Here is a 57,671-nt window from a genome sequence, read left to right as displayed (position 1 = left end):
CACGCGATCTGCGCCGTGGCGATAAAGTCAAAGTGGTTTCCCGTCGTGGTGAAGTTATCTCGATTGTTGAAACGCGCGGGCGTAACCGTCCGCCGCAGGGGCTGGTATACATGCCGTTCTTCGATGCCGCACAGCTGGTGAATAATCTGACGCTGGATGCGACGGATCCGCTCTCCAAAGAGACGGATTTCAAGAAGTGCGCCGTGAAACTGGCGAAGGTGTAACGCGTTATGTCCCGGTCAGCAAAACCCCAAAATGGCCGCCGCCGTTTTCTGCGCGATATGGTTCGCGCGGCGGGCGGGCTGGCCGTCGTTGGCGTGGCGCTGGGGTTGCAACAACAAACCGCACGTGCAACTGGCGTGCGGTTACGCCCGCCAGGCGCACTGAGCGAGGAGGCATTCGCCAGCGCCTGTGTGCGCTGCGGTCAGTGCGTTCAGGCATGCCCATATGACACGCTGAAGCTGGCGACGCTGGCCTCCGGGCTGGCAGCAGGTACGCCCTATTTTGTCGCCCGCGATATTCCTTGCGAAATGTGTGAGGACATTCCGTGTGCCAAAGTCTGCCCCAGCGGCGCGTTGGACAGGGAAATTGAATCCATTGACGATTCGCGTATGGGGCTGGCGGTACTGCTGGATCACGAAAACTGCCTCAACTACCAAGGGTTACGCTGCGATGTTTGTTACCGCGAGTGCCCGAAAATCGATGAGGCTATCACCCTTGAGCTGGACCGTAATATGCGTACCGGCAAGCATGCGCGGTTTATTCCGACCGTGCACAGCGATGCCTGTACCGGCTGTGGGAAATGCGAAAAAGTCTGCGTACTGGAACAGCCAGCAATAAAAGTGCTGCCGCTGTCGCTGGCGAAAGGGGAGTTAGGACACCATTACCGCTTCGGTTGGCTGGAGGGGAACAATGGCAAATCGTAAACGTGATGCCGGGCGTGAAGCGCAGGCAAAAAAAGGATGGTGGAAGAGTCATCGCTGGCTGCTGCTGCGTCGTTTGAGTCAGTTTTTGATACTGGCGATGTTCCTCAGCGGCCCGTGGCTTGGCGTGTGGATCCTGCATGGCAACTACAGTGGCAGTCTGCTGTTGGATACCGTCCCATTCACCGATCCGCTGATTACGCTGCAAAGCCTGGCCAGCGGACACCTGCCGGCAACGGTTGCGTTAACGGGGGCGGTCGTCATCACGGTGCTGTATGCCCTTGCGGGTAAGCGTCTGTTTTGCAGCTGGGTTTGTCCGATGAACCCGGTCACCGATTTAGCCAGTTGGTTACGCAGAAGGTTTGACCTGAATCAGTCCGCGACCCTGCCGCGCTATATACGGTACGTCCTGCTGGTGGTTATCCTGGTCGGTTCCGCCTTGACCGGTACGCTGCTGTGGGAATGGATAAATCCCGTCTCTCTGCTCGGACGGAGTCTGGTAATGGGATTTGGCAGTGGAGCGCTGCTGATTCTGGCGCTGTTTTTATTTGATCTACTGGTCGTTGAGCATGGCTGGTGCGGGCATCTCTGTCCACTGGGCGCACTGTATAGCGTAGTGGGAAGTAAAGGCGCATTAACCGTTTCGGCAAAAGAACGTAACAGATGTAACCGCTGTATGGATTGTTTTCATGTTTGCCCGGAACCGCATGTGCTACGTGCGCCGGTGCTGGATGAGCAAAGCCCGGTGCAGGTAACCAGTCGCGATTGCATGGCCTGCGGTCGCTGCGTGGATGTCTGTTCTGAGGATGTTTTTACAATAACAACACGATGGAGTTCGGGAGCGAAATCATGAAAAGCCATGACCTGATTAAAAAGCTGAGTCAATGGACGGCCCTGCTTGCCCTGGTCGTCAGTGGGGCCGTTTGGGCTGCAAACGGAGTGGACCTAAGCCAGTCACCGGAAGTCTCAGGGACACAGGAAGGGGCGATTCGCATGCCGAAAGAGCAGGAGCGTATGCCGCTGAACTATGTGAATCAACCGCCAATGGTTCCGCACAGCGTTGAAGGGTATCAGGTGACGACCAATACTAACCGCTGTCTGCAATGCCACGGTGTGGAAAGCTATCGCACTACCGGCGCGCCGCGCATCAGTCCGACGCACTTTATGGACAGCGATGGCAAGGTATTGGCTGAAGTCGCGCCGCGTCGTTATTTCTGTCTGCAATGTCACGTCCCGCAGGCTGACGCTGCGCCGATTGTTGAAAATACCTTCACCCCCTCGAAAGGTTACGGGAAATAAGAGGTCATTATGGAAAATTCTAACCGTAAACCAGGCTGGATTAAGCGCGTCTGGCAATGGTGGCGTCGCCCCAGCCGTCTGGCGCTCGGCACGCTGTTGTTAATCGGCTTTGTGGGCGGCATTATTTTCTGGGGCGGCTTTAATACCGGTATGGAAAAGGCCAATACGGAAGAGTTCTGCATTAGCTGTCACGAAATGCGCAATACGGTGTACCAGGAATACATGGAAACCGTACACTACAACAACCGCAGTGGTGTGCGTGCGACTTGCCCTGATTGCCACGTCCCGCATGAGTGGGGCCCGAAAATGATCCGTAAGATCAAGGCCAGTAAAGAGCTGTACGCGAAAGCATTGGGGTTAATAGATACACCGCAAAAATTTGAAGACCATCGTCTGACGATGGCGCAAAATGAGTGGCGGCGTATGAAAGACAATAACTCGCAAGAGTGTCGCAATTGTCACAACTTCGAGTTTATGGATTTAACCGCCCAGAAAGGCGTTGCGGCCAAAATGCACGACCAGGCCGTGAAAGACGGGCAAACCTGTATTGACTGTCATAAAGGGATAGCGCACAAACTGCCTGATATGCGCGAAGTCAAACCGGGCTTTTAACAGGATGTAGATAACCAGGTATGCTTGAAGCCAGAGAATTACTTTGCGAGCGGGATGACAGAATACTGTTCAGCGATCTGTCATTTCGCGTCAACGCAGGGGAATGGGTACAAATTACCGGCAGCAACGGCGCGGGGAAAACCACTCTGCTGCGGTTGCTTACCGGGCTGGCGCGTCCCGACGCAGGGGAGGTTTGCTGGCAAGAACAACCCCTGCATCACGTGCGGGACAGCTACCATCAGCAATTGCTGTGGATCGGACATCAGCCGGGGATAAAAACCCGGCTTTCGGCGTTGGAGAACCTGCGTTTTTTCCATCACGACGGTGATATCGCACAGTGTCTGGACGCGCTGGCGCAGGCGGGACTTGCCGGATACGAAGATATTCCGGTGAATCAGCTCTCCGCCGGACAACAGCGGCGCGTGGCGCTGGCCCGTTTGTGGCTGACCCGCGCCCGGCTGTGGATCCTCGATGAACCCTTTACCGCCATTGATGTGAACGGCGTTGAGCGACTGACTCAGCGTATGGCACAGCACACGGAGCAGGGCGGTATTGTTATTCTTACCACCCACCAGCCGCTTAATGTTGAGACCAGTAAAGTGCGACGTATTGCGCTGACCAGCGAGAGGGCAGTGCAATGATGTGGCGAATCTTCCGTTTAGAACTGCGAGTTGCGTTTCGTCATAGTGCGGAAATCGCCAATCCTTTATGGTTCTTCCTGATTGTTATCACGCTGTTCCCTCTGAGCATTGGGCCGGAGCCACAGCTGCTGGCGCGTATTGCGCCGGGCATCATCTGGGTTGCGGCGCTGCTGGCGTCATTGCTGGCGCTGGAGCGCTTGTTTCGTGATGACTTACAGGACGGCAGCCTTGAGCAACTGATGCTGCTGCCGCTGCCGCTTCCGGCGGTCGTGCTGGCGAAAGTGATGGCGCACTGGGTCGTAACTGGTTTGCCGCTGTTAATCCTCTCGCCGCTGGTGGCATTACTGCTGGGCATGGATATGTACGGCTGGAAAATTATGGCGCTGACCTTGCTGCTCGGTACGCCGACGCTGGGTTTTCTCGGCGCGCCGGGTGTGGGTTTGACGGTGGGCTTAAAGCGCGGCGGCGTGCTGTTAAGCGTGTTGGTACTCCCGCTTACCATACCACTACTGATTTTTGCGACCGCCGCGATGGATGCGGCTTCCATGCACTTGCCTGTTGAAGGATACATGGCGATTCTGGGGGCGTTGCTGGTAGGCAGCGCCACGTTAAGCCCGTTTGCCACGGCTGCGGCGTTACGGATCAGCGTGCAGTAATGCGGACAGGATTTGCAGGCCGGGCAAGGTACTCCGGCAAAACGGATATTAATTAATGGAGTCTGGTGACTGAACTATGTGGAAAACACTTCATCAATTGGCGATGCCCCCTCGGCTCTATCAGATCTGCGGCTGGTTTATTCCGTGGCTGGCGATTGCCAGCGCGGTGGTACTCATAACGGGATGGGTCTGGGGCTTTGGCTTCGCGCCAGCTGATTATCAGCAGGGACAGAGCTATCGCATCATTTATCTGCACGTTCCGGCGGCAATCTGGTCGATGGGGATTTATGCCTCGATGGCTGTTGCGGCGTTTATCGGCCTGGTCTGGCAGATGAAAATGGCCAATCTGGCGCTGGCTGCGATGGCGCCCATTGGCGCTGTGTTTACCTTTATTGCGTTGGTGACGGGGTCCGCATGGGGCAAACCGATGTGGGGAACCTGGTGGGTCTGGGATGCTCGACTCACCTCAGAACTGGTGCTGCTGTTTCTCTACGTTGGCGCCATTGCGCTATGGCATGCGTTTGATGATCGCCGCCTGGCAGGGCGTGCCGCCGGTATTCTGGTGCTGATTGGCGTGGTCAACTTACCGATTATTCACTACTCGGTCGAGTGGTGGAATACGCTGCATCAGGGGTCAACCCGTATGCAGCAGAGCATCGATCCGGCAATGCGCGCTCCGCTGCGTCTGGCGATTGTCGGCTACCTGTTGCTGTTCGTCACGCTGGCGCTAATGCGCATGCGTAACCTGATTTTGATGATGGAAAAACGCCGCCCGTGGGTGAGCGAACTGATCTTAAAAAGAGGCCGCCAATGACCCCTGCATTTGCATCATGGAGTGATTTTTTCGCGATGGGCGGTTACGCCTTGTATGTCTGGCTGGCTGTCGCCATGAGCGTTATTCCGCTGCTGGTGCTGGTGCTGCATTCTGCGTTACAGCATCGCGCAATTTTACGCGGTGTGGCTCAGCAGCGGGCGAGGGAAGCGCGCATGCGCGCAGCGCAAGTACAACGGGAGGCGGCGTGAATATTCGACGTAAAAATCGGCTATGGATAGCCTGCGCGGTACTGGCAGGTCTGGCGTTGACCATTTCGCTGGTGCTCTACGCGCTGCGTTCCAATATCGATCTGTTCTACACCCCGGGAGAGATACTCTACGGTAAGCGTGAAACGCAGCAGATGCCTGAAGTCGGTCAACGTCTGCGCGTGGGTGGGATGGTGATGCCGGGCAGCGTGAAGCGCGATCCGCAATCGCTAAAAGTAAATTTCAGCATCTATGACGCCGAAGGTGTGGTGGATGTGACCTATGAAGGTATTTTGCCGGACCTGTTCCGTGAGGGGCAGGGCGTCGTCGTTCAGGGCGAGCTGGACAAGGGAAATCATGTGCAGGCTAAAGAGGTTCTTGCCAAACATGATGAAAATTACACCCCGCCGGAAGTCGAAAAAGCGATGCAGGAAAACCACCGTCGCCCGGAAAGTGTTTATAAGGATAAAACGTCATGATGCCTGAAATTGGCAATGCGCTGTTGTGCCTTGCGCTTGGCGTTGCATTACTGCTGTCGGTCTATCCGCTGTGGGGCGTGGCGCGCGGCGACGTGCGGATGATGGCCTCAGCACGGCCCTTTGCCTGGGTCTTGTTTATCTGCGTGATGGGGGCGTTCCTGATTCTGGTTAATGCCTTTGTGGTTAACGACTTTACCGTGACCTACGTCGCCAGTAACTCCAATACCCAACTTCCGGTCTGGTATCGGGTCGCGGCGACCTGGGGCGCGCATGAAGGCTCGCTGCTGCTGTGGGTGCTGCTGATGAGCGGCTGGACGTTCGCCGTCGCAGCGTTCAGCCAGCGCATGCCGCTGGATATCGTCGCCCGCGTGTTGGCGGTGATGGGGATGGTCAGCGTCGGCTTCCTGCTGTTTATCCTGTTTACCTCTAATCCGTTTGCCCGCACGTTGCCCAACTTCCCTATCGAAGGGCGCGACCTCAACCCGCTGTTGCAGGATCCGGGACTGATTTTCCATCCGCCGTTGCTGTACATGGGGTATGTCGGTTTCTCAGTGGCTTTCGCGTTTGCGATCGCCGCGCTGATGAGCGGACGACTGGACAGTACCTTCGCCCGTTTTTCGCGTCCGTGGACGCTGGCGGCGTGGGTGTTCCTGACACTGGGGATTGTGCTCGGTTCGGCATGGGCTTATTACGAGCTGGGTTGGGGCGGCTGGTGGTTCTGGGATCCGGTTGAGAACGCCTCCTTTATGCCATGGCTGGTGGGCACAGCCCTGATGCACTCGCTGTCGGTAACCGAACAGCGCGCCAGCTTCAAAGCCTGGACCCTGCTGCTGTCAATCAGCGCCTTCTCGCTGTGCCTGTTGGGTACTTTCCTGGTACGTTCCGGCGTATTGGTTTCGGTGCATGCTTTCGCCTCAGACCCGTCGCGAGGGATGTTTATACTGGCCTTCATGGTGCTGGTGATTGGCGGTTCCCTGCTGCTGTTTGCAGTGCGTGGGCATAAGGTTCGCTCGCGGGTAAACAACGCGCTGTGGTCGCGTGAATCGCTGCTGTTGGGAAACAACGTCCTGCTGATCGCCGCTATGCTGGTGGTGTTATTGGGCACGCTGCTGCCGCTGGTGCACAAACAGCTTGGGCTGGGCAGCATTTCGATTGGCGAGCCGTTCTTCAATACCATGTTCACCTGGCTGATGGCGCCGTTTGCGCTGCTGCTGGGCATTGGGCCATTAGTGCGCTGGGGCCGTGACCGACCACGTAAACTGAAAACGTTACTGATCATCGCGTTTGTCACCACGCTTATTCTGTCGCTGCTGCTGCCGTGGCTGTTTGAGGATCGCATTGCCGCCATGACAGTGGTGGGGCTGGCGATGGCGTGCTGGATATTTGTGCTGGCCATGTCCGAAGCGTACCTGCGCATTTCTCGTGGAACGAAGCTGACGCCAAGCTACTGGGGGATGGTATCGGGTCACGTTGGGCTGGCGATTACCATTGTTGGTATTGCCTTTAGCCAGAATTACAGCGTGGAGCGCGATGTACGTATGAAAGCGGGTGATAGCGTCAGCATCCATGACTATCAGTTTACTTTCCGTGAAGTGAAAGATATTACCGGGCCAAACTACTGGGGCGGGGTCGCCATTATTGGCGTCACGCGTGATGGTAAACCGGAAGCCACGCTGCATGCGGAGAAACGCTTCTATAACAGTACCAGTTCCATGATGACCGAGGCGGCGATTGACGGCGGGTTCACGCGCGATCTGTATGCTGCGCTGGGTGAAGAGCTGGATAACGGCGCGTGGGCTGTACGTTTGTATTACAAACCGTTTATTCGCTGGATTTGGGCCGGAGGATTGCTGATGGCGCTGGGCGGGTTGTTCTGCCTGTTTGATCCACGCTATCGCCAGCGCACGCGCCCTCGCGCCGCGGTGCAAAAAAATGCGTCGGAGGCTGTATGAAGCGCAACGCACTGTTAATTCCGTTTATTATTTTTCTCATCATTGCGGCGGCCCTGCTGTGGCAGTTAGCGCGTAACGCGCAGGGAGACGACCCTACTAATCTGGAGTCGGCGTTGATCGGCAAACCAGTTCCGACGTTCCGCCTGGAATCGCTGGAAAACCCGGGTCAGCATTATCAGGCCGATGTGCTGACGCAGGGCAAGCCGGTGTTGCTGAACGTCTGGGCGACCTGGTGTCCGACCTGTCGCGCCGAGCATCAGTATCTGAATCAGCTGTCTGCGCAAGGCGTGCGGGTAGTGGGCCTGAACTATAAAGACGATCGTCAGAAAGCCATTGTCTGGCTGAAAGAGCTGGGCAATCCTTACTCATTAAGTCTGTTTGACGGCGACGGTATGCTCGGCCTCGATCTTGGCGTGTACGGCGCACCGGAGACGTTCCTGATCGACGGGAAAGGTATTATTCGCTATCGCCATGCCGGCGATCTGAATGCCCGGGTGTGGGAAAGCGAGATCAAACCGTTGTGGGATAAGTACAGTAAGGAGGCTGCGCAATGAGATTTTTATTGGGCCTGCTGATGCTGGTTATCTCGGGATCCGCGCTTGCGACTATCGACGTAATGCAGTTTAAGGATGAAGCGCAGGAGCAGCAGTTCCGCCAGCTTACCGAGCAACTGCGTTGTCCTAAATGTCAGAACAACAGTATTGCCGACTCTAACTCAATGATCGCCACCGACCTGCGTCAGAAAGTGTACGAACTGATGCAGGAAGGCAAAAGCCAGAAAGAGATTGTTGACTACATGGTGGCGCGCTACGGCAACTTCGTCACTTACGATCCGCCGTTAACTCCGCTGACCGTGCTGCTGTGGGTGATGCCTGTGGTAGCGATTGGTCTCGGGGGCTGGATTATTTTCGCCCGTACTCGCCGACGCGTGCGGGTGAAACAAGAAGAGTTTCCTGACGACATTATCCCGGATGGCAAGCGCGGTGGATTCGGACTATTTGTGCCCGGCATCGTGGTGGCGCTGGTGGTTGGCGTGGTGAGCTATTATCAAACCGGGAACTATAAACAGGTGCAGGTCTGGCAGCAGGCCACCGCTCAGGCTCCAGCGCTGCTGGAGCGGGCATTGGATCCGAAAGCCGACCCGTTGAATGAAGAAGACATGACGCGTCTGGCGCTGGGGCTGCGCACTCGCTTACAGTCCGATGCCGGAAACGTCGAAGGCTGGATCATGCTCGGACGTATTGGCATGGTACTCGGTAACGCCAGTACGGCTACTGAAGCCTATGCCAATGCCTATCGACTGGATCCTAACAACAGCGATGCGGCGCTGGGTTATGCGGAAGCATTGACCCGTTCTTCCGATCCTGATGATAACCGTCGGGGAGGGGAGTTGTTGCGCCAGTTGATCAGAGGCGAGCATGCTAACGTGCGCGTATTGAGCATGTATGCTTTTAACGCTTTCGAACAGCAGCGCTTCGGCGAAGCGGTTGCGGCGTGGGAGATGATGCTGAAATTATTGCCCGCTAACGATACCCGTCGGGCGGTAATAGAACGCAGTATTAAACAGGCGATGGAGCAGCTAACGCCGCAGGAGAAGTAAGAGTGGAAGGGGCCGGATGGCGACGCAAAGCGTCTTATCCGGCCTGGCGATCCTCGTGATTTGTAGGCCCGATAAGCGTAGCGCCATCGGGCAATATCTGGTTATTGCATTCCGCGCGTTTGCAAAAACAGAATAGTGGCAGCAACGCGAGAGCGCACGTTGAGTTTGCGCAGCAGGTTGCGAATATGCACCTTCACCGTCTGTTCGGAAATATTTAATACCGAAGCAATCTGTTTATTCGACAGCCCCTGAGCCAGCTCGTGTAACACATCCAGCTCGCGTTCGGTGAGAATGCTGAACGGATCTTCTTGTGCACCGAACAGGTCGCGTTCGCGCAGATATTCATTGACGCGTGTACTAAACGCTTTACCGCCTTTGGCGCCGCTGCGAATGGCCTCCAGCAGGACTTCAGGATCGCTGTCTTTGAGCAAATAACCATCCGCACCCGCGTCAATTAAGGCGTATACATCGCTGGCGGCATCCGAAACGGTCAGAATGATAATTTGTGCGGTAACACCGTCCCGACGCAGCGCATTCAGGGTATCCAGCCCACTCATACCTTTCATATTGAGATCCAACAGGATCACGTCAAGGTCCAGACGGTTTGCCAGATCGATCGCACTTGCGCCGTCACCTGCTTCAGCTACCACGTTAAATGCGGGATCCAGTTGCAATAATTGACTAATTCCCCGCCGCATCAGTGGGTGGTCGTCGACAATCAGCACCCGAAAAGGCGTTGCTTCAGGCATACTATTCTCCTGAGTTTTATTAGTATCATTATTGTTTTCAGCGCATCAATCGTCCAGGTTCATCGCGCTGATGAGAGGGTAAATTTTACCCCAATTTGTGCATGGGTAAGTAGTAAAACCTGTGCTGAAAGCCGTGGTGGCGCGGAACATTGAATCGCAGGCATAAAAAAACCAACCACAAGGGTTGGTTTTTTTGAGGATTTTTGGTCGGCACGAGAGGATTTGAACCTCCGACCCCCGACACCCCATGACGGTGCGCTACCAGGCTGCGCTACGTGCCGACGCTATGGCTGATAATACTACTGCTTTCCACCGCGAATGCAAGAGGATGGCTTGCTAACTGATTTATAATTAATCAGTTAGCAATGAATCGTTTCTCATCCGTCAGAACTTGCAGCAGTAGGCTCAGCTGCGGTTTCTGATCTTTTATCTTCTCACCGTGTAAATCATAGGTCTGATAATTACCGTTGTTGTTAAGTACCAGCGTCATCTCTGGCGTGGTAATTGCCAGCGTGCTACCGTCGGCGGCGGTAACCCAGTAATGGCGGCGGGTTGCATTAAACAAATCCTGACCCTGCGAGTACTCGTTCGCTGGCGTGCTGACGTGGAGCAGACGTTGCATGAGCGTCGTCATCAGGTCCGTATGATCGGTCAGGCTATTGATGCGCTGAGCAGGTGTTCCCGGCCAGTGAATAATCAGAGGAACCTGCAGATGGCCGCGTGACCAGGCAAAATTGTTCTCTTCCTGAGTCAGCGGCACGCCCCGGCCCGCGGTAATAATCACCACCGTGTTGTTCAGTTTACCCGAGTCGCGCAGGGCGCTAAGGATCCGGTTAATGTTGGCATCCACATCCTGAGCGGCATTGGCGTAGCGTTTGGCAAAGTTCTTCTGGTTGCTGTCATCCAGGTTCGTTCCGTTAAAGGAGACCCAGGAGAACCAGCGGTTATCTTCCTGTGCGTAGCGACCCAACCAATTAATCCACTGACTTGCGGTTTGCTCGTCAGACTGCGTTTGCACGCTCGGCATAGAGAAATCTGACAGTAGCGCCTGGCGATAAAGCGGGCTGGTAAAGCCATCCGAGGAGAATAGCCCCAACTGATACCCCTGCTGGTTCAGTGCAGAGATCAGCGCCGCAGGCGTTCGGGTCGACAAAATGCCGTCCATGTAGCTTGGGGACACGCCATAGAACAGGCCAAAAATCCCGTTATCTGTGGTGTTGCCTGTGCTCATGTGACGCGTAAAGGAGATATTCTGCCCAGCGAATTCAGCCAGCGCTGGCATCTGTTTTTCAAAACGCGAGTAGTTCAGGCCGTCTACGGTGATCAGCAGAACGTTCTGTCCGGTTCCCATATCGCGGTAGCGCAGTTCACTGAGCGGGTACTGCACGGAAACTGCTTCCGGATTTCCCTGCTCGATCAGGCGGCGTTGATATTCTTGCGCATCCAACAGACCATGTTTTTCCAGAAACTTACGCGCTGTCATCGGATAGGAGAGCGGCAGGTTCGCGCGTTGCATGGTAATAGGGCGATAGAAATTGGCATCTGCCCAGATGTACACCACATGCGAGGCGATAAAGGAAACGAAGAAGAATGCTGCTAAGGGTTTAGCAAAATGGCGACGACGCGTCAGACTGCGCAGTTTTTGCCAGCTCCAGGTCGCAAACAGCATTTCTATTAACAGAATAATCGGCACGCTGATAAACATCAGCTGCCAGTCACGCGCCGCTTCATTCTGGTCAGGGTTAATGACCAGTTCCCAGACGATCGGGTTGAGGTGCAGGTGGAAGCGGGTAAAAACTTCGCTGTCGATTAACAACAGCGTCATACCAGCCGTCGCCAGGATAGCTGATAAGAATCGCATCAGCCTCTGGGACATGACGATAAACGTCAGGGGAAACAGGATCAGCAGATAGGTGGCAAACACCAGGAAGCTAAAATGCCCGACAACGCTCAGGTAGGAATATACGCGCCCTGTAAGCGTAGTCGGCCAGTCGGCGACAAACAGGTAACGGCTACCGAGTACCATGGCCAACAGAATGTTGAACAAAGCAAACCAGTGCCCCCAGCTAACCATCTGGGAGACTTTCTCACGGTAGCGCTGACGATGAGTTACCATAAACTGTTGTTCGTTTCCCCGGAGCAGGCTCTTAATGCGCTTGGTCGTCGTTTACCGAAGACTGTAATGCGCGGGCAAAAGAGTTGGCAATCGCCTGGCGCTGGGCCGGTGCGATGCTTGTATTGATAAGGTTAGTCACCATGTTTCCCAGTACCATCAGGGAAAGATCGGTCGGCGCCTTATGTTTTTCCAGTACGTTGAGCATCTCATTCAGCAGTTGTTCAACGTGTTCGTCACTATAGCGGGAAATTTGTGGCATAAATCGAAATCAGTCTGTTCATGAAAGGGCAACATATTACCGTACGGACAGTTTTTTTTCTGCTTTTTTATCTTCTATTGCGTCACTGCCCGGCAGGTGGTTGAATACCGCCCGGTCTAAAAGGAGAGTTTATCATGAGTCTGGATATCAACCAGATTGCCCTGCACCAGCTTATCAAACGTGATGAGCAAAACCTTGAGCTGGTCTTGCGCGATTCATTACTGGAACCGACAGCGACCGTTGTCGATATGATGGCTGAACTGCATCGGGTGTATAGCGCCAAGAATAAAGCCTATGGCCTGTTCAGCGAAGAGAGCGAGCTGGCGCAAACGCTGCGTTTACAGCGTCAGGGTGAAGAGGATTTTCTGGCCTTTAGCCGTGCCGCGACAGGGCGTTTGCGGGACGAGCTGGCGAAATATCCTTTTGCCGATGGTGGTATTGTCTTGTTCTGCCATTACCGCTATCTGGCGGTAGAGTATCTGCTGGTTGCCGTGCTGAACAATTTAAGCAGCATGCGCGTCAATGAAAATCTGGATATCAACCCGACGCACTATCTGGATATCAATCATGCGGACATCGTGGCGCGTATTGATTTAACCGAGTGGGAAACCAATCCGGAGTCCACACGCTATCTGACGTTCCTGAAAGGGCGGGTCGGGCGCAAAGTCGCCGATTTCTTCATGGACTTTCTCGGCGCCAGCGAAGGTCTGAACGCCAAAGCGCAAAACCGTGGCTTGCTGCAGGCGCTTGATGACTTTACCAATGAGGCGCAACTGGATAAAGCCGAGCGCCAGAACGTGCGTCAGCAGGTCTACAGCTACTGTAACGAGCAACTTCAGGCCGGTGAAGAGATTGAGCTGGAATCGCTGTCTAAAGAGCTTTCCGGCGTCAGTGAAGTCAGCTTCAGCGAATTTACCGCTGATAAAGGGTATGAGCTGGAAGAGAGCTTCCCGGCGGATCGCAGTACGCTGCGCCAGTTAACCAAATTTGCCGGCAGCGGCGGTGGGTTAACCATTAATTTTGACGCCATGCTGCTGGGCGAGCGTATTTTCTGGGATCCGGCGACGGACACGTTAACCATCAAAGGTACGCCGCCGAACCTGCGCGACCAGCTCCAGCGCCGCACGTCGGGCGGGAAATAAAACCGTTTGCCGGGTGGGGGAGGAAACGCCTTATCCGGCCTGCGTGATCTATCTTTAGCGCCAACAGAATCCCATAAAAAAACCCCGCCGAGGCGGGGTTTTCTTCAACTTCCAGGCGATTACGCGCGAACGAAGTCGATGTGAGTCAGCTTCGGCTTGAAAGCGTGACGCTGTACAGCCTGAGCTTTAACTTTAACTTCTTTACCGTCAACAACGATGGTCAGAACTTCGCTGTAGAATTCAGCTTTAGCTTGCATGTTCATAACTGCATCGTGATCCAGTTCGATAGCAATCGGGGCTTCTGCGCCACCGTAGATGATCGCCGGGAACTTGTTAGCGGCACGCAGGCGGCGGCTCGCACCCTTACCCTGCTCTTTACGTACTTCAGCGTTGATAGTAAACATTTAAATCTCTCTTTAATAATTCCTGCTACAGGCGACCCAGCAACAGGTAAGTGATCTGCTTTGCGTATGCAAAAGCGGGCGAGATTCTATACTCAAACGGCTGGTACATCAATCAAAAGTACAATTAACCGCGTAATTCATGTGCCCGGCGAAAGCGACCTTCATAATCGAAGACCTTTTCACGCACCTGCCAGTACTGACCTTTCATACGCGCAACCACGAAATCAGGATGGCGCAATAGCGCCTGCTGGGCGAGGATATCGGTGGCGGTTATCCAGCGTAAGGGAATACCGGGAGTTCGGGTGTGTGGGCGAATAAACAGTTGTTCAAATGCTGTACGCTGCGCAGGAGTGTGTAGACGAAAACGTTCGCTGACGTCAGCCCCGTCTTCATCGTAATAGGTGATTTTTAGCCATTCGCCTTTCTCATCCTGGCCATTTTGTAACACCATCCCGCTACAGCGCAGGACCAGCGCATCTTTTAGCCTCAACGCCGCTTTTAGCATGTCATCCGGATCGACCAGCACCGTATCGCATTCACGACAGCGGCGGGCAGCAATGTCATTTTCCGCGTTGCACTGCGGGCAATTTTTAAAACGGAAACGAAAGTCGCACTGTTCGCGATGGCCGTCATCATCTTCAAACCATCCCTGGCAGCGGCGACCAAAATGTTCAATCAGCGTACCGTCAGCCGTTGTTTTGCCCCAAAAGGTGTTGGCAAATCCGCAGGCAGGACAGAACACCTGCACCGGCACGTTGTCGCTTTTTCCCTTCGGCGCGCCTACTTCCGGGGCGTACAGATCGTGGGGATTGCCCGCGTAATCGAGGATCAGACAGTCGGTTTTACCTGGGGCCAGGCGCAGTCCTCGACCAACAATTTGTTGGTACAGGCTGACTGATTCAGTCGGGCGCAGAATAGCGATAAGGTCGACGTGCGGGGCATCGAAGCCGGTAGTCAGGACCGACACATTCACCAGAAAGCGAAAACGCTGGGCTTTGAACTCTTCAATCAGCACGTCACGCTCCGCGCCTGGCGTATCTCCGGTGATAAGCGCGGCATCGTCATCAGGCAGTAGGCCCAGAATTTCTTTGGCGTGTTCAACGGTGGCGGCGAAAATCATCACCCCTTTGCGCGACTGGGCAAACTCGACAATCTGGCTGATGATATGCGGCGTGATTCGCTGCTGCTTCTTTAATTCCCGATTAAGGTCCGCCTCGCTGAACAGGCCGTTACTCTGCGCCTGCAGACGGCTGAAGTCATACTGCACGACCGGCATGTCGAGGCGTTCCGGCGGCGTCAGATAGCCGTGTTTAATCATGTAACGCAGCGGTAATTCATAAATGCAGTCGCGAAACAGCGCTTTTTCATCGCCGCGCACCATTCCGTGATAATGAAAGTGGTAAATCCACCCTTTACCCAGACGAAAAGGCGTGGCGGTAAGCCCGAGCAGGCGTAAGTGGGGATTGACGTTGGTCAGGTGAGTGAGGATTTGCTGATACTGACTCTCTTCATCATCACTGATGCGGTGGCATTCATCGACGATAAGCAGGGAAAACTCTCCCTGAAAGGCGTCCAGATTGCGCGCCACCGACTGTACGCTGCCGAATACCACTTTCCCGTGGCTCTCTTTACGCTTCAGCCCAGCGGCAAAAATATCGGCCTCCAGCCCCAACGCGCAATATTTGGCATGGTTTTGCGCGACCAGCTCTTTGACGTGCGCCAGTACCAGCACGCGACCACGCGCCACGCGGGCCAGTTCCGCTATCACCAGGCTTTTGCCTGCGCCAGTGGGCAGGACGATAACCGCCGGCGTGCGGTGGTGGCGAAAATGGTTGAGCGTGGCGTCCACGGCTTCTTTTTGGTACGGGCGAAGAGTAAAAATCATGGGCTCACTAAGGTAAACAGTAACAATGAATAGTATGCCATGAATCATTTCCCTTGAGGGATGGTGTAACGCCGCTATACTGGGCGGATAACAGTCCCACTTTTCGGGCGCAAACCCGATTCTCGTATTTTTACAGGCAAAAATCACACTCATGCGACTTGATAAATTTATCGCTCAGCAACTCGGCGTCAGCCGCGCTATTGCCGGGCGTGAGATCCGTGCTAACCGCGTTACCGTCGACGGTGAAATCGTCAGAAATAGCGCCTTTAAGCTGCTGCCAGAACATGACGTCGAATATGACGGCAATTCCCTGATTCAACAAAATGGCCCGCGCTATTTTATGCTGAATAAGCCTCAGGGCTATGTTTGTTCAACGGATGACCCGGATCACCCGACGGTTCTTTATTTCCTTGATGAACCCGTCGCCCACAAATTACATGCGGCAGGGCGTCTGGATATCGACACCACCGGACTGGTGCTGATGACCGATGACGGTCAGTGGTCGCATCGCATCACTTCACCACGTCACCATTGTGAGAAAACCTATCTGGTGACGCTGGAATCGCCGGTGGCGGATGATACCGCCGAGCAGTTTGCCCGTGGTGTACAACTACATAACGAAAAAGACCTGACAAAGCCGGCCGTGCTGGAAGTCATTACGCCAACTCAGGTGCGATTGACCATCAGCGAAGGGCGCTATCATCAGGTGAAACGGATGTTTGCCGCCGTGGGGAACCACGTTGTAGAACTGCACCGTGAACGGATCGGCGCCATTAAGCTCGATGATGATCTTGAGCCAGGTGAATACCGTCCATTAACTGAAGAAGAAATTGCCAGCGTTAACTTAACCCCGCGTTAATCTCAGGAGCTAAATGTGACCACCCGGCAGAACTCGTCAATTGCCATTGTCTTTATCCTTGGCTTGTTAGCCATGCTGATGCCGTTGTCGATTGATATGTATCTTCCGGCGCTGCCTGTTATCTCTGAGCAGTTTGGGGTGCCTGCCGGTAGCGCGCAGATGACCCTCAGTACCTATATTTTAGGTTTTGCGGTGGGGCAGCTGCTGTATGGTCCAATGGCAGACAGCATTGGGCGTAAACCGGTAATACTGGGCGGAACGCTGGTGTTTGCGGCGGCAGCAGTTGCCTGTGCGCTGGCGCAAACTATCGATCAACTGATCATAATGCGTTTCTTCCATGGTCTGGCGGCTGCGGCAGCGAGCGTAGTTATCAACGCTCTGATGCGCGATATCTATCCAAAGGAAGAGTTTTCGCGCATGATGTCATTTGTCATGTTGGTCACCACCATAGCGCCATTGCTGGCGCCCATTGTGGGCGGTTGGGTGCTGGTATGGCTGAGCTGGCACTATATCTTTTGGATCCTCGCTGTGGCGGCTATTCTGGCTTCAGTGATGATCTTTACGCTGATCAAAGAAACGTTGCCCGTAGAGCGTCGCCAGCCATTTCGCTTGCGCACTACTCTGGGCAACTTTGCCTCGCTGTTTCGTCATAAGCGCGTACTGAGCTATATGCTGGCCAGCGGCGGGTTCAGCTTTGCCGGCATGTTTTCTTTCCTTAGCGCCGGGCCTTTTGTCTACATCGAGATTAACCATGTTTCACCGCAGCATTTCGGTTACTACTTCGCGCTGAATATTGTTTTCCTGTTCGTGATGACCATTATCAACAGCCGCTTTGTCCGTCGCGTAGGGGCATTGAATATGTTCCGTACAGGGCTGTGGATCCAGTTTGTGATGGCGGGCTGGATGGTTTTCAGTGCGTTGTTCGGGGTAGGTTTTTGGGCGCTGGTGGTGGGCGTGGCGGCATTTGTCGGCTGCGTGTCGATGGTGTCATCTAATGCGATGGCGGTCATCCTGGATGAATTCCCACACATGGCGGGAACGGCATCATCTTTGGCGGGGACGTTCCGCTTTGGCATTGGCGCTATTGTTGGGGCACTGTTGTCACTGGCGACCTTTAACTCGGCCTGGCCGATGATTTGGTCGATAGCGTTTTGCGCCACCAGCTCTATTCTCTTCTATCTCTACGCCAGTCGCGCTAAAAAACGGTGATCTAATACACAACATGGAGGTCATAAGGCCTCCAGAGTTGATGTATATCAACCGCAAATCTATCAATTCTCCTGCTTATGTTTATTTTATGTAAAATCAATTTATGTAAAAAGTCACATCATTGTAGTTAAAAAGGTTGAGTTAGATCGCAGAAACGAGTACATATAGCCCGGAAATTTGCCAGAACCATTGAATAAATTTAAATACCTGGTTCGGAAAGTAGCATATGGACATGGGTGTAAACGTTTACCAACTGTTTAAAGACGTTTTGTCAATGATGTGTTAATATTGATGTAAAATAATTGTGAAGTAATTGTGCTTCCAGGGAAAGAAAGTGATGACATTACAACTCTCAATCGTTCATCGTCTGCCGCAGTGCTATCGTTGGTCGGTGGGTTTCGCAGGTTCGAAAGTTGAACCGATTCCGCAGAATGGCCAGAGCAATGAGAACAGCCTGGTGGCGCTCAAATTGCTCAGCCCGGATGGTGATAGCGCGTGGTCAGTTATGCATAAACTCAGCCAGGCCCTCAGTGATATTGAGGTTCCTTGTTCCGTGCTGGAATGCGAAGGGGAGCCGTGCCTGTTTGTGAATCGTCAGGATGAGTTTGCTGCGACCTGCAGACTGAAAAATTTCGGCGTAGCAATTGCAGAACCTTTTTCAAATAACAATCCATTTTGAGCGTCAGCTTAGCGCGAGCAGCTGACGCGTATAGGCCTGTTGTGGCGCGTTGAATACGTGCTCGCATTGCCCCTGTTCCACAACTTCTCCCTGCCTTAGCACAATAACCTGATGGCATAACGCGCGTACGACATGCAAATCATGGCTGATAAAAATATAGGCCAGACGATGCTTTTCCTGTAAGGACTTTAACAACATCAGGATTTGCGCCTGTACGGTCCTGTCGAGTGAGGATGTCGGCTCATCCAGAATGATCAGCGAAGGTTTTAGAATCAACGCCCGGGCAATAGCTATGCGCTGACGTTGACCACCGGAAAACTCCGCGGGATATCGATGCCGCGTTTCGCTATCAAGCCCCACTTCCGTCATTACCGCTTTCACCTGCGCTTCGCGTTGTTCGGCAGTAAGTGTCGGTTGATGAACGCGTAGTCCCTCCTCAATAATCTGCAGCACGCTTAAGCGCGGGTTTAGCGAGGAGTTAGGATCCTGAAATACCACCTGAATGCGGTGACGTACGGGTAACAGCTGGCGACGATTTAAGGTATGCAACGCCTGGCCATCGAACACAATACTTCCCTGCGATGTGATTAGCCTCAGTAGCGCCAGTCCGGTGGTACTTTTCCCGGATCCTGATTCACCGACCAGCCCCAGCGTTTCACCGGGGCGGAGGGAAAAACTGACGTCGCTAACCACGACGTTATGGTCTACTACGCGCTTTAGAATACCTTTGCGGACAGGGAAGGCGACGCGGAGTTTTTCCACTTCCAGCAGGGGGGCTTGCCCTACTGGTAAGGGAACCGGATCACCGGAAGGTTCGCTGTTTAACAATTTCTGCGTGTACGGATGCGAGGGCGCAGAGAGCAACTGTGCGGCACGATTTTGCTCCACGCACTGGCCGTTTTGCATGACCGCCACGGTATCGGCCAGCTTTTTCACAATGCTGAGGTTATGGGTGATGAACAGTAATCCCATATTCAGCTCTCGCTGTAACTCCCGTAACAATTGCAGGATCTGTGCCTGGACGGAGACATCCAGCGCGGTGGTGGGTTCATCGGCAATCAGCAGTTCTGGCCGCGTTAACAGCGCCATGGCGATCATTACACGTTGGCGCTCACCGCCAGACAACTGGTGCGGGTAATCTGCGAGACGTTTGGCCGCCTGACGGATCCCGACGCGGTCCAGACAGGTCAGAATCTCTGCTCGGGCGGCCTCGCGACGCATTCCCCGATGCAGCGACAGCACCTCGTAAAGCTGTTTTTCCAGGTTGTGAAGCGGGTTTAGTGACACCATTGGCTCCTGGAAAATCATGGCGATTTTGTTCCCTCGTACGCTGCGAAGCGTCTGCTCGTTGGCGTGAAGCAATGATTCACCATGGAAACGAATATCACCGGCAAGATAAACCGCGGGAGGGGACGGTAATAAGCGCAGAATAGAAAGCGCGGTCACACTTTTCCCTGAGCCAGATTCGCCCACCAGCGCCAGCGTTTGCCCGGCATCAACCCGCAATGAGAGAGTGTTGACCACGGTGCGCACGGTCTCTTGTTGGCGAAAACCTACCGATAAATTCTCAATAGCTAACAGAGGTTGTGTCATTTTAAATCGCCTTATTGGGATCAAACGCGTCGCGTACCGCTTCACCAATAAAGATCAGTAGCGATAAAAGCAGGGCAACGGAGATGAACGCAGTGATCCCAAGCCACGGCGCCTGCAGGTTATTTTTACCTTGTAACAGGAGCTCTCCCAACGATGGCGAGCCAAGCGGTAAGCCGAATCCGAGAAAATCCAGCGAGGTCAGGGTGGTGATCGAGGCGCATAATATAAACGGTAAAAAAGTCAGGGCGGCGACCATCGCGTTGGGTAGCATATGACGCAGAATAATACTGCGATCGCATACGCCGAGCGCCTGCGCGGCACGAATGTAATCAAAGTTTCGGGTACGTAAAAATTCCGCACGTACCACGCCAACCAGACTCATCCAGCCAAACAGCACGGTAATGCCCAGCAGCCACCAGAAGTTGGGCTGAACCACGCTCGACAGCAGAATGATTAGAAACAGCGTCGGCATACCAGACCAAACCTCAATAAATCGCTGTCCCCACAGGTCCACCTTGCCGCCATAATAGCCCTGAATAGCACCTGCCATGATGCCCATCACGCTGGAACACAGGGTCAGCATTAAACCAAACAGGACCGAGATACGAGTGCCGTACAGGATACGCGCCAGCACATCGCCGCCGTTGGCGTCCGTCCCCAGCCAGTTTTGTGCAGAAGGTGGGGAAGGGAAGGGTTTATCGGTGGCAAAGTTAATGCTGGTGGCGCCAAAGCGTACGGGCGCCCACAGGATCCAGCCCTGCTTCTCCAGGCGCTGCTGTAGCCAGGGATCCTGATAATCAGCTTTGGTCGCCAGCGGTCCGCCGAAGTCGCTTTCACTGTAGTTTTTGAACAGAGGGAAATACCAACTGCTGTCATAGCGCACCAGCAGCGGCTTATCGTTGGCAATCAGTTCGGAACACAGGCTCAGGCCAAACAACACCAGAAAAATCCACAGCGACCAGTAGCCGCGGCGGTTATGGCGAAAACGCGCCCAGCGGGCTTGATTGACGGGGCTTAATCGCGACATTAGCGTCCCTCAAAATCAATACGGGGATCGACCAGCGTATAGCTGATATCACTGAGAATATTCAGCAGCAGTCCGATCAGGGTGAAGATATAGAGCGTGCCAAACATCACCGGGTAGTCGCGTGATACGGTGGATTCATACCCCAGTAACCCCAGTCCGTTAAGCGAGAACATGACTTCAATCAGCAGCGAGCCGGTAAAAAACATGCTGATAAACGTTGCCGGGAAACCTGCTATCACCAGCAACATCGCGTTGCGAAACACATGTTTCCATAGAATGTTTTTCTCGCTTACTCCTTTGGCGCGCGCGGTGACGACATATTGTTTGCGGACTTCATCCAGAAATGAGTTTTTGGTCAACATGGTCAGCGCGGCAAACCCGCCAACCACCGTCGCCAGCACCGGCAGGGTAATATGCCAGAGATAGTCGGTGATCTTTTGATACCAGGGGAGAGTGTCAAAATTAGCGGAAACCAGCCCGCGTAGCGGGAACAGATCGTAATAGCTTCCCCCGGCAAAAAAGACGATCAGCAAAATCGCAAACAGAAATGCCGGGATGGCATAGCCAATAATAATGAATGCACTGCTCCACACATCAAATCGACTGCCATTGTGAACCGCTTTGCGGATACCTAGCGGTATCGACACCAGATAGATGATGAGTGTGCTCCACAGCCCCAGCGTGACGGAAACGGGCAGGCTGTCTTTTATAAGCGTCAGCACCGAAGCGCTACGGAACAGGCTGTCGCCGAAATCGAAACGAATGTAGTCCCAGAGCATTTTGAAGTAACGCTCATGAATAGGCTTATCGAACCCGTAGCGGCGGGTGATTTCTGCAATCACTTCCGGGTCAAGACCGCGGCCTCCGCGATAATTGCTGTCGCTGATGTTACCCACGCCGGTTTGCGCGTGGCTGGCGCGAACGCCTTCGCTGCCCGCGCCGGGTAAGGCTCCACTTTGCCCGAACTCAATAGCGGCGACGGCCTGCTCAACGGGACCGCCTGGGGCAATTTGCACGATAAAAAAGTTAATGGTGATGATGGCCCAGAGCGTCGGGATCACCAGTAGCAGACGTCGAATCAGATAAGCGCCCATTTACTCTCCCTGCCGTCTGGCTGCGGGTAGCTTCGCCGCTTTGTTGACGTCATACCACCAGTTATCGAGGCCGATGGTGTAAATTGGGCGAATAGCAGGATGTGAAAATTTATCCCACCAGGCGATACGATCCTCGGCCATGTACCACATTGGCAACATGTAGTAGTTCCAGGTTAATACCCTGTCCAGCGCCCGTCCCAGCGGGATCAGTTTGGCTTTATCACCTTGCGCCGCGATGATTTGATTGATCAATTTATCAATCACCGGGCTTTGCACGCCGGGCGCATTGTAGCTGGAGTCAATGTATTCAGAGGCCCACAGAATTTGCAGGTCTGAACTCGGCCACGGCATCGCGCGATACAACCTCGGCATCATGTCATAGTCGCGACTGCGCAGACGGTTCGTGATTTGCGAATTATCAACCTGGCGGATGTTCATGGTGATGCCTAAGCGCTGCAGGTTGTGCTGGAACGGCAGTACCCACTGGCTGTTACTGCCCGCCGGGAGCAACAGTTCGAAGCTCAGGGGTTTACCGCTGGTGCTGTTCACGCGCTGCTGTCCCTTTAGTACCCAGCCAGCCTGTTCCAGTAAGGTATTGGCTTTCAATAAGTTGTCCCGATCGTAACCATCACCTGTTGATTTCGGCGGCTGATAAATTTGGCTGAAGACCTCAGGGGGGAGATCTTTTTTCAATGGCGCGAGTATCACCAGTTCATCCGCATCGGGGTAATTTTTTGCGGCATACTCGGTATTCTGAAAATAGCTGTTTGTCCGGCTCCAGGCGTTATAGAACAGGGCTTTATTCATCCATTCAAAGTCAAAGGCCAACGTGATGGCTTCACGTACGCGTCGATCGCTGAATACCGGACGCTGAATATTAAAGGCCAGCCAACGCGTATCCTGTGCGGATTCGTTTTTCTGCTCATCTTTGATGATGTAATGATTTGCGAAATTTTTGCCGGTATAACGTGTCGCCCAGTTTTTGGCATCATTCTCCAGACGCAGATCAAACGCACCGGCCTTAAACGCTTCAAAGGCGACGTTGTCATCAAGATAGTAATCGTAGCGGATGGTATCAAAGTTCCAGCGCCCGCGGTTAACGGGCAGGTTCGCGGCCCAATAATCTTTGACACGCGAATAGACAATATACTGGCCCATTTTCCACTGGGTGATACGGTACGGGCCACTGGCAAGCGGTGGGGAAGATAAGGGATCGCTGAGTTTATGATCCTTCCAGTATTTCTCAGGCATCACGGGTAATGAAAACAGGCTGAGCATATCCTCTTTGCCCGGTTTGGCTAATTCAATACGCACGGTTAACGGTGCAATGGCTTTTACCGTTGTGCCTTTGTAGACGAGGCGAAACTGCGGCACGCCTTCAGTCATAAATTTGTGAAAGGTGAAGGCGACATCGCTGGCGGTAATGGGGGATCCATCATGAAAACGCGCCCGCGGATTAATAGCGATTTCTACCCAGGAATAGTCGTCAGCATAGCGCGCGCTGTCGGCAATGAGCGGGTAATAGCTGCCAGGCTCGTCGTCAGAGGTGGTAAATAGCGTATCGTATAGCGTTTCTGTACGCGCGCCGGGGTTGCCACGCATTGCATAGCGGTTGAAGTTATCGAACGTACCAATCGCAGAGAGGGTGATTTGCCCGCCTTTGGGGGCGGCCGGGTTGACGTAATCAAAGTGGTTAAAGTTAAACGCATACTTCGGTTCGCCCAGTACGGCAAACGCATAGCTTTCTTTGATGGATTGCGCCTGGACGCTAAACCCGATGAGGGCGATAAACAGCAGCAGTAGGCGAGGGATCATATAAAAGCGCTTTCCTTTTCCTGTCACAACCCGACGGGCATCATGCCTGAGAGATAAGGGGTGTGGCGGCGAGTAAGAGTATATGAATCGCAAACTGCGATCACCACGTTGGCTTATTGGGCTGCGCCATCCAACGCACGAAATCAGCAAGCTTTAACGGTCGGCTAACCCAGTATCCCTGGAAAAAATGTACTCCACGATCGCGCAGCCAACGAGCTTGCTCAGGTGTTTCTACCCCTTCAGCAACCGTCAGCATATTAAGACGCTTAGAGAGTGTCAACACGGCGTCCAGAACCGGAGAGGTCAGGGTTTCTGTGCCGATGGCGTTAATAAACCCGCGATCGATTTTCAGGTAGTCAACGGTGAAGCGTTCCAGATAGATAAGCGCGCTATGACCGGTGCCGAAATCATCAATAGCAATTTCAAAGCCAACAGAGTGTAGCCATTCAAATAGCTGTGTCGCCTCGTGTTGATTGAGCATATCGCGTTCAGTGATTTCCAGCACTAACTGAAAATGGTTCGCGGGAAGCGAGGCGCGCAGTCGTCGAATATCGTCTTTAAAACTCTCGCCGTGCAGGTGCGTTGGTGCGATGTTAATCCCCAGTTTGGCGCCAGCAGGAAACACTTTTTGCAGCGTCGGGGCGTCCTGCGCTATCAACTTAAAGAGATGTTGGGTCAGCGGGACAATCATTTGCTGCGATTCTGCGTAATGAATGAAGGCATCCGGGGGGATCTCACCCGTTGATGGATGATGCCAACGTAATAACACCTCAACACCTTTTACCTCCAGCGTTTGCATCTCTACGACGGGCTGGTACACCACATAAAATTGATTATGTTTGATAGCGTGGAGGATATCTTTACCAGGGCGTAACCGGATAGTGAAGATGTAATACCAGAGGAGAACCCCGGTGATAATCCCGGCCATACATCCCAACATAATCGCGTACCAGATGTCGTTGTACGTCCACTCTTGCGCATACAAACGAATCTTCAGCGGCACCTCTTTAAGCGTCGCATGGCGCCATGGCGTGTTAGGTAGCGCAGAGACGTCCATAATTCGGGATGAAAATGTTGAAATAGCCGTGTCGCCAGCAATAACGGCAATACCATTAAAATTATCTTCGCGGGCGGTATAAAGCAGATAGGGTGCCAGGTTGATATTCAGTGAAGAAAATACGCCGCTGTTATGGAGTGAGTGATTGCGGTGCCAAATCATTATCGCGGGTTTATCCGGCATCATGGGCGTCCCGGACAGTATTTCCACATCAACATCTTTGTTGATATTCAGCTTGGGGATCAGCGACAAAATGGGGGAGTTCATTGCACCTGTTGCGGAGGAGCAAAAAGCAATACCGTCTTTTACCAGCAAAAAAGCACGAACGTTGAGGTTAAAAGCCGCACTGGAGGTAAGTTTTGCAGCGACTTGCTGGCAGTTCTTTTCCAGCAGGGGTTGAAGCGCATCGGTGGTGGTTTTGAGATCTGCAAAGTAACTACTGACATAATTCTGGATATCGGCAAGCAGCGTTTCGTACTTAACCTCTCGTTTATGCCAGGTGACCAAAAATTGCAGGGTACTCACGAGCAATGCGACGATTAGTCCCGTTAACATACAGGAAAGCAGGATTTTCCGACCGGATGAAGAGCTGCGTCTGAACATAGTTCCTTATGTTTACCTGTAGTAACCGCTTATTCTGTATGAATATAACCTGAAACGGTCCATGTTGTGAGATTTTTCTTAGTCGAGAGACGAAACAAAAAAGCACCGCCGAAGCAGTGCTTTTGATATGTCTCATCAGGATAGCCAAGGGATAGCTGCCAAACGAAATTAACTGCGGCTCAGAACCCGGCGCGCTTCGTTGTAACGTTTTTTCCAGTAAGGCTCGTTCATGCTGGAAATGATAACGCCACTGCTGGTCGAGGCATGAACAAACTGGTTGTTGCCGATATAGATACCGACGTGACGGCCTGTGGAGCCAGCGCGGAACAGAACCAGATCGCCTGTACGCAGATTAGTACGCGAAACGGATTTACCTGTTTCCTGTTGTTCGTAGGTTGAGCGCGGAAGCTCTAAACCAAACTGCTCACGGAACGTACGCTGTACGAAGCTGGAGCAATCAATACCTTTTTTGGTGCTGCCGCCAAGGCGGTAACGCACGCCTTTCCAGTCAGCATACTGATCCATAATACGTGATTTAACATCGATATTACGGACCATATTTTCAAATTCATCCTGAGAGGCTTGCAGTGAAGAGTTATCTCCATTGCCCACAGCATGCGTCTCAGAATGCATATTCCTGGCGGTGTTCGTAGTACTACATGCGGAAAGCAGAACCGCAACTGCTATCGCGGGTATGCCCCGCAAGATATATCTCAAAATCGGTTGAGATTTGACCATTTTGTTTGTTTTCCCTTGAAGTCCTTAACGATAAATATCGTTATAAAAAATGCCAAACGTGACGAGACTAATTACCATCGCACGATGAGACAATTCCTTAAGGTCAAATCTGTGGCAGAACGCACAAATTTATTCAGAAAGGGAATAATTGTCCCGCGAGGCAAAACGAGTTCGAGGTTACCCGATCGCCCCAGTCATTGCGAGAGATTTTATGTGATTTCTTATAAGAAAAATTGATACAGAAAGTGAATAAACGGCATTGGCTAAATTAAGAACAATTAGCGCAAAAAATACGCAAGTCATTCATTCTAAACATGAATAAGATGACAGGAGAATGACAATCAGAATGATGGAATATCGGTCGGCATCATCAGGGAATCAGAAGTATCCCTGATGATGTTAATTATTTTGCGTTATTTGTTTGAAAATTGTTTGTTTTTGCCGGGCAGATAATTCACAAACAGCGTGACCAGACGATCGCTTAATGGCGTCATTAGCCACCAGGGCAAACCAATCAGCACAACCGTCATGGAGCCGACCACGATATCGGTGAGCCAGTGAGCGCCGATCATTACACGCGGAAAGGCAAAAACCACAGCGATAATAAGGCCGATTATACTTGCAACTTTTCCGAAATAACGCAGCATAAATGCGGAAAAAATAAGCAGCATCATGCCGTGATCGCCAGGAAAACTGTCTCTGGAGGCATCTTTGGTTGGAATATGCAGCAGTTCGCTGACGCGATGAATATTATCCAGCATCAGCGTAGGACTGGCGCGTTTAACCGGAATAAGCGCCTGGCCCAACTGATTTAATACCACTGCGGTGAGCAGCATCACCAGACCTATAGCCACAATACGCCGGCGACCTTCCGTCGTATCCTTCAGCCAAAAGTGCAGCATCAGTGCGCCCATCGCCAACAACGAGCAGCCATCAAATGCCCGGTTATTAGTGATCGCAACAATCCACAGGAACAGCGGGCTTTCAACCAGCTTCTGGTTGAAGAAACGGAAAACGCCCGTATCCAGTGAGGACCAGAACCCGTGCCCGGCGGGAATATACCAGGACAGAAACAGCGCTATACCTGCAATATTGAGCAGAAGAATAAGAGGGTATCGGGTTTTCATCGTCGTTTACCATTGCTATAAAACGAAGGCAACCTTACGCGCTACCGTCTAAACGAAGTCTCAACAATGCGCTCTGTAACGTATTCCAGTCGGTGTCAGTATCGGAGATGAGTTCAATACGGCTATCCGGCGGAGCGACGTTTTGCGTCTCAATATGCCAGTCCTCTCCCTGACGGTTAATGCGCACCAGACCCTCTTTTATACGCATGACTCCTTTTACACGCCCTACGGGGGCAAGGCGCGACCATTCCAGCAGGCCGATGGTATCGAACACCGTATCGGCGTCAAAAATCCAGCCGCAGGCCTGATGACCCTGACCGCTGTTCAGGCTGCGACGCCAGCGCTGTTGTGCGGGCAAACTTAACGCCGCCAGCCCTTTTTTGTCAGCATGACTATGGGCGTGCTCGGCGCTTGCGGGAAGCTGCGCCAGGTTTAGTCGGGGCAAATCCAGTAATTGGCCAGCAATATTTCCATGATCGGCATGAACCAACTGACGATTGCCGCCATAGTGCTGCCACCAGGTTTGCAGGGCGTTTTCGCTTTCCGTTGTGGCGCGGTCGGCTTTGTTGGCGACGATGATATCGGCGGCAGCCAGCTGATCGCGGAAATTGTCATTGGCGACGCTTTTTTCATCCAGTAGCTGGCGCGGATCAAGAATACAAAGGGTCGCGCGCAAATCAATCCACGGTTCGTAAACCGGCGCGGTGAGTAAATCCAGAATCTGTTTGGGATGTCCGAGTCCGGTGGGTTCAATGAGCAGTCGGTCGGGTTTTCCCTGACGCAACAACGTATTGAGGCCAACCTGCATTGGCAGGCCGTTAACACAGCACATACAGCCGCCGGGGATCTCTTTCAGCAATGCGCCGCTGTCGGCTAACAGGGCGCCATCAATACCTACTTCGCCAAACTCATTGACCAGTACGGCCCACTTCTCTGCGGGATCTTTGTTTGCCAATAAATGAAGAATAGAGGTGGTTTTGCCACTGCCGAGAAAACCGGTGATGAGATTGGTTTTAGTCACATTTACTCCAGAATCATAAATTGCCGTAATGGCATTTAACAATCCTGGCGAAAAACGGGGAAAAAGAGAAGGGGTGAGAGGACGAAGACGTGCTTCGTCCTGATTAATGGCAGAAATCGTTAACTTTTTAACGTCTCAATGACAGCCTGATGCGCACCATATTGGGCAATACGTTGCCAGGCGAGTTGAATAGCCGCAACAAACTGCGGATTCTGTACGAGATCGGTGGCGAAAATCTCATGCAGAGAAAGTAGGGCGCTGACGCGTTCTGAGTCTGTACTCTGCTCCACAAGCGCGCCGATTTTCTCGCTCAATGGATCGCGAATATCAATGGCCGCACCTGAATCATCCACTCCGCTCACGTAACGCATCCAGCCTGCGACGCCAAGCGCCAGCAGCGGCCACTCGCTGCGCCGTGCTAAATGTACGCGGATCCCTTCCAGCATACGCTGGGGTAATTTTTGGCTACCATCCATCGCGATTTGCCAGGTTTTATGCTTCAGCGCCGGGTTGGCAAAGCGCTCCAGCAGGTTAGCGGCATACTGGTCTAAATCAACATCGGTGATTTGCAGCGTAGGTGCCTGTTCGTTGAGCATCAGGCGGTAGGCGGCTTCACGAAATGCGCTGTCCTGCATGCAGTCGCTGATGTGCTGAAACCCAGCCAGATAGCCGAGATACGCGAGAAACGAATGACTACCGTTCAGCATCCGCAGTTTCATTTGTTCCCACGGCAGAACGTTTTCAACCATTTGTACGCCGGCGGTTTCCCACTGCGGACGACCACACACAAAATTGTCTTCAATCACCCACTGGATAAAGGGCTCACAACTGATTGCGCAGGGATCGGCCACTCCCAGCTCGCGGGCGATTTCAGCCAGTGACTCTTCGGTAGCGGCAGGAACAATCCTGTCCACCATGGTACCCGGGAAGCTGACATGTTCCTGGATCCAGTGTGCCAGCTCAAGTGAGCGTTTCTCCGCCATTCCCAGTACGGCGTTTTTTACCACATGGCCATTGTCCGGGATATTATCGCAGGAGAGGACGGTAAAAGGTTGCAGCCCGCGTTCACGTCGGCGGTGCAGCGCTTCAACAATAATACCGGGTGCGGAGTGTGGTTCAGCCGGAGTTTGTAGATCATGAACAATGCGTGGATGAGAAAGATCCAGCGAGCCTGTTGCCGGATCGATGCAGTAGCCTTTTTCCGTAATCGTTAACGAGACAATCGCTACCTGAGGTTCACAGAATTTTTCGATAATGGCCGCCAGTGAATCCAGCGTGGCGTTCAGGCATTCTTTGACGGAGCCAATAACAATCGGTTGGTTACCATTCGCCCCTTTTTCTAACACGGTAAATAAATGATCCTGCTCGCGAAGCTGACTCATTAGCCGATCGCCGCTGAACAGACTTATCTCGCAAATTCCCCAGTCCCCACCCGGTGCATTCAGTACCCGGTCGGTCAGTAATGCCTGATGGGCGCGGTGAAAAGCACCGAAACCAAAATGCACAATCCGCGTTTTTAATTGTTGGCGATCGTACTGCGGCATCATGACATTTTTCGCGAGCGGCGCTGAGGCAATAGTTTTCATTCAATACACCTGATTAACCATTAATTAACAATGGCAGTATAAAGTTATATGACAGCAAATTGAATTGGTGTGCCTCATTTATCCGGGGAATGTGAGCTGGATCAACCAATCATCGCGGATTCGTTGATCCTCGCCCAGATGCCTGTATGGTAGTCGTCATTAAGTGAGTTTAATTTGGTATAACAACTTGTGAGGTGAAACAATGGAACAAACCTGGCGTTGGTACGGACCTAACGATCCAGTATCGCTTGATGATGTGCGTCAGGCTGGCGCAACGGGTGTTGTGACCGCCTTGCACCACATTGCCAACGGTGAAGTCTGGCCGGTAGAAGAGATTAAAAAGCGGCAGGCTATTCTGGCTGAAAAAGGGCTGACCTGGTCAGTGGTGGAAAGTATCCCCGTCCACGAAGATATCAAAACGCACTCTGGTCAGTATCAAACGTGGATTGCTAACTATCAGCAGAGTATCCGTAATCTGGCGACCTGCGGCATCGATACCGTGTGCTATAACTTCATGCCGATCCTCGACTGGACGCGTACTGACCTCGAATATCAGTTGCCGGACGGCTCCAAAGCGCTGCGTTTTGACCAGATCGCTTTTGCTGCCTTTGAGCTGCATATCCTCAAACGTTCTGGGGCCGAAGCAGATTACACCCCGGAAGAACAACGCCAGGCGCTGGACTATTTCAATGCCATGAGCGAAGCCGATATTGAAAAACTGACGCGCAATATTATTGCAGGTCTGCCCGGTGCCGAAGAGGGATATACCCTGGATCAGTTCCGTGCGCGCCTTGCTGAATATGACGGCATCAGTAAAGACGATTTGCGCAATAATATGGCGGTATTCCTGCGGGCGATAGTGCCAGTGGCAGAAGAAGTCGGCGTCCGTCTTGCCGTGCACCCGGACGATCCGCCGCGTCCGATCCTCGGCCTGCCGCGCATCGTTTCGACCATTGAAGATATGCAGTGGCTGAAAGACACCGTCGACAGCATCAATAACGGTTTCACCATGTGCACCGGCTCCTACGGCGTACGCGCCGATAACGATCTGGTGAAAATGATTGAAACTTTTGGCGATCGTATTCACTTCACGCATCTGCGTTCAACTTGCCGTGAAGATAACCCGAAAACCTTCCACGAAGGTGCGCATTTGCAGGGTGATGTGGATATGGTATCGGTGGTGGCGGCGATTCTGAGCGAAGAGCAGCGTCGTAAACAGGCGGGCGATCTACGTCCAATCCCGATGCGCCCCGATCACGGGCACCAGATGCTTGATGATTTGCATAAGAAAACCAACCCGGGCTACTCTGCGATTGGTCGTCTGAAAGGCCTGGCGGAAGTCCGTGGCGTTGAGCTGGCGCTGAAACAAACGCAGTTTCGCGATCTGCTGTAAGGCGAACAACAGGGATTGAGCGGCAGGCTCGATCCCTGTAATCCATCAAGGCTGCGATAGCGCCTGTTCCAGTACTGCCAGGACTCTTTTTATCTGCTGTATCTGCAATCCACCAAAACCAAAAAACATGACTGCATCGCTGTTCTCCTTACGCCATGCGGCTTCTGAGCCATTCTCTATATCTGGCAGGGTATCAAAACGAATCCCGGCCAGCAGGCAGCGTTGTTGCAGCCTGGCGATAGTTTCGGGGGACCAGGCAATGCGTAAAGAGAGGTGCAGACCTGCCGTTGCTCCAGCGATTTTCCCTTCCGGAAACAACGCGGACAGGCCGTCGCGTAATAGCGTAAGACGTGCCGCATAATTGCAGGCCAGCTTGCTGATATGCGTATAAAACACCTGATTTTGCATTAATTCGGCCAAAAATTGCTGCAACAACCACTGGCTCCCGTTGTTATTGAGCGCTTTCATATTCTGTACGGCCGAAAGCAGTTCGTCAGGGCAAATCAGATAGCCAAGACGTCCTCCTGGCCCCAGTGTTTTGGAAAATGTCCCCATATAGATAACCCGGTTGTGATAATCCATGGCTTTCAGCGCGGGAAGGGGATTTTCTCCATAGGTAAAAACGGCATCGTAATCGTCTTCAATAATGTAAGCGCCGACGCGCTGCGCCCATGTTAATAATGCCTGACGCCGCTCCAGTGACAGGACGCTACCCAGCGGATACTGATGTGCTGGAGTAACATAACAAAGCTGGGTGGCATATTCCGGTAAATTATCTGTTTGCAGCCCGTGGTTATCGACGGCAATTGGCGTAATGTCTGCGCCGTAATAATTAAACAGATGCCAGGCACCCGAATAACAAGGGGACTCGGTTACAATATGGCACTTTTTTTGCTGACTGAAAGTATGATGGTTAATAAAGAGTTGAGTGAGCAGTGATAGTCCTTCCTGAATCCCGTTAGTAATAATGATGTTCTCTGCTCGAGTATTAATACCGCGAGATAAATTAAGGTATCTGACCAATTGTTCACGCAGTGAAAATAATCCATTTGGTGAATGATATCGGGTAAATAATTGTTCCTTGAGGATGCTGGGGGCGTTATTCCATTTGCGCCAGCTTGACCAGGGAAAAGCATTGGGATCGGGAACGCTCATTTGACAATAGCACTCTCGTCCAGGCTCTACATAAACATCGGTGGGGATCCCAGCCGCTTTAGGTTTCATCGGCGGGGAACCCTGCGCGACGGGCACGATTGCTGGCGTTGTGCGTACAGGTGTGGTGAAGATGACCTCGTAGCCGATACCTTGTCGACTCTTAATTAATCCCGCGGCCATGAGCTTATCATAGGCCATCACGACCGTTATTTTGGCAACGTTTAATACCTGCGCCTGCTCGCGAATAGAGGGAAGTTTATCTCCACAAAGCAAATCACCGCGCTGAATGGCCTGGAAATAAAATTGAAATATCTGCAATTGCAGCGGGGTACGGCTTTCTCTATCGAGAGTCAGTGTTAGCATGAGAAATTCCTTATGTATAATACGCACTATATTACGAGCTTCTCTTCTTTCCGCTTTGATGCACCTCATAGAGTAGATGCTGTTCCTATAAGCTGCTTTTGCTGTCTCTATTTTTGATTTTTATGATCGCTTAGCGTGTCGCTATTAAAAAAATGGAGGCAAGCATGTCGTGGATAAAAAAGAACGCACTGTGGTGCGCATTCGTCGGGGCAGTAGCAATGGCCCTTGCAATTTGGGGGACGTGGCAAGGCGTTCATTACACCAGTACCACCGAATTTTGTTTATCGTGTCACTCGATGCGTACACCAGGAGAGGAATATAAAACCAGCGTGCATTTTCGCAATGCTTCTGGAGTGCGTGCTGAGTGTAAGGATTGTCATATTCCGCCAGGGATCGTCCCGACGCTGGTTCGTAAAACGGAAGCCTTAAACGACCTCTACCACACCTTTATCTCTCCTTCGATTGATACCCCGGAAAAATTTGCCGCAAAACGAGCGGAATTGGCTCAGCGAGAGTGGGCGCGAATGAGCGCTAACAATTCGGCGGCATGTAAATCTTGCCACAGCTATGAGGCGATGGATCACGGCAAACAATCTGCGAATGCGGCGGCGCAAATGACCGCGGCGGCGGCAAAAGACAGCAACTGTATTGATTGCCATAAAGGTATTGCCCATCACAAACCCGATATGAGCAGCGGTTTCCGCGATCGCTATAAGCAGTTGCAGCAGCAGGGAGCGTCTTTATCGAATGCGAGCATGCTGTTCTCGTTAAGCGAAAAAGCACTGACGGCAACGGCCGGAAGCCCCGCAGGTAAAGCGCTGTTATTTCCTGCCACCGAGGTCAAAGTGCTGCAAAAAGAGGGCAGCAACGTGCAGCTTGAACTGACGGGCTGGCGTGAAAGTAAAGGACGCGGGCGGGTGATAACCCAGTATATGGGTAAGCGTGTGTTCTCGGCCGTGCTGGATGACTCTCTGATGGCTAACGTCAAAGTGCTGCAAACTCAGGTCGATCCTGACTCACACCAGCAATGGCAGCAGGTGAGCGTGACCGCCTGGACCTCTGCCCAGGGGCTTATCAGCGATATTGCACCGATCTGGGAATATTCGGATCAAATGCTGCAATCCACCTGTAGTGCCTGTCATAGCACTCCTCCTACGACCCGATATACCGCCAACGGCTGGATCGCCGGATTGAAAGCGATGTCCACCTATTACCGACTGAATCCGGTGGAAGAACGTACGTTGTTGAAATACCTCCAGACCCATGCCAGCGATGTGTCTGAACCTAACAAAAATTAAGGAAAATGTATGGATATTTATGACTTTAACCCGTCTCGCCGCCGTTTTCTGAGCGGTATGTTGGCGGTGGGCGCAGCCAGTGCGCTGGCGCCGAATCCGCTGATCTCAAAAGTATGGGCGGCGGGAGAAAACCCCGAACAGTGGATCCAGTCCGGTTCGCATTATGGCGCTTTTGAAGCCAAAGTGGTCAACGGCGAGTGGACAGAAACCCGGCCTTTCAAACATGACAAATACCCTTGCGATATGCTGAACGCGGTGCGTGAAGTGGTCTATAACCCGTCGCGGGTGCGTTATCCAATGGTTCGTCTGGACTGGTTACGCAAGCGTGAGAAATCGGATCGCAGCCAGCGCGGAGATAATCGTTTTGTGCGGGTAAGCTGGGATCAGGCGCTGGATCTGTTTTACGAAGAGCTGGAACGGGTACAAAAAACCTACGGCTCATCGGGGGTATTTACCGGGCTGGCCGACTGGCAAATGGTGGGAAAATACCATAAAGCGGGCGGGGCGATGGACAGAGGACTTGGCCTGCATGGTAGCTATGTGACGACCGTCGGCGACTACTCTGCGGCCGCGGCGCAGGTTATCTTGCCGCATGTGATTGGTTCGCTGGAAGTTTATGAGCAGCAAACGTCGCTGCCGCTGGTTATCCAGAACAGTAACACCATCGTGCTGTGGGGTTGCGATCCGATCAAGAACCTGCAGATCGAGTTCCTGGTCCCCGATCACGATGCGTTTGGCTATTGGCAACAAATTAAAGAGGCGGTTGCGCAGGGTAAAATGCGTGTTATCAGCGTCGATCCAGTGCGTAGCAAATCGCAAAACTATCTTGGCTGCGAACAACTGGCGCTTCGGCCTCAAACCGATGTCGCGCTAATGTTGGCACTCGCTCATACGCTGTATGAAGAAAAACTGTATGACACGGCGTTTATCAACGATTACACCGTCGGTTTTGAGCAGTTTTTACCGTATCTGCTTGGGGAGAGTGATAAGCAGCCGAAAAATGCCGAATGGGCAGCGGAAATCTGTGGCCTGACGGCGGAGCAGATCCGTGATTTCGCGCGCCTGCTGGTCAAAGGCCGGACCCAATTTATGGGCGGTTGGTGCGTACAACGCATGCATCATGGCGAACAGTATCCCTGGATGCTGGTGGTGCTGGCCAGTATGGTTGGGCAAATTGGCTTGCCGGGCGGGGGCGTAGGGTTTGGCTGGCATTACAACGGCGGTGGTACGGTGACATCCGCCGGACCTGTACTCTCCGGGCTGGGAGGGATCGCGAATCCTCCACCGGCGAAGTATAAAGCGGATTTTCGCGGCGCATCGGAGCATATCCCCACCTCACGCATCGTTGACTGTCTGCTTGAGTCGGGCAAAAAGGTTGCCTTTAACGGCGAAACGTTAACCTGGCCTGATATCAAAATGGCGATCTACAGCGCGGCGAATCCATTCCATGCGCAGCAGGATCGTAATCGCATGATCGAGGCGTGGAAGAAGCTGGAAACCGTGGTGGTATTGGATCATCAATGGACCGCGTCGTGTCGATTTGCCGATATCGTTCTGCCCGTGACCACCCGTTTTGAACGCAACGATATTGAACAGTTTGGTACGCATTCGAATAAAGGGCTGATGGCGCTGCATCAGATCGTTAAACCGCAATATGAAGCCCGGCATGATTTTGACGTTTTTGCCGGATTATGTAAGCGCTTTGACAAAGAAGCGGTGTACCGCGAGAACCGTGACGAAATGCAGTGGATACAAGCGCTCTATGACGAAGGCGTGAAGATGGGTGCGTCGCTCGGCGTCTCTTTACCAGACTTTGCGACATTCTGGCAGGGTGAAGGATATATTGAATATCCGGCCGGACAGCCGTGGGTGCGTCACGGTGAGTTTCGCGACCAGCCAGACCTCAATCCTCTGGGAACGCCTTCAGGTCTGATTGAAATCTACAGTAAAACCATTGCTGGCTTTGCCTACGAGGACTGTCCGGGTCATCCGGTATGGATGGAACCGTTTGAACGTAATCATTCCGCTAAAAAAAATAAATACCCGCTGCATCTGCAATCCTGCCATCCGGATAAACGTCTGCACTCTCAGCTGTGCTCAAGCGAGGCGTTTCGCAACACCTATGCGGTTGCCGGAAGAGAACCGCTTTATATCAGCGCGCAGGATGCCGCCGCCCGTGGCCTGAAAGCAGGTGATATTGCACGCGTCTTCAACGACCGCGGTCAGGTGCTGGCTGGGGTGGTGATTAGCCCTGATTTCACTCCAGGCGTAATCCGCATTCATGAAGGGGCGTGGTATTCCCCGCAGGAAGGTGGAAAAGCCGGGACGTTATGCACCTATGGCGACCCGAATGTCCTGAGCGCCGATATTGGTACTTCACAGCTGGCACAAGGCCCTTCAGCGCATACCGTGCTGGTGGAGGTCGAACGTTACCAGCAAAAAGCCCCACAAGTAACGGCGTTCGGTGGCCCGGAGACAGTAAAAGAGGAGGGGGGAAGTGCAGCATAACCAAATACATCAGCAGCGGGCGGACATGTACCAGTGGTTCTCGCAATTGTTATTCCGTGAGCTGGACGAAAAGCAACTTGCCAGCCTTGAAAACGGCGAGAATCGGGCGTGGATTATCTCACTGGCGGCGATTCCTGGGTTGTCTGGCAAGGTTAAGCAATTTGAGCGTAGTCTGACCCGGATTTTGCGTCGTGATTCCCGACAGATGGAACTCGCCGCGGATTTCGCCTCGCTGTTTCTGCTGGCACCGCCTGGCGGAGTTTCTCCCTATGCCGGGCACTATCCGCATACGACCGCGTCAGCAGAACGTCAGCAAATGAATGTGCTGCTGATCGAACACGGTCTGGCCGCGCGGGAAAATGAGCCATCCGATCATATCGCCATTCAACTGGCATTGATGGCGAAGATGGTTGCTAAAGAGGAGGCGGTATCTGCACAGTATTACTTTTTGCATCACCATATGATGTGCTGGGCGCCATTGCTACGCGATGCCTGCCTGGCGCGAGATGAACAGGGGTTTTACCCGCAGGCGGTCAACCTGATAGTGAGTTTTATGCGCGAGGATGAACAGTATCTGGAATCGCTGTTAATGGATGATTTTTATCTCAGCAGCCAGCGCTGTCCCTTGTCGTTAATGGGGAGCAGAAGTTAGTCTGCACGGCCCATATAGCGACGTTCTTCGATATGAATACGGATTTTTTCGCCCGCACTCAGATACTCAGGAACCAGGATCACCAGACCGGTAGTCAGGGTCGCAGGTTTGTTACGCGCACTTGCTGATGCCCCTTTAATGCCCGGCGCTGTTTCAACAATCTCCAGGTCTACCGTTTGCGGCAGTTCCAGCGCCAGCAGTTGGCCGTCCCAGGTCAGAACCTGCATGTCCGGCATTCCGCCTTCCGGCATGAACAACAGTTCTTCTTCAATCTGGTCTTTGGTGAAGGTATACGGGGTATAGTCTTCTTTATCCATAAAGACATATTCATTGCCATCGACGTAGGAAAAATCAACGCCACGACGGCTCAGGGTGACAGTATCAACGATATCATCGCCCTTGAAACGCTCTTCAACTTTCAGGCCGGTACGGACATCAGAAAAACGCATTTTGTACAGCGTGGCGGCGCCACGTGCGGTTGGCGATTGAATATCAATATCTTTTACAATCAGCAGCTTGCCGTTGTAATTCAGTACCATACCTTTTTTAATTTCGTTCGCTCTTGGCATCGAAAAAATCCTGTAGTGAGGAGTGTCTAAAATATCGCGTAAAACTACTCGCGCTGGGGCATTCAGGCAAGTGGAATTGATGCTTTTGCTGGTGCAAAAAAGGTGTTACTGTGCGCTTCTCGCCCAATCCGATGGTTCACGATAAAGAGAATACTGTATGGAATGCCGTCCGGATTGTGGTGCATGCTGCACCGCGCCTTCAATCTCCAGTCCCATCCCCGGTATGCCTGATGGCAAACCCGCTAATACACCATGCGTTCAGTTGGATGAATCATTGCGCTGTAAAATTTTTGCTTCGCCGCTGCGGCCAAAAGTATGTGCCGGTTTGCAGCCCAGTGCGGAAATGTGTGGGAAGACGACGCACCAGGCCATGCTGTATCTTATTGAGCTTGAATCGCTGACCGCGCCTTAAACATCTTTTATGCGCGCCAGGCACACGATGGTGGCGACGATCATCACCAGCGCAAACCAGAACACTGCGTGATAATTCCAGATTTCAGCGGCAATACCGGCCAACGATCCGGCAATAATCCAGCCTACGCGAATGGTATTCGTATAAAGGGTCGTGGCTGAACCTGCTTGTCCTGGCATCAAATCCTGGAAATAGAGCATGCCAATCCCGCCAAGGATGCCGATATAAATCGCGTTCAGCAGCTGTAAACCAAGCAATAACGCCGGAGAGTGGGCCAACAGCATACCGGCATAAAAGAAAAAGCCGGCGACGACGGCAATTCGCATCAACAGTCGCTTGCCCAGACGCTTCGCAAAGTATCCGGCAATCAACATGGTCGGGATTTCCAGCCCGGCAGCGGTGCCCATCATGATACCCGCCAGTTTTTCCGGCAGATGCAGTTCGTTGATAATAAACAGCGGCATATTAATGATATAGAGGCTATTGGTCCCCCACATTAATGTGCAGATAACAAAAAGGAGCAGTGTGTCGCGACGATTGCGCCGTGGCGCCTCCACCACGCCAGTGGCGAGAGGCACATTTTTACTCATCGACGGTAAGAACAGCCAAACCATTGCGCCGCAGACAATAAAAGCAACCGCCGCGCTGAGGTACATCACCGTGAAGCTAAATCCCATTGCCAGTGCGTAGGCCAGCGGCGGGCCAATTACCCAGGCCAGCGATACCTGCGCACGTAAAATTGAGCTGAACATGACCGCTTCCCGGCCTGTACGGTCGGCATGCTCGCGAGCGAGAGCAAACATTTGCGGGTTGGCGGTTGAACCAAAGCTGCTGAGGAAGACGCCGACAAACAGCAAAATAAAATAGTTGCGGTTCCAGGCAAACAGCACGCAGGCCAGCATGCCCAGCACACAACAGAAGACAATCAGGTTTTTGCGGTCGCCTTTTTTATCCGATCGCCCGGCCAGAAACTGACTCACCAGGATACCGATTACTGCGCTGCCGGTAAAAAAGAACCCGACCATACCGGGACGGGCATGGACTTCATCGGTCAGAAAAAGACTCAGCGTTGGTGTCTGCAAAGCGCCGGCGATACCCGTCAGAAATGCGACAAGCAGGAACGCCGCAGACGTTAAATCGAACGCCTTAGGTGTGGCGGCTACGGGGGTGTTATGCATGTTTTGATATCAATGATGTGAAGAGACGCGGAGTTTACGCTGCTTGCCAGAAAATAAACAGGTAGCCAAATCAAAATCGGCATCAAAAATCAAAATAGCATTTTAGTCAAAGAATGCTGTTTGCTGATGTTGCTGAATCTGACACGCTGACGCCATTTTTGCTTCAGCAATTTTATCTCTCCCCGGGAGAAAATGTGCGTTATCTCTAAATTCAGCAAGTAATTTGTCAACTTTACTTGTGTGCTGAAGAAAAAAGATCAAGACTTCTTGAAACGTTTCAGCGTCATCTTGCCATAACTGATGGAGTCAGGTGACGCCTTTTTTCTCATGTTGGCTGAATCGTTTCAATTCAGCGGGAGAGGAGAACCATGTTCCAGTTATCTGTTCAGGATATTCACCCGGGCGAACAGGCCGGGAATAAAGAAGAGGCTATTCGCCAGGTTGCCGCGGCCTTAGTGCAGGCGGGTAACGTTGCGGAAGGCTACATCGATGGCATGCTGGCGCGTGAACAACAAACGTCCACGTTTCTTGGCAACGGTATTGCTATTCCTCACGGGACGACGGACACGCGCGATCGGGTGCTGAAAACCGGTGTGCAGGTGTTTCAGTTCCCGCAGGGCGTGACCTGGGGCGAAGGGCAGGTCGCGTATGTGGCGATAGGTATTGCCGCCAGCTCTGATGAGCACCTCGGTTTACTGCGTCAGCTGACGCATGTGTTGAGTGATGACTCCGTTGCTGAACAGCTGAAATCAGCGACCACGGCGGAAGAGCTACGCGCGTTGCTGATGGGCGAAAAGCAGAGCGAACAATTAAAGCTTGATAACGAAACGCTGTCGCTGGACGTCGTTGCCAGCTCGCTGGTTACGCTGCAGGCGCTCAACGCCGCGCGGCTGAAAGAGGTCGGCGCGGTTGATGCCGCATTTGTCGCCAGAGCCATCAATGAGCAGCCGATGAATCTCGGTCAGGGTATCTGGCTGAATGACTGTGCTGAAGGCAACGTGCGCAGCGCCGTTGCGGTCAGCCGTGCAGCTACGGCGTTTGATGTCCAGGGGGATGCGGCAGCCCTGCTGGTGACCGTCGCGATGAATGACGATCAACCGGTTGCAGTGCTGAAGCGCCTTGGCGATCTGCTGCTGAACAATAAAGCTGACCGTTTGTTGAAAGCGGATGCGGCAACGGTACTGGCGCTGCTGACCAGCGATGACGCCTTAACTGATGATGTACTGAGCGCCGAATTTGTTGTGCGCAATGAGCATGGTTTGCACGCCCGTCCGGGCACCATGCTGGTGAATACGATTAAACAATTTAACAGTGAAATTACCGTGACAAATCTCGATGGAACCGGCAAACCGGCAAATGGACGCAGTCTGATGAAAGTTGTGGCATTAGGCGTGAAAAAAGGACATCACCTGCGCTTTACCGCCCAGGGCGAGGATGCTGAACAGGCGCTGAAAGCGATTGGCGAAGCCATCGCGGCAGGTCTTGGGGAGGGCGCGTAATGAGCAGACGTGTTGCTACTATCACCCTTAACCCGGCCTACGACCTGGTGGGTTTCTGCCCGGAAATTGAACGCGGCGAAGTGAATCTGGTGAAAACCACCGGCCTGCATGCGGCGGGGAAAGGGATTAATGTCGCTAAAGTCCTGAAAGATCTAGGTATCGATGTCACGGTGGGCGGTTTCCTGGGTAAAGACAACCAGGATGGTTTTCAGCAGTTGTTCAGCGAGCTGGGCATTGCCAACCGCTTTCAGGTTGTACAAGGGCGTACCCGTATCAACGTCAAGCTGACCGAAAAAGACGGTGAAGTCACCGACTTCAATTTCTCCGGCTTTGAAGTTACCCCTGCTGACTGGGAACGCTTTGTGAACGATTCGCTGAGCTGGCTGGGCCAGTTCGACATGGTGTGCGTTAGCGGTAGTTTGCCGACCGGCGTGAGCCCGGAAGCTTTCACCGACTGGATGACGCGTCTGCGCAGTCAGTGTCCGTGCATTATCTTTGATAGTAGTCGTGAAGCGTTGGTGGCAGGTCTGAAGGCGGCGCCGTGGCTGGTGAAGCCAAACCGTCGTGAACTGGAAATCTGGGCGGGTCGTAAACTGCCTGAAATGAAAGATGTGATTGATGCTGCGCATGCGCTGCGCGAGCAGGGTATTGCTCATGTCGTGATTTCACTCGGTGCGGAAGGCGCGCTGTGGGTTAACGCTTCGGGTGAGTGGATTGCTAAACCGCCCTCAGTTGAGGTGGTCAGCACCGTGGGCGCGGGTGATTCAATGGTTGGCGGTCTGATTTATGGTCTGCTGATGCGTGAGTCCAGCGAACACACCCTGCGTCTGGCGACGGCTGTTGCCGCCCTGGCGGTAAGCCAAAGTAACGTGGGCATTACCGATCGTCCTCAGTTGGCCGCAATGATGGCGCGTGTCGACTTAAAACCGTTTAACTGACAGCAGGAGAGGCATAATGAAAACGCTGCTGATTATTGACGCTAATCTCGGCCAGGCTCGCGCTTACATGGCGAAAACCCTGCTTGGAGCGGCGGCGCAAAAAGCGCATCTGGAAATTATTGATAATCCGAATGATGCAGAACTGGCGATTGTTCTGGGCGACACGCTTCCTGCCGACAGCTCGCTGAACGGCAAAAAAGTTTGGCTCGGCGATATCGGTCGTGCGGTTGCGCATCCTGAACTCTTCCTCAGCGAAGCGAAAGGCCATGCAAAACCTTACAGCGCCCCGGTTGCGACAGCGCCTGTGGCCAGCAGTGGTCCAAAACGTGTGGTGGCGGTGACGGCGTGTCCGACCGGCGTTGCCCATACGTTTATGGCTGCTGAAGCTATTGAAACAGAAGCGAAAAAACGTGGCTGGTGGGTGAAGGTTGAAACCCGTGGCTCGGTCGGGGCAGGCAATGCCATTACCCCGGAAGAGGTGGCTCAAGCGGATCTGGTGATTGTGGCGGCTGACATTGAAGTTGATCTGGCCAAATTTGCCGGAAAACCAATGTACCGCACGTCTACTGGCCTGGCGCTGAAGAAAACGAAGCAGGAGCTGGACAAAGCGCTGGAAGAAGCTACGCCGTATCAGCCAACCGGCAAGGCGCAGTCTGCGGCAACCGAAGGTAAGAAAGAGAGCGCTGGCGCGTATCGTCACCTGCTGACGGGTGTGTCTTATATGCTGCCGATGGTGGTCGCTGGCGGTCTGTGTATTGCGCTCTCATTCGCCTTTGGTATTGAAGCGTTTAAAGAGCAGGGCACGCTGGCGGCGGCGCTGATGCAGATTGGCGGTGGTTCAGCCTTTGCGTTGATGGTGCCGGTTCTGGCGGGTTATATTGCATTTTCCATTGCTGACCGTCCGGGTCTGACGCCAGGTCTTATCGGCGGTATGCTGGCAGTGAGCACTGGTTCTGGCTTTATTGGCGGGATTATTGCCGGTTTCCTTGCCGGTTATGTGGCGAAGCTCATTAGTACCAGACTGAAACTCCCGCAGAGTATGGAAGCGCTGAAACCGATTCTGATCATTCCACTGCTTTCAAGCCTGGTGGTGGGCCTGGCCATGATCTACCTGATCGGTAAACCGGTAGCGGGCATTCTGGAAGGTCTGACCCACTGGCTGCAAACCATGGGTACGGCGAATGCGGTACTGCTCGGTGCGATTCTTGGCGGCATGATGTGTACCGATATGGGCGGCCCGGTTAATAAAGCGGCGTATGCTTTCGGTGTAGGTCTGCTGAGTACGCAAACTTATGCGCCGATGGCTGCCATTATGGCTGCGGGGATGGTACCTCCGCTGGCGCTGGGTCTGGCAACGCTGGTTGCACGTCGTAAGTTCGACAAAGCACAGCAAGAGGGCGGTAAAGCTGCGCTGGTGCTGGGCCTGTGCTTTATCACCGAAGGCGCAATCCCATTTGCCGCGCGTGACCCGATGCGCGTTCTGCCTTGCTGTATCGTTGGCGGCGCAATTACCGGTGCTCTCTCCATGGCGGTAGGGGCTAAGCTGATGGCGCCACACGGCGGTCTGTTCGTGCTGTTAATCCCTGGCGCAATTACGCCGGTGGTTGGCTACCTGCTGGCCATTATTGCCGGTACGCTGGTAGCCGGTCTCTCCTACGCGGTGCTGAAGCGCCCGGAAGCAGAGGTTGTGGCAAAGGCGGCCTGATTAAGAACTGAAATCCAGGGCAGAGAAATCTCTGCCCTTTTTTTATGCATTAACCCTTACCGTTACAGCATCGCCACAATAATCCATCCTGCCTTAAGCAAATTCGATAAAGTGCCTTTAAATCAAACTGGTCATGGAAATCGAATATGAAAAAAGCGCCCATTTTTGCTGTTCTGTCACTCGCGACGCTGCTGCTAACGGGGTGTTCAACTACCTGGGTGATGACAACAACGTCAGGTTCAACAATAGAGACGCAAGGCAAGCCTGAGCAAGACCCCGAGACAGGACTGACAAAATATGCTGACGCCTATGGCTATCACCGCGTGATTAAAAGCAGCGATGTGAAGCAAATAGATAAAGGTAAGACGGTATTGATGTGGTGAGTCGGGGCAAATGAGTAGAGAATCATTCAGGGGCGATATCTCTGTCGCGCCCCTGAATAAGACGGCTCAGGCAATCATTGGCGCGATGATGAAACCAAAAGCAACGCCAGCGACTATCCCACCCAGTCCCGGCAACATAAACGGGTGGTTTAAGACATACTTACCTACGCGCGTTGTCCCGGTGGTGTCGAACTCCATAGCCGCCAGTGAGGTCGGGTACGTTGGTAGAACAAATACGCCGGTCACAGCCACATAGGAAGCCAGAATAGCCCAGGTGGGAACGCCAAGTGCGACGGCAAGCGGGATAATCAACGGCGTGGTGGCTCCCTGTGAATAGAGCAACGCGCAGGTGCCAAACAATACCAGAGCCAACAGCATCGGGTAGGCCTGCAGAATATTGCCTGCGATGTCCTTAATTTCCGCCAGGTGCGCGTCAATGAACGTGGTTCCCAGCGTAACAATGCCGAGAATGACTGCCAGCGAACTCATCCCGGCGCGAAAAGTGGACGTCAGGACAATGGCATCTGTAGATGTTTTGCACAGCACCACCATCAGGCAAGCGGCAGCCAGCATGCAGATAATAATGATATCCCGCGTATTCATTGGGTTGCCAGCGTCAAACCCCGGACGTAACTGAGGGAATGCGGCAAGAATAACGATGAGCACCGTGGCCAGCATAAACAGGGCGACGGAAAGCCTTGCACCCGGCGTGATACTGTTTTGCCCTTCGTATTTACGCACCAGCCCTTTCTGCAGGCGTTCCAGATAGACCTCATCGTCTTCAAGCTCACACCCCTGGCGTGAAGCGATGAATGCGCCAACCATCGCGGCAACAAACGAGGCTGGCAGACATACGGCCATAACCTGGATAAAGCTGATGCCGTTACCTTCCATGATGGTCAACATCGCGGCCATTGCGGCGCTGATCGGCGAGCCGGATATCGCTACCTGGGATGCCACTACGGAGCCTGCGAGCGTACGAGAAGGGCGGATACCCGACTCTTTCGCAACTTCTGCAATCACCGGCAGGGTTGAAAATACAATGAAACCTGTTCCCGCCATTATGGTCATCGACCAGGTGATAATCGGTGCAATGACATTGATATATTTAGGATTACGACGCATAAAGTTGCCGGCAATGCGTACCAGATAATCCATGCCTCCGGCTGCCTGTAGCGCTGATGCCGCCACAACCACCGTCATAATAATAAGAATGACGTCCACAGGCGGTGAGCCAATTTTTAGATCAAATCCCAGGGTTAAAATAGCCAGCCCCAGCCCGCCGCATAAACCGATACCAATTCCGCCGAGGCGGATACCGAAAAATATTGCGCCCAATACTACGATAATTTCCAACCAAAGCATAATGGCCTCCGCCAGATAATAATTTGCTATAAGAATGGCTTTTATTAAATGTGATGATTAAATGGTGGTTTTTTTATTGCGCCAGAAGGTGGCTTTTTCCAACGCGTTTTTCATACCACTTGATTCCGGCACGAACCAACGAACCGGTTGAATCAATATATTTGGCTGGTGATTTCTTGATGGCTTCAGCAAGGATGACGGGAACTTCAGTACATCCCAGAACGATGACTTCCGCGCCGCGTGAGAAAAGTGCTTCAGCCTGTTCATTCATTAATTTTTGTGCTTGCTTAACATCGCCAGCTTTCAGGCAATAAATGCTTTCCATTACTTTTTCCTGGCTGGAGGAATCAGGGCTGACGCAGGTTAACCCAAGAGATTCTATACCTTTTTGGTAAAGGCCCATGTACAACGTGGCGTTGGTGGCAAGCAGTCCGATGCGCGATTTTCCGCAGTTTCTAACCTCACTAAGGGTTGTCTCCACAATACTGAGCAACTCTGTATGACAGGATTCTTTTAACTCTTTAAACCAAAAGTGGGCGGTATTACACGGGATCACAATACACTCCGCGCCAGCATCTTCGAGTTTATGCATATAATCGCGCATGGCCGGAAGAGGGGAATTACCATGACGCATTAATGCGTCAGTTCGGTCGGGTATATCAGGAATGGATGAAATAAATAGTGGGATATGTTCCTGATCGCGTTGCGCTGCGGTAAAGGTGACGAATTTATTAAATAGATCGACGGTTGCAGCAGGTCCCATACCACCAAGTACACCAATTAAACCTTTCACGATATATACCTCATTTCACCGTTAAATAATATTCAGGCTGTGTTTTGTCTTGCCCTAATGTTTAACAGCAGAGCGTTGCGAGGAGAAATGCAATAATGTTTGTCTTAATGCAAAAACTGCATGACTGTAGTTTTTTACGCCATCCTATGGGGTTAGGATAGCGTGGCAAGCCTGAAGTTCTGCAAGCAGAGTAGGGTTGTGGCTGAAGGGTGACGCTGACATGTTAATGTCAAAAACGAAGGTTTGATGCAAAAAACGAATCATCGTGGGCTGATCGTCAATATCATCTCTGGAATTCTTCAGGCATGATGTTTTTAGGCTCATCAACATATTTAAACATCCGTGTGACAGGTATGAAAAATATTGAGACAAAATGGTTATATGATTTTCTGACGCTGGAGGCATGCCGTCATTTTTCCCAGGCTGCGGAGGAGCGCAATATATCTCAGCCGGCATTTAGCCGGAGGATCAAAGCGCTCGAATCAGCCGTGGGGGTGCAGCTGTTTGATCGCACGACGACACCGCTACAACTCACGGAGGAGGGTAAGTTATTCCATTCGCAAACGCGTAGCCTGCTACAACAGCTGGAATGTAATCTGGACGAACTCAGTGGTCACAATCTGCTTGGGGTACCCAATATAAAAATCGCGGCAGCGCATTCTTTGTCGCTGACCATGTTGCCCCGGTTAGTGCATTCAATGGCGGCCTGGGGGGAAGAATTTGTCTGGCACGTCGAGGCGATTGATGTGGTGCAAGCGGTGAATACCCTGCGCGAGGGGAAAAGTGATTTTATTATCTCGTTTCGTGATGAAGATTTAATGCAGTCACCTTTCTGTGGCTTGAAGGTTTTTGAGTCTGAGCTTTATCCCGTCTGTGCCACCGATGGTCAGGGGAACGCGTTGTTTGATATCTATCAGCCGCAGGCGCCGATTCTGAACTATACCAGCACATCCTACATGGGAAGATTGGTAAACCGTCAGTTGGCGGAAGTAGGCGGCATTTCAGCACGTACGTTGTTTATGTCTTCGATGAGTGAGTTGTTGAAAAACATGGCGCTGGATGGGCATGGCATCGCCTGGCTACCAGCGTGGTCGATCGTCAACGAGCTGCGTGATAAGCGTCTGGTGCGTCTGGAGACACCTGAGCTGATGGTGCCAATTCAGGCCTATATTTACCGGATGGACACGCGATTGAATAAAACGGCTGAACATTTCTGGCGTATTTTGTACAACCATATGCCAGAGGACCTGGTTTCGCTTACCTGAGACGCGCCAGCTTGCCAGGCGCATCTGAAAAATCTCCGGTTATGCCGGAGTTATACTTTTTAGTCTGCTTAATTTGTGTACTGCCTCTCATTTCCTCTCTCCCTTACAAACTGTATCTATAAAAAATTGTGATTCTGTTCATATCTATTGGTTTTAGATCTTGCAGATGGGTTTACTTTGTCAAAAACCTGCTTACTATAAACACATGTTAGATATTGAACATATGCTCTAATAATTTTGTGTGTGGCGGTGGTTATTCTTAACGAACTCATTAGTGGCAAGATAATTGCCAGGGGACGTGCTATGCGTGAAAAGGAATACATAGTAACTATTGGCTCGGCCAATATGGATGTTGCTGGGTATTCGCATGCTTCTCTAAATTATGCGGATTCGAATCCAGGAAAGATAAAATTCACCCCCGGCGGAGTTGGACGCAACATTGCACATAATCTCGCGCTGCTGGGTAAAAATTCGTGGTTACTGACTGCGGTTGGTAATGATTTTTATGGTCAATCGTTATTGGCGCAAACTAATCTATCCGGAGTACATGTTGATAAGTGTCTTATCGTTCCTGGAGAGAATACATCGAGTTATTTATCTCTGCTTGATAACACCGGTGAAATGCTGGTTGCCATTAATGATATGAGTATCACTGAACATATTTCACCGGGTTTTTTATCGCAGCAGCATGATTTTATTCGGCAGGCGAAAGTTATCGTCGCCGATTGCAATATCAGCGAAGATGCCCTGGCATGGGTACTGGAAAATGCCGGAGATGTTCCGGTGTTTGTCGACCCGGTATCGGCATGGAAGTGCGTCAAAATTCGTGAGCGGCTTGGACAAATTCACACCCTCAAACCTAACCGGCTTGAAGCCGAAACGCTGAGCGGTATTGCGCTTTCCGGGCGTGATGATGTTGGCAAAGTTGCCGCCTGGTTTCACGATCGCGGCTTAAATCGCCTGGTGCTCAGTATGGGCGGTGATGGAGTTTATTACAGTGATATTGCGGGGGATTGCGGTTGGTCGCTGCCGATTAAAACTCACGTCATTAATGTTACTGGGGCTGGCGATGCGATGATGGCGGGACTGGCTTCCTGCTGGGTAGACGGCATGCCCTTTATTGATTCGGTTCGATTTGCGCAGGGTTGTTCATCAATGGCGTTAGCCTGTGAATATACCAATAACCCTGATTTGTCTGTTGCGAATGTTATCTCAATCGTGGAGAACACAGAATGTCTGAATTAACTCTTTCCTCTGAATTATTACAAATATCTCCAGAAGTACAGGAAGCATTAAACGGTAAAAAACCGATTGTTGCCCTCGAATCAACCATTATTTCTCATGGTATGCCATTTCCGCAGAATGCCCAGACCGCTATTGAAGTCGAAGAAACTATTCGTAAACATGGGGCAGTTCCTGCGACCATTGCTATTATTGGCGGGGTAATGAAAGTTGGTTTAAGCAAAGATGAAATTGAGTTGCTTGGGAGAGAGGGACATAGCGTTACTAAAGTCAGTCGTCGTGATTTACCATTTGTGGTTGCTGCAGGAAAAAATGGTGCGACGACAGTTGCCTCAACCATGATTATTGCCTCCCTGGCTGGAATTAAAGTATTTGCAACGGGCGGGATTGGTGGTGTTCATCGTGGTGCTGAACATACCTTTGATATTTCCGCGGATCTGCAAGAACTGGCGCATACCAATGTCACGGTAATTTGTGCCGGCGCGAAATCTATTCTTGATCTCGGTTTAACGACCGAATATTTAGAAACCTTTGGCGTGCCGTTAATTGGATATCAGACCAACGCGTTGCCGGCATTTTTCTGCCGAACCAGTCCGTTTGAGGTCAGTATTCGTTTGGACAGCGCAAAAGAGATTGCCCGTGCCATGGCGGTGAAATGGCAGACAGGTCTCGATGGCGGTCTGGTTGTTGCAAACCCAATCCCAGAGCAGTTTGCGATGGCTGAAGAGAAAATTAATGCGGCAATCGATCGGGCGGTAAAAGAAGCGGAAGAGCAGGGTGTTGTGGGCAAAGAGAGTACGCCGTTCCTGCTGGCGCGCGTTGCGGAGCTGACCGGTGGTGACAGCCTGAAATCAAATATTCAGCTGGTGTTCAACAACGCGGTACTGGCTTGTGAAATTGCGAAGGAGTATCAACGCCTCGCCTGACCAAATTTTCCGGGCAGAATGCGGTCGCCCGCGGATAGCAAACCTACCAAAACCTGGCGGTAACGCCGGGTTTCCTGGCATGAAGGGAATTTCATTATGGATATAATGAGAAGTGTTGTGGGTATGGTGGTATTACTGACTATCGCGTTTCTGCTGTCAGTAAATAAAAAGCGTATTAGTCTGCGTACGGTCGGGGCAGCACTGGTGCTGCAAATTGCAATCGGCGGCATTATGCTCTATTTCCCGCCGGGGAAATGGCTGGTTGAACAGGCCGCGCTCGGTGTCCACAAGGTGATGTCATACAGTGACGCGGGTAGTGCATTTATCTTTGGCTCCCTGGTCGGGCCAAAAATGGATGTGCTGTTTGACGGAGCCGGGTTTATCTTCGCCTTTCGGGTGCTCCCGGCCATCATTTTTGTGACCGCGCTGATCAGTCTACTCTACTACATTGGCGTGATGGGGCTGTTGATCCGCATCCTTGGCGGTATTTTCCAGAAAGCGTTGAACATCAGTAAGATCGAGTCATTTGTCGCAGTAACCACGATTTTCCTCGGGCAAAACGAGATCCCGGCGATCGTCAAACCGTTTATTGACCGGCTGAATCGCAATGAGCTATTTACCGCTATCTGTAGCGGGATGGCCTCGATTGCTGGCTCAATGATGATTGGTTACGCTGGAATGGGCGTTCCGATTGACTATCTGCTGGCGGCATCGTTGATGGCAATCCCTGGTGGTATTTTATTTGCGCGTATGCTGAGTCCGGCAACTGAAGAATCTCGCGTCACCTTTGAGAACCTGTCATTTACCGAAACGCCGCCGAAAAGCATCATCGAAGCAGCGGCGAGCGGGGCGATGACCGGGCTGAAAATTGCCGCAGGCGTGGCGACGGTAGTAATGGCATTTGTCGCCATTATCGCGCTGATTAACGGCATTATCGGCGGAATTGGTGGTTGGTTTGGTTTTGGTCACGCCACCCTGGAAGGAATCTTCGGCTGGCTACTTGCACCGCTGGCTTGGATTATGGGCGTGGACTGGAGCGATGCGACGCTGGCAGGTAGCCTGATTGGTCAGAAGCTGGCAATCAACGAGTTTGTCGCGTATCTCAACTTCTCGCCGTATCTGCAAACCGGCGGGACACTGGATGTGAAGACCATTGCGATTATTTCGTTTGCGCTGTGCGGGTTCGCTAACTTTGGTTCGATTGGTGTTGTTGTCGGCGCATTTTCGGCGATAGCGCCACAGCGTGCTCCAGAAATCGCGCAGCTTGGAATGCGCGCGCTGGCAGCAGCAACGCTGTCAAACCTGATGAGCGCCACCATAGCGGGTTTCTTTATCGGTATAGCATAGTGAGAGCAATGCCGGATAAGCGTGGCGCTATCCGGCATTACATTTAAGCTGTTTGCAGCAAATATAAGGCGTTATCTGCCGAGAGGGTTGGGTTGTTGATGCTGACGCTGGCTCGCGATAATGCCGCGCAGGCCATGGCAAAGTGAGCGCTTTCACGAAACTCGCTACCTTCCAGAAAGCTGTACAGCAATCCCGCCATAAAAGCGTCATCGGCGCCAAAACTGTCTACGATCGTATGATCAGGAGGTGTCAGTAAAAACTGTTCTCCGTCCTTTTCGCTGCAAAAAACGGAATCATCTTCCAGGCAGACAAAGATCCGTTTTACACCTTGCTGATGCAGACTATTGACGGCCAGTATGCGATCAGCATCTGAATGGATAGGTTGGCCCCACAAAATCGCCAGCTCTTTCTGCGTTGGTTTAAGCGTATGAATACGCTTAAACCATGTCTTCATTTTTGCCGCTTTGAACTCTGAAACGGTGTCAATGAATACGGGAATATCATCAGCAATCGTAAAGACCCACTCAATGGCTTCGGCGGTCAGATTGCAATCTGCCAGTACGACACCGGAATGGCGGATCAAATCTCGCGACCCGTTCAGCAACTGTGGCGTTAATTGCTGCAGGATATGGGTATCGTTAATTGCCAGTACGGTTTCTTCCTGCTGATTAGCGATCGACAGGTAGGTTGAGGTGTTATGCCCATGCAGGCGTATGCAACTTGCAACGTTTACACCGGCCTGACGCGTTTGTTCCAGCAATGTTTCCCCATAGAAATCGCTGCCAACAGCGGAAATTAAGTGAACGTCACGGCCCAGCAGCGCCAGGTTGTGGGCGATGTTGCGTCCTACGCCGCCTGCCGAGCAGTGAATGCTGCCAGGATTAGAAGCAGCCTGAGGATAGTGGATGTCTGCAACACCACGAATATCCATGTTGATTGCCCCGACAACCACGCAATAATCCTGTTCGGTAAGGATATAACCTTTACCTTTGATCATGCCTTTACGCATCAAATCCATAATATGCGCAGCGACGCGTGAACGGCTTATCTGCAGAATATCGGCGATTTCATTCTGCTGAATCAACGGATTGCGACGCAGGATCTTAAGGATCTGCTTTTCCCTGTCGTTCATAATTACGCCACCGCTTGTTCTGTTTGCTGGGCTTTCAGCCAGGCAATCTCTTCTGCCCAGATATCCGGATTAATCGTTTCCAGCACCAGCGGAATGCCGTCAAAACGACTATCCTGCATGATCCAACGGAAAGCGTCGTGGCCAATATTCCCTTCACCTAAGCTGTGGTGGCGGTCGACGCGACTGCCAAAGGTGCTCTTGGCGTCGTTCAGGTGCATACCCCGTAAATAGTTGAAACCGACAATACGTTCAAATTCCGCAAACGTCTTTTCGCATTCCTCGACGGAACGTAAATCGTAACCGGCAGCGAAAGCGTGGCAGGTATCAATACAGACGCCAACACGGGATTTATCTTCAACACCATCAATAATGGCGGCAAGGTGCTCAAACTTAAATCCGAGATTGCTGCCCTGTCCGGCGGTATTTTCGATAACTGCCGTAACCCCCTGGGTCTGAGCGAGGGCGATGTTGATAGATTCAGCAATACGCGCCAGACATTCATCTTCCGGGATCTGCATCAAATGGCTGCCCGGATGAAAGTTGAGCAGCGATAAACCGAGCAGCTCACAACGCTGCATTTCATCGATAAACGCATCGCGTGACTTTTCCAGTGCCTCGCTGACCGGGTGACCGAGGTTAATCAGATAGCTGTCGTGAGGCAGGATCTGGGCGGAAGTATAGTGATACTTCTCGCAAGCAGACTTGAAATCATCAATGATTTCAGTGGTCAGCGGCGCGGCGCGCCACTGACGCTGATTTTTGGTGAACAGGGCGAATGCGGTAGCTTCAATTTCTGCGGCCCGAATAGCGGCGTTAGCCAGACCGCCAGCGGCGCTTACGTGCGCTCCAATATATTTCATAAATTAAACCCGCCATACTCAAAAGGGGAGAGTATAGCGGGTTAAGGGAAGTGAGTCGTGATCGTTTATGCCATCAGCGCGTGGATAGCGACGTTAATCGCACCACCACCCACAATCAACCAGACAAACAGCAGTAGCGCCATTAGTAACGGTTTGGCACCGGCTTTTTTCAGGGCGCTCACGTGAGTGGTTAGCCCCAGTGCGGCCATTGCCATTGCCAGCAGCACGGTATCCAGCGTCACCAGCATACTCACTACCGACTGCGGCAGCAGGTGGAAAGAGTTAAAAATCGCCACCACAATGAACAGGATGGCAAACCATGGAATAGTGATTTTGCTCTTCTCACCACCTGTTGCCGGAGACAGTTGTTTTACTCGTGCGGCCAACAGGATGAGGAACGGCGCCAGCATCATGACGCGCAGCATTTTGGCAATCACCGCGGCGTTTTCAGCATCCGGGTTAATGGCGTGTCCGGCGGCAACAACCTGCGCAACCTCATGCATGGTGGAGCCAATGTAAATGCCGTAGGTTTCTGGACTAAACCAGTGCGCCAACAGCGGATACATCGCCGGATACAGGAAGATAGCGATAGTACCGAAGATGACCACGGTGGCGACGGCAACCGTCACTTTACTGGCTTCCGCTTTCACCACTGGTTCAGTTGCCAGCACGGCGGCGGCACCACAAATGCTGCTCCCCGCGCCAATCAGCCAACTGGTGTGTCGGTCCAGACCAAACACTTTCTGCCCCAGGAAGCAGGCAATCATAAAGGTGCTGCTGAGCGTTAACACATCAATTACGATACCGCTGACGCCGACGTCAGCAATTTGCGCGAAGGTGAGGCGGAAACCGTAGAGGATAATCCCCAGGCGTAATAAATGTTGTTTGGCAAACAGCACGCCGCCATCGCAGCTTTTCCAGATTTGTGGATACACGGTGTTGCCGATAACCATCCCAAACAAGATGGCTAAGGTGAGGGCGCTGAACCCGGCACCAGCGACGGCGGGAATGGATCCCCCCCATAAGGCGGCCCCAGTGATAACTGCACTCAGGGCAAGCCCCGGAATAAAATGCCACGCTGTACGACGATGAGTCTGTAAGGTGAGTTCTGTCATATCCTTCTCCTTTATCTGGGTAAAAGAGTACGGCGATGTGGTTTAAAAATAAAATTGATTATATATTTATAATTAATCTATATAAGTGGTATAACCGTCATACTTCAAGTTGCATGTGCGTTGGCTGCGCTCGTTCACCCCAGTCACGTACTTAAGTACGCTCCCGGGGATGCTCTCTCTTGCCGCCTTCCTGCAACTCGAATTATTTAGGGTATAAGTAACGGATATCCGGTGGAAAACGACTATGCATATCACCCTGCGACAACTTGAAGTGTTTGCTGAGGTACTGAAAAGCGGCTCGACAACCCAGGCATCTGTCATGCTGGCATTGTCGCAGTCGGCAGTGAGTGCGGCGCTTACCGATCTGGAAGGGCAGCTTGGCGTACAGCTGTTTGATCGCGTTGGCAAGCGGTTGGTGGTCAATGAGCACGGGCGCTTACTCTACCCGCGCGCGTTGGCGTTACTTGAGCAAACGATAGAAATCGAACAGCTTTTTCGTGAGGATAATGGCGCGATTCGCGTCTATGCCAGTAGCACCATTGGCAACTATATTTTGCCCGCCATGATCGCCCGTTATCGCCATGATTTCCCGGATTTGCCGCTGGAGCTGAGCGTGGGTAACAGCCAGGATGTGATCAACGCTGTCCTGGATTTTCGCGTAGATATTGGGTTGATCGAAGGGCCGTGCCACAGCACAGAAATTATCTCTGAACCATGGCTGGAGGACGAACTGGTGGTGTTTGCCGCCCCGTCTTCGCCGCTAACAAAAGGCCCCGTGACGCTGGATCAACTGGCTGCTTCGCCGTGGATCTTACGTGAGCGAGGTTCCGGTACGCGTGAACTGGTAGATTACCTGTTGCTATCGCATCTGCCGAGATTCCAGATGGCGATGGAGTTGGGTAACTCCGAGGCCATTAAGCATGCGGTGCGCCATGGACTCGGTATCAGCTGTTTGTCGCGTCGAGTCATTGCAGAACAGTTACAGGCGGGCACGCTGAGTGAAGTTCCCGTGCCGCTGCCGCGTTTAGTTCGCACGCTCTGGCGCGTTCATCATCGACAAAAACATCTCTCTAACGCCATTACGCGCTTTTTACATTACAGCGACCAGGTTGCGCAGGGCGAATAACGCCCTCACTGGCGTAATATCACCTCTATGCATAATGGCGGTTTCGTCTTCACCGCCATGCTCCGCCCATTTTCTGCTTTACTTATAATCCGCGGCCAGTCATGAAGGTCTCTTATAACAGTGCATTTGTGCCGGAAGAAAGCCGTTTCGTCTGCTACAATCGCGCCTCATTTTTTGGATGGATAGCATTTTCACATGGTTTCCGAAACTAAAACCACAGAAGCGCCCACGCTACGTCGTGAACTGAAGGCGCGTCACCTGACGATGATTGCCATCGGAGGCTCCATCGGTACAGGTCTTTTCGTTGCATCTGGTGCAACTATTTCTGCGGCGGGTCCTGGCGGCGCGTTGTTCTCGTATATTTTGATTGGTCTGATGGTGTATTTTCTGATGACCAGTCTCGGTGAACTGGCTGCCTATATGCCGGTTTCTGGTTCGTTCTCCACCTACGGTCAGAACTATGTAGAAGAAGGCTTCGGCTTCGCGCTGGGCTGGAACTACTGGTACAACTGGGCGGTGACAATTGCCGTTGACCTGGTGGCCGCACAGCTGGTGATGAGCTGGTGGTTCCCGGACACGCCAGGCTGGATCTGGAGTGCACTGTTTCTCGGCGTTATCTTCCTGCTGAACTACATTTCCGTGCGCGGGTTTGGCGAAGCGGAGTACTGGTTCTCACTGATCAAAGTAACCACCGTGATTATCTTTATCGTGGTTGGCGTGATGATGATTGTCGGTATCTTCAAAGGTGCTCAGCCGGTAGGCTGGAGCAACTGGACGACCGGTGATGCGCCGTTTGCCGGTGGTTTTGCCGCGATGATTGGCGTGGCGATGATTGTCGGCTTCTCTTTCCAGGGAACTGAGCTTATCGGTATCGCGGCAGGGGAATCGGAAGATCCTGAGAAGAATATTCCACGCGCGGTGCGTCAGGTGTTCTGGCGAATCCTGCTGTTCTATGTGTTCGCGATTTTGATTATCAGCCTGATCATTCCGTACACCGATCCAAGCCTGCTGCGTAACGATGTGAAAGACATTAGCGTTAGCCCGTTCACGCTGGTATTCCAGCACGCGGGTCTGCTGTCTGCGGCGGCGGTAATGAACGCGGTTATCCTGACGGCGGTACTGTCTGCGGGTAACTCCGGGATGTATGCTTCTACACGTATGCTTTACACCCTGGCCTGTGACGGTAAAGCGCCGCGTATTTTCGCCAAACTGTCTCGAGGTGGTGTGCCGCGTAATGCACTGTATGCAACTACGGTGGTGGCGGGGCTGTGCTTCCTGACCTCAATGTTTGGTAACCAGACCGTATACCTGTGGCTGCTGAATACTTCCGGGATGACGGGCTTTATCGCCTGGTTAGGGATTGCTATCAGCCATTATCGTTTCCGTCGTGGTTATGTGCTGCAAGGACACGATGTGAAGGATCTGCCGTATCGTTCTGGCTTCTTCCCGCTGGGGCCGATCTTTGCCTTCGTGCTGTGCCTGATCATCACTCTGGGTCAGAACTACGAAGCGTTCCTGAAGGACAGCATTGACTGGGGGGGGGTGATGGCAACCTATATCGGTATCCCACTGTTCCTGATTATCTGGTTTGGTTACAAGCTGACGAAAGGTACTCATTTCGTTCGCTACAGCGAAATGAAATTCCCTGGACGCGTGAAGAAGTAATCTTGTACCTGATGGCACCGTGCTAATCCGACCTACGTAAGATAGTGTAGGTCGGATAAGCCCTCCATGCTGCCATCCGGCAGACAATAACCCCCCCCGCTACTCACCATGTTCAGTTAACATCTCAGTTTCAGAAAGCATCAACATGTGTTGGCGGGATAATGAACATGCTCTCTCTGAGAAAGGGTTCCGTTCACCTCAGCCGTATCGCTTCTCTGTACACTGAACGCCAGTGAACGTGTTAAGGGTGCTATCGCCGCACCCTTAACAATCCCGGCTCCCGGCAGGAAAATTGTTGCTGCGCAATACCCTCCGCTTATTCCTTCAGGCTACCGGGCCGGGCGCGAGGTAGCGTCCTTGCAAAGCGCGCCCTGAGCCAGCATCCATGCAGGCTCTCCCGGCCTTACGGAAACACGTCGGCAATTTTCAGCCGGACCAGCCCACACCTCACCATCTGAGTTTTTTGGTCTGAACAGCAAAACAGATTTAACTGGAAGTCAGAGCGTTGAAGCGATGACTCCGGTCCGGCTGAAAATCGATGAGTCGTTGACGGCTGACCGGGTCTGCCCGCAGGGATGCGGGCAGAGGGGATGGCCTGCAGGGACGCAGGCTCGGCCCCGACCCGACAGGCAGACGG

At 52.5% G+C, this 57,671-nt stretch carries 55 protein-coding genes and 1 tRNA gene (1 of these 56 running past the window's edge); 32 read left to right on the top strand and 24 right to left on the bottom strand.

The genetic code is table 11. The annotated features are described in order from the left end of the window. The 13 genes from napA to FDX04_RS22450 all read left to right on the top strand — a co-directional run. Positions 1-224, top strand: the end of a protein-coding gene (gene napA, locus FDX04_RS22510; protein ID WP_137371493.1) for a nitrate reductase catalytic subunit NapA. Its footprint begins 2,263 nt before the window's first position; the window shows 224 of its 2,487 coding nt (coding positions 2,264-2,487); its start codon lies beyond the left edge, outside the window; the stop codon is at positions 222-224. Between the two features lie 6 nt (positions 225-230). After that, entirely contained in the window at positions 231-926 is a 696-nt protein-coding gene (gene napG, locus FDX04_RS22505; RefSeq protein WP_003834629.1) for a ferredoxin-type protein NapG, read from the top strand. Then, a complete protein-coding gene (napH, locus tag FDX04_RS22500) occupies positions 913-1,776 on the top strand; it encodes a quinol dehydrogenase ferredoxin subunit NapH (RefSeq protein WP_042307187.1) in 864 nt (287 codons plus the stop codon). Before napG ends, napH begins: the two co-directional genes overlap by 14 nt. Continuing rightward, a complete protein-coding gene (napB, locus tag FDX04_RS22495) occupies positions 1,773-2,222 on the top strand; it encodes a nitrate reductase cytochrome c-type subunit (protein ID WP_038642185.1) in 450 nt (149 codons plus the stop codon). The genes napH and napB overlap by 4 nt, the downstream gene beginning before the upstream one ends. Before the next feature lie 9 nt (positions 2,223-2,231). Next, a complete protein-coding gene (gene napC / locus FDX04_RS22490) occupies positions 2,232-2,834 on the top strand; it encodes a cytochrome c-type protein NapC (RefSeq protein ID WP_003027548.1) in 603 nt (200 codons plus the stop codon). A gap of 20 nt (positions 2,835-2,854) precedes the next feature. Then, on the top strand, positions 2,855-3,475 hold the full coding sequence (gene ccmA, locus FDX04_RS22485; protein ID WP_137371492.1) for a cytochrome c biogenesis heme-transporting ATPase CcmA: 621 nt from the start codon (positions 2,855-2,857) through the stop codon (positions 3,473-3,475). Further along, positions 3,472-4,131 (top strand): heme exporter protein CcmB, encoded by a 660-nt coding sequence (gene ccmB, locus FDX04_RS22480; protein ID WP_003027542.1) that lies wholly within the window; start codon positions 3,472-3,474, stop codon positions 4,129-4,131. The genes ccmA and ccmB overlap by 4 nt, the downstream gene beginning before the upstream one ends. Positions 4,132-4,207: 76 nt before the next feature. Further along, positions 4,208-4,945, top strand: coding sequence for a heme ABC transporter permease (locus tag FDX04_RS22475; protein WP_006683732.1), 738 nt, complete (start codon positions 4,208-4,210; stop codon positions 4,943-4,945). Then, positions 4,942-5,154, top strand: coding sequence for a heme exporter protein CcmD (gene ccmD, locus FDX04_RS22470; protein WP_005129320.1), 213 nt, complete (start codon positions 4,942-4,944; stop codon positions 5,152-5,154). Before FDX04_RS22475 ends, ccmD begins: the two co-directional genes overlap by 4 nt. Next, positions 5,151-5,630, top strand: coding sequence for a cytochrome c maturation protein CcmE (ccmE, locus tag FDX04_RS22465; RefSeq protein ID WP_042307191.1), 480 nt, complete (start codon positions 5,151-5,153; stop codon positions 5,628-5,630). Before ccmD ends, ccmE begins: the two co-directional genes overlap by 4 nt. Beyond that, positions 5,627-7,582, top strand: a complete 1,956-nt coding sequence (locus FDX04_RS22460; protein ID WP_137371491.1) for a heme lyase CcmF/NrfE family subunit — start codon at positions 5,627-5,629, stop codon at positions 7,580-7,582. Before ccmE ends, FDX04_RS22460 begins: the two co-directional genes overlap by 4 nt. Beyond that, positions 7,579-8,136 carry a thiol:disulfide interchange protein DsbE gene (gene dsbE, locus FDX04_RS22455; protein WP_003834613.1) on the top strand — a complete coding sequence of 186 codons (558 nt, stop codon included), beginning with the start codon at positions 7,579-7,581 and terminating at the stop codon, positions 8,134-8,136. Before FDX04_RS22460 ends, dsbE begins: the two co-directional genes overlap by 4 nt. After that, a complete protein-coding gene (locus tag FDX04_RS22450; RefSeq protein WP_137371490.1) occupies positions 8,133-9,182 on the top strand; it encodes a cytochrome c-type biogenesis protein CcmH in 1,050 nt (349 codons plus the stop codon). The genes dsbE and FDX04_RS22450 overlap by 4 nt, the downstream gene beginning before the upstream one ends. A 101-nt stretch (positions 9,183-9,283) precedes the next feature. Here FDX04_RS22450 and narP read toward each other — a convergent pair whose 3' ends face one another. The 4 genes from narP to FDX04_RS22430 all read right to left on the bottom strand — a co-directional run bounded on the left by narP (position 9,284) and on the right by FDX04_RS22430 (position 12,306). Further along, positions 9,284-9,931 carry a nitrate/nitrite response regulator protein NarP gene (narP, locus tag FDX04_RS22445; RefSeq protein WP_137360925.1) on the bottom strand — a complete coding sequence of 216 codons (648 nt, stop codon included), beginning with the start codon at positions 9,929-9,931 and terminating at the stop codon, positions 9,284-9,286. Between the two features lie 204 nt (positions 9,932-10,135). Beyond that, positions 10,136-10,212 (bottom strand) — tRNA-Pro (locus FDX04_RS22440). A 74-nt stretch (positions 10,213-10,286) separates the two neighbouring features. Beyond that, on the bottom strand, positions 10,287-12,047 hold the full coding sequence (gene yejM, locus FDX04_RS22435; protein ID WP_137371489.1) for an LPS biosynthesis-modulating metalloenzyme YejM: 1,761 nt from the start codon (positions 12,045-12,047) through the stop codon (positions 10,287-10,289). Positions 12,048-12,078: 31 nt separating this feature from the next. Next, positions 12,079-12,306, bottom strand: a complete 228-nt coding sequence (locus FDX04_RS22430; RefSeq protein WP_003027506.1) for a YejL family protein — start codon at positions 12,304-12,306, stop codon at positions 12,079-12,081. A 134-nt stretch (positions 12,307-12,440) separates the two neighbouring features. Between FDX04_RS22430 and yejK the strand changes: the two genes are divergently transcribed. Further along, on the top strand, positions 12,441-13,448 hold the full coding sequence (yejK, locus tag FDX04_RS22425) for a nucleoid-associated protein YejK (RefSeq protein ID WP_048234884.1): 1,008 nt from the start codon (positions 12,441-12,443) through the stop codon (positions 13,446-13,448). Positions 13,449-13,567: 119 nt separating this feature from the next. Here yejK and rplY read toward each other — a convergent pair whose 3' ends face one another. Both rplY and FDX04_RS22415 read right to left on the bottom strand, forming a co-directional pair. Further along, positions 13,568-13,852 (bottom strand): 50S ribosomal protein L25, encoded by a 285-nt coding sequence (gene rplY, locus FDX04_RS22420; RefSeq protein ID WP_006683755.1) that lies wholly within the window; start codon positions 13,850-13,852, stop codon positions 13,568-13,570. Positions 13,853-13,976: 124 nt separating this feature from the next. Beyond that, on the bottom strand, positions 13,977-15,737 hold the full coding sequence (locus FDX04_RS22415) for a DEAD/DEAH box helicase (protein ID WP_137360923.1): 1,761 nt from the start codon (positions 15,735-15,737) through the stop codon (positions 13,977-13,979). Between the two features lie 151 nt (positions 15,738-15,888). Between FDX04_RS22415 and rsuA the strand changes: the two genes are divergently transcribed. The 3 genes from rsuA (at position 15,889) to FDX04_RS22395 (ending at position 18,484) form a co-directional block, all read left to right on the top strand. After that, entirely contained in the window at positions 15,889-16,596 is a 708-nt protein-coding gene (rsuA, locus tag FDX04_RS22410) for a 16S rRNA pseudouridine(516) synthase RsuA (protein ID WP_061382086.1), read from the top strand. Positions 16,597-16,611: 15 nt separating this feature from the next. After that, on the top strand, positions 16,612-17,805 hold the full coding sequence (locus FDX04_RS22405; protein WP_137371488.1) for a Bcr/CflA family multidrug efflux MFS transporter: 1,194 nt from the start codon (positions 16,612-16,614) through the stop codon (positions 17,803-17,805). 334 nt (positions 17,806-18,139) lie between these two features. Further along, positions 18,140-18,484, top strand: coding sequence for a YejG family protein (locus FDX04_RS22395; protein ID WP_029139605.1), 345 nt, complete (start codon positions 18,140-18,142; stop codon positions 18,482-18,484). A gap of 3 nt (positions 18,485-18,487) precedes the next feature. Here the strand turns inward: FDX04_RS22395 and yejF are convergent, their stop codons facing one another. The 9 genes from yejF to FDX04_RS22350 form a co-directional block, all read right to left on the bottom strand. After that, entirely contained in the window at positions 18,488-20,077 is a 1,590-nt protein-coding gene (gene yejF / locus FDX04_RS22390) for a microcin C ABC transporter ATP-binding protein YejF (RefSeq protein WP_137360922.1), read from the bottom strand. A 1-nt stretch (position 20,078) separates the two neighbouring features. Then, positions 20,079-21,104, bottom strand: a complete 1,026-nt coding sequence (locus FDX04_RS22385) for an ABC transporter permease (protein WP_137371487.1) — start codon at positions 21,102-21,104, stop codon at positions 20,079-20,081. After that, entirely contained in the window at positions 21,104-22,198 is a 1,095-nt protein-coding gene (locus FDX04_RS22380; protein WP_137360920.1) for a microcin C ABC transporter permease YejB, read from the bottom strand. The genes FDX04_RS22385 and FDX04_RS22380 overlap by 1 nt, the downstream gene beginning before the upstream one ends. Beyond that, positions 22,199-24,013, bottom strand: a complete 1,815-nt coding sequence (locus FDX04_RS22375) for an extracellular solute-binding protein (protein ID WP_042307261.1) — start codon at positions 24,011-24,013, stop codon at positions 22,199-22,201. Positions 24,014-24,113: 100 nt separating this feature from the next. Continuing rightward, a complete protein-coding gene (locus tag FDX04_RS22370) occupies positions 24,114-25,673 on the bottom strand; it encodes a cyclic di-GMP phosphodiesterase (protein WP_137360919.1) in 1,560 nt (519 codons plus the stop codon). 168 nt (positions 25,674-25,841) lie between these two features. Continuing rightward, positions 25,842-26,411, bottom strand: coding sequence for a bifunctional murein DD-endopeptidase/murein LD-carboxypeptidase (gene mepS / locus FDX04_RS22365; protein WP_003027474.1), 570 nt, complete (start codon positions 26,409-26,411; stop codon positions 25,842-25,844). 413 nt (positions 26,412-26,824) lie between these two features. After that, positions 26,825-27,538, bottom strand: coding sequence for a phosphatase PAP2 family protein (locus FDX04_RS22360; protein ID WP_137360918.1), 714 nt, complete (start codon positions 27,536-27,538; stop codon positions 26,825-26,827). Positions 27,539-27,572: 34 nt separating this feature from the next. Next, entirely contained in the window at positions 27,573-28,559 is a 987-nt protein-coding gene (locus FDX04_RS22355; protein WP_042307267.1) for a GTP-binding protein, read from the bottom strand. A gap of 119 nt (positions 28,560-28,678) precedes the next feature. Beyond that, entirely contained in the window at positions 28,679-30,145 is a 1,467-nt protein-coding gene (locus tag FDX04_RS22350; protein WP_137371486.1) for a mannitol dehydrogenase family protein, read from the bottom strand. Between the two features lie 202 nt (positions 30,146-30,347). On the opposite strand from FDX04_RS22350, the gene uxuA reads away from it, so the two are divergent. Beyond that, entirely contained in the window at positions 30,348-31,538 is a 1,191-nt protein-coding gene (gene uxuA / locus FDX04_RS22345) for a mannonate dehydratase (RefSeq protein WP_042307270.1), read from the top strand. A 45-nt stretch (positions 31,539-31,583) separates the two neighbouring features. Here uxuA and FDX04_RS22340 read toward each other — a convergent pair whose 3' ends face one another. Beyond that, the gene (locus FDX04_RS22340; protein ID WP_137371485.1) at positions 31,584-33,056 is read right to left on the bottom strand and encodes a PLP-dependent aminotransferase family protein; all 1,473 of its coding nucleotides are present in this window, start codon (positions 33,054-33,056) and stop codon (positions 31,584-31,586) included. Positions 33,057-33,220: 164 nt separating this feature from the next. Between FDX04_RS22340 and torC the strand changes: the two genes are divergently transcribed. From torC to torD, 3 genes are read left to right on the top strand one after another with little or no spacing between them, the layout of a single operon-like run. Beyond that, the gene (gene torC, locus FDX04_RS22335; RefSeq protein WP_137371484.1) at positions 33,221-34,354 is read left to right on the top strand and encodes a pentaheme c-type cytochrome TorC; all 1,134 of its coding nucleotides are present in this window, start codon (positions 33,221-33,223) and stop codon (positions 34,352-34,354) included. 9 nt (positions 34,355-34,363) lie between these two features. Continuing rightward, positions 34,364-36,862 carry a trimethylamine-N-oxide reductase TorA gene (torA, locus tag FDX04_RS22330; protein WP_137371483.1) on the top strand — a complete coding sequence of 833 codons (2,499 nt, stop codon included), beginning with the start codon at positions 34,364-34,366 and terminating at the stop codon, positions 36,860-36,862. After that, entirely contained in the window at positions 36,852-37,514 is a 663-nt protein-coding gene (gene torD, locus FDX04_RS22325; protein WP_137371482.1) for a molecular chaperone TorD, read from the top strand. The genes torA and torD overlap by 11 nt, the downstream gene beginning before the upstream one ends. Here torD and yeiP read toward each other — a convergent pair. Beyond that, positions 37,511-38,083: an elongation factor P-like protein YeiP gene (gene yeiP / locus FDX04_RS22320; protein WP_038642029.1), complete on the bottom strand. Its 573-nt coding sequence runs from the start codon at positions 38,081-38,083 to the stop codon at positions 37,511-37,513. The two genes, torD and yeiP, sit on opposite strands and share 4 nt — an antisense overlap. 157 nt (positions 38,084-38,240) lie before the next feature. Between yeiP and FDX04_RS22315 the strand changes: the two genes are divergently transcribed. Further along, positions 38,241-38,495 (top strand): YkgJ family cysteine cluster protein, encoded by a 255-nt coding sequence (locus FDX04_RS22315; protein ID WP_061382078.1) that lies wholly within the window; start codon positions 38,241-38,243, stop codon positions 38,493-38,495. Here the strand turns inward: FDX04_RS22315 and setB are convergent. Further along, positions 38,492-39,673 (bottom strand): sugar efflux transporter SetB, encoded by a 1,182-nt coding sequence (gene setB, locus FDX04_RS22310; RefSeq protein WP_137371481.1) that lies wholly within the window; start codon positions 39,671-39,673, stop codon positions 38,492-38,494. The two genes, FDX04_RS22315 and setB, sit on opposite strands and share 4 nt — an antisense overlap. Before the next feature lie 368 nt (positions 39,674-40,041). Here setB and fruB point away from each other — a divergent pair, with 368 nt between their 5' ends. The 4 genes from fruB to FDX04_RS22285 all read left to right on the top strand — a co-directional run bounded on the left by fruB (position 40,042) and on the right by FDX04_RS22285 (position 44,198). Then, the gene (gene fruB / locus FDX04_RS22300; protein WP_137371480.1) at positions 40,042-41,172 is read left to right on the top strand and encodes a fused PTS fructose transporter subunit IIA/HPr protein; all 1,131 of its coding nucleotides are present in this window, start codon (positions 40,042-40,044) and stop codon (positions 41,170-41,172) included. Further along, complete coding sequence (gene fruK / locus FDX04_RS22295) at positions 41,172-42,110, top strand: 1-phosphofructokinase (protein WP_006683781.1); 939 nt, start codon at positions 41,172-41,174, stop codon at positions 42,108-42,110. The genes fruB and fruK overlap by 1 nt, the downstream gene beginning before the upstream one ends. Before the next feature lie 16 nt (positions 42,111-42,126). After that, a complete protein-coding gene (gene fruA, locus FDX04_RS22290; RefSeq protein WP_137350017.1) occupies positions 42,127-43,815 on the top strand; it encodes a PTS fructose transporter subunit IIBC in 1,689 nt (562 codons plus the stop codon). Positions 43,816-43,961: 146 nt separating this feature from the next. After that, entirely contained in the window at positions 43,962-44,198 is a 237-nt protein-coding gene (locus FDX04_RS22285; RefSeq protein WP_042307282.1) for a YgdI/YgdR family lipoprotein, read from the top strand. A gap of 66 nt (positions 44,199-44,264) precedes the next feature. Here the strand turns inward: FDX04_RS22285 and FDX04_RS22280 are convergent, their stop codons facing one another. Continuing rightward, positions 44,265-45,563: an anaerobic C4-dicarboxylate transporter gene (locus FDX04_RS22280; RefSeq protein ID WP_079223422.1), complete on the bottom strand. Its 1,299-nt coding sequence runs from the start codon at positions 45,561-45,563 to the stop codon at positions 44,265-44,267. A gap of 73 nt (positions 45,564-45,636) precedes the next feature. Continuing rightward, entirely contained in the window at positions 45,637-46,356 is a 720-nt protein-coding gene (locus FDX04_RS22275) for an aspartate/glutamate racemase family protein (RefSeq protein ID WP_137371479.1), read from the bottom strand. A gap of 353 nt (positions 46,357-46,709) precedes the next feature. On the opposite strand from FDX04_RS22275, the gene hypT reads away from it, so the two are divergent. From hypT to FDX04_RS22255, 4 genes are all read left to right on the top strand, one after another. Then, entirely contained in the window at positions 46,710-47,621 is a 912-nt protein-coding gene (gene hypT / locus FDX04_RS22270; RefSeq protein ID WP_079226151.1) for a hypochlorite stress DNA-binding transcriptional regulator HypT, read from the top strand. A gap of 303 nt (positions 47,622-47,924) precedes the next feature. Further along, complete coding sequence (locus FDX04_RS22265) at positions 47,925-48,866, top strand: pseudouridine kinase (protein WP_042307288.1); 942 nt, start codon at positions 47,925-47,927, stop codon at positions 48,864-48,866. Further along, positions 48,854-49,789 (top strand): pseudouridine-5'-phosphate glycosidase, encoded by a 936-nt coding sequence (locus FDX04_RS22260; protein WP_042307290.1) that lies wholly within the window; start codon positions 48,854-48,856, stop codon positions 49,787-49,789. Before FDX04_RS22265 ends, FDX04_RS22260 begins: the two co-directional genes overlap by 13 nt. A 96-nt stretch (positions 49,790-49,885) precedes the next feature. Further along, on the top strand, positions 49,886-51,136 hold the full coding sequence (locus tag FDX04_RS22255; RefSeq protein WP_137371478.1) for a NupC/NupG family nucleoside CNT transporter: 1,251 nt from the start codon (positions 49,886-49,888) through the stop codon (positions 51,134-51,136). 43 nt (positions 51,137-51,179) lie between these two features. Here FDX04_RS22255 and FDX04_RS22250 read toward each other — a convergent pair whose 3' ends face one another. From FDX04_RS22250 to FDX04_RS22240, 3 genes are all read right to left on the bottom strand, one after another. Next, complete coding sequence (locus FDX04_RS22250) at positions 51,180-52,268, bottom strand: sugar kinase (RefSeq protein ID WP_061382074.1); 1,089 nt, start codon at positions 52,266-52,268, stop codon at positions 51,180-51,182. A 2-nt stretch (positions 52,269-52,270) separates the two neighbouring features. Continuing rightward, entirely contained in the window at positions 52,271-53,128 is an 858-nt protein-coding gene (gene nfo / locus FDX04_RS22245; RefSeq protein ID WP_042307296.1) for a deoxyribonuclease IV, read from the bottom strand. Positions 53,129-53,193: 65 nt separating this feature from the next. Further along, complete coding sequence (locus FDX04_RS22240) at positions 53,194-54,243, bottom strand: YeiH family protein (RefSeq protein WP_137361776.1); 1,050 nt, start codon at positions 54,241-54,243, stop codon at positions 53,194-53,196. 244 nt (positions 54,244-54,487) lie between these two features. Between FDX04_RS22240 and yieE the strand changes: the two genes are divergently transcribed. Then, positions 54,488-55,369, top strand: a complete 882-nt coding sequence (gene yieE / locus FDX04_RS22235) for a DNA-binding transcriptional regulator YeiE (protein WP_079223428.1) — start codon at positions 54,488-54,490, stop codon at positions 55,367-55,369. Positions 55,370-55,564: 195 nt separating this feature from the next. After that, on the top strand, positions 55,565-57,034 hold the full coding sequence (gene lysP, locus FDX04_RS22230; RefSeq protein WP_042307301.1) for a lysine-specific permease: 1,470 nt from the start codon (positions 55,565-55,567) through the stop codon (positions 57,032-57,034). Positions 57,035-57,437: 403 nt separating this feature from the next. Here lysP and FDX04_RS24355 read toward each other — a convergent pair. Beyond that, positions 57,438-57,671 (bottom strand): hypothetical protein (locus FDX04_RS24355; RefSeq protein WP_137371477.1); only part of this gene is annotated, 234 nt, incomplete at its 5' end.

It is taken from the genome of Citrobacter sp. wls615 (genome assembly GCF_005281355.1).
Lineage (GTDB): Bacteria > Pseudomonadota > Gammaproteobacteria > Enterobacterales > Enterobacteriaceae > Citrobacter > Citrobacter werkmanii.
The sequence above is the reverse complement of the archived record's forward strand: the minus strand, read 5'-3'. Positions and strand labels throughout refer to the sequence as shown.

What these genes read in the sequence shown, in the direction of transcription:
- FDX04_RS22375 (WP_042307261.1), bottom strand. Translation starts at nt 24,013, where the DNA reads ATGATCCCTCGCCTACTGCTGCTGTTTATCGCCCTCATCGGGTTTAGC.
- fruA (WP_137350017.1), top strand. Translation starts at nt 42,127, where the DNA reads ATGAAAACGCTGCTGATTATTGACGCTAATCTCGGCCAGGCTCGCGCT.
- yeiP (WP_038642029.1), bottom strand. Translation starts at nt 38,083, where the DNA reads ATGCCAAGAGCGAACGAAATTAAAAAAGGTATGGTACTGAATTACAAC.
- setB (WP_137371481.1), bottom strand. Translation starts at nt 39,673, where the DNA reads ATGCATAACACCCCCGTAGCCGCCACACCTAAGGCGTTCGATTTAACG.
- FDX04_RS22250 (WP_061382074.1), bottom strand. Translation starts at nt 52,268, where the DNA reads ATGAACGACAGGGAAAAGCAGATCCTTAAGATCCTGCGTCGCAATCCG.
- FDX04_RS22385 (WP_137371487.1), bottom strand. Translation starts at nt 21,104, where the DNA reads ATGTCGCGATTAAGCCCCGTCAATCAAGCCCGCTGGGCGCGTTTTCGC.
- FDX04_RS22285 (WP_042307282.1), top strand. Translation starts at nt 43,962, where the DNA reads ATGAAAAAAGCGCCCATTTTTGCTGTTCTGTCACTCGCGACGCTGCTG.
- napC (WP_003027548.1), top strand. Translation starts at nt 2,232, where the DNA reads ATGGAAAATTCTAACCGTAAACCAGGCTGGATTAAGCGCGTCTGGCAA.
- hypT (WP_079226151.1), top strand. Translation starts at nt 46,710, where the DNA reads ATGAAAAATATTGAGACAAAATGGTTATATGATTTTCTGACGCTGGAG.
- torA (WP_137371483.1), top strand. Translation starts at nt 34,364, where the DNA reads ATGGATATTTATGACTTTAACCCGTCTCGCCGCCGTTTTCTGAGCGGT.
- FDX04_RS22265 (WP_042307288.1), top strand. Translation starts at nt 47,925, where the DNA reads ATGCGTGAAAAGGAATACATAGTAACTATTGGCTCGGCCAATATGGAT.
- torC (WP_137371484.1), top strand. Translation starts at nt 33,221, where the DNA reads ATGTCGTGGATAAAAAAGAACGCACTGTGGTGCGCATTCGTCGGGGCA.
- yejK (WP_048234884.1), top strand. Translation starts at nt 12,441, where the DNA reads ATGAGTCTGGATATCAACCAGATTGCCCTGCACCAGCTTATCAAACGT.
- ccmB (WP_003027542.1), top strand. Translation starts at nt 3,472, where the DNA reads ATGATGTGGCGAATCTTCCGTTTAGAACTGCGAGTTGCGTTTCGTCAT.
- FDX04_RS22450 (WP_137371490.1), top strand. Translation starts at nt 8,133, where the DNA reads ATGAGATTTTTATTGGGCCTGCTGATGCTGGTTATCTCGGGATCCGCG.
- FDX04_RS22430 (WP_003027506.1), bottom strand. Translation starts at nt 12,306, where the DNA reads ATGCCACAAATTTCCCGCTATAGTGACGAACACGTTGAACAACTGCTG.
- yejM (WP_137371489.1), bottom strand. Translation starts at nt 12,047, where the DNA reads ATGGTAACTCATCGTCAGCGCTACCGTGAGAAAGTCTCCCAGATGGTT.
- yejF (WP_137360922.1), bottom strand. Translation starts at nt 20,077, where the DNA reads ATGACACAACCTCTGTTAGCTATTGAGAATTTATCGGTAGGTTTTCGC.
- fruB (WP_137371480.1), top strand. Translation starts at nt 40,042, where the DNA reads ATGTTCCAGTTATCTGTTCAGGATATTCACCCGGGCGAACAGGCCGGG.
- FDX04_RS22240 (WP_137361776.1), bottom strand. Translation starts at nt 54,243, where the DNA reads ATGACAGAACTCACCTTACAGACTCATCGTCGTACAGCGTGGCATTTT.
- napG (WP_003834629.1), top strand. Translation starts at nt 231, where the DNA reads ATGTCCCGGTCAGCAAAACCCCAAAATGGCCGCCGCCGTTTTCTGCGC.
- ccmA (WP_137371492.1), top strand. Translation starts at nt 2,855, where the DNA reads ATGCTTGAAGCCAGAGAATTACTTTGCGAGCGGGATGACAGAATACTG.
- FDX04_RS22350 (WP_137371486.1), bottom strand. Translation starts at nt 30,145, where the DNA reads ATGAAAACTATTGCCTCAGCGCCGCTCGCGAAAAATGTCATGATGCCG.
- nfo (WP_042307296.1), bottom strand. Translation starts at nt 53,128, where the DNA reads ATGAAATATATTGGAGCGCACGTAAGCGCCGCTGGCGGTCTGGCTAAC.
- dsbE (WP_003834613.1), top strand. Translation starts at nt 7,579, where the DNA reads ATGAAGCGCAACGCACTGTTAATTCCGTTTATTATTTTTCTCATCATT.
- uxuA (WP_042307270.1), top strand. Translation starts at nt 30,348, where the DNA reads ATGGAACAAACCTGGCGTTGGTACGGACCTAACGATCCAGTATCGCTT.
- rsuA (WP_061382086.1), top strand. Translation starts at nt 15,889, where the DNA reads ATGCGACTTGATAAATTTATCGCTCAGCAACTCGGCGTCAGCCGCGCT.
- napH (WP_042307187.1), top strand. Translation starts at nt 913, where the DNA reads ATGGCAAATCGTAAACGTGATGCCGGGCGTGAAGCGCAGGCAAAAAAA.
- FDX04_RS22380 (WP_137360920.1), bottom strand. Translation starts at nt 22,198, where the DNA reads ATGGGCGCTTATCTGATTCGACGTCTGCTACTGGTGATCCCGACGCTC.
- FDX04_RS22475 (WP_006683732.1), top strand. Translation starts at nt 4,208, where the DNA reads ATGTGGAAAACACTTCATCAATTGGCGATGCCCCCTCGGCTCTATCAG.
- rplY (WP_006683755.1), bottom strand. Translation starts at nt 13,852, where the DNA reads ATGTTTACTATCAACGCTGAAGTACGTAAAGAGCAGGGTAAGGGTGCG.
- narP (WP_137360925.1), bottom strand. Translation starts at nt 9,931, where the DNA reads ATGCCTGAAGCAACGCCTTTTCGGGTGCTGATTGTCGACGACCACCCA.
- yieE (WP_079223428.1), top strand. Translation starts at nt 54,488, where the DNA reads ATGCATATCACCCTGCGACAACTTGAAGTGTTTGCTGAGGTACTGAAA.
- FDX04_RS22315 (WP_061382078.1), top strand. Translation starts at nt 38,241, where the DNA reads ATGGAATGCCGTCCGGATTGTGGTGCATGCTGCACCGCGCCTTCAATC.
- FDX04_RS22370 (WP_137360919.1), bottom strand. Translation starts at nt 25,673, where the DNA reads ATGTTCAGACGCAGCTCTTCATCCGGTCGGAAAATCCTGCTTTCCTGT.
- mepS (WP_003027474.1), bottom strand. Translation starts at nt 26,411, where the DNA reads ATGGTCAAATCTCAACCGATTTTGAGATATATCTTGCGGGGCATACCC.
- FDX04_RS22460 (WP_137371491.1), top strand. Translation starts at nt 5,627, where the DNA reads ATGATGCCTGAAATTGGCAATGCGCTGTTGTGCCTTGCGCTTGGCGTT.
- napB (WP_038642185.1), top strand. Translation starts at nt 1,773, where the DNA reads ATGAAAAGCCATGACCTGATTAAAAAGCTGAGTCAATGGACGGCCCTG.
- FDX04_RS22360 (WP_137360918.1), bottom strand. Translation starts at nt 27,538, where the DNA reads ATGAAAACCCGATACCCTCTTATTCTTCTGCTCAATATTGCAGGTATA.
- ccmD (WP_005129320.1), top strand. Translation starts at nt 4,942, where the DNA reads ATGACCCCTGCATTTGCATCATGGAGTGATTTTTTCGCGATGGGCGGT.
- FDX04_RS22280 (WP_079223422.1), bottom strand. Translation starts at nt 45,563, where the DNA reads ATGCTTTGGTTGGAAATTATCGTAGTATTGGGCGCAATATTTTTCGGT.
- FDX04_RS22415 (WP_137360923.1), bottom strand. Translation starts at nt 15,737, where the DNA reads ATGATTTTTACTCTTCGCCCGTACCAAAAAGAAGCCGTGGACGCCACG.
- fruK (WP_006683781.1), top strand. Translation starts at nt 41,172, where the DNA reads ATGAGCAGACGTGTTGCTACTATCACCCTTAACCCGGCCTACGACCTG.
- FDX04_RS22255 (WP_137371478.1), top strand. Translation starts at nt 49,886, where the DNA reads ATGGATATAATGAGAAGTGTTGTGGGTATGGTGGTATTACTGACTATC.
- FDX04_RS22260 (WP_042307290.1), top strand. Translation starts at nt 48,854, where the DNA reads ATGTCTGAATTAACTCTTTCCTCTGAATTATTACAAATATCTCCAGAA.
- lysP (WP_042307301.1), top strand. Translation starts at nt 55,565, where the DNA reads ATGGTTTCCGAAACTAAAACCACAGAAGCGCCCACGCTACGTCGTGAA.
- FDX04_RS22340 (WP_137371485.1), bottom strand. Translation starts at nt 33,056, where the DNA reads ATGCTAACACTGACTCTCGATAGAGAAAGCCGTACCCCGCTGCAATTG.